Source organism: Stenotrophomonas sp. PA-6-5C, assembly GCF_021605635.1.
In the GTDB taxonomy this organism is placed as follows: domain Bacteria; phylum Pseudomonadota; class Gammaproteobacteria; order Xanthomonadales; family Xanthomonadaceae; genus Stenotrophomonas; species Stenotrophomonas lactitubi.
In genome coordinates, this window is sequence record NZ_WKEE01000033.1 from 1 (window position 1) to 52,852 (window position 52,852).

The window sequence follows — 52,852 nt, forward strand, 5'->3', positions numbered from 1 at the left end:
GTCATGGTGCCCCTCGCCGCCGCCCCGCCGCCCCCCCCGCCCCCGCCCCCGCCGCCGCCGCCGCAGGACACCCCGCCGCCGCCGGTGAAGAATCTGTCGCCGCCGAAGCAGTCGCCCGTCCCGCCGCCGCCGCAGGCGCCGGTCGTCGACGTGCCGGAACCGCGCGCGAACGATATCGTCACCCCGCCGTCGCCGCCCTCGCCGCCGGCACCGCCGACCTCGATCGAGGCCAGCGTGGACATCTCGTCGAAGGCCATGAATCCGCCGCGCTATCCGCCGGCCGCCTTCCGCGCTGGTATCCAGGGCGAAGTGATCCTGATCATTGATGTCGATGCCCAGGGCAACGTCACCAATGTCACGGTGGAAAAGTCCAGCCGTAACCGCGATCTGGACCGTGCTGCGATGGAAGCTGCCCGCAAGTGGCGTTTCAACGCCGCCGAAGCTGGCGGTAAGAAGGCTGCTGGCCGCGTCCGCGTCCCGGTCAACTTTGCGCTGAACTGATGCGCCCGGGTGGCCGCCTGGCCACCCTCGCCTCCAGTTCGATTGTTTAGCTTAGCTACACCCTTTATCACCACACACAACAAAGGTAAGCGTCATGCTGCAGGAAATTTTCATCGCCGCTGCTGCCGGGGGCAATCCGTCCAACGCCCTGTCGCAGATGGGCTTCGAGCATCTGATCCACGAAATGACCACCAAGCCGGGTGATTTCGCGGTTTCCTGGGTCGTGCTGCTGACCCTGGTCGTCATGTCCGCCATGTCCTGGTACTGGACCGTCATCAACATCTTCCGTGCTACCCGCCTGAAGAGCGCCGCTGATCGCGTCGTCAGCCTGTTCTGGGATACCCCGAACGCGCAGGACGCCATCCGTGCAATGGAAGAGCAGCCGGCTTCGGAGCCGTTCTCGAAGATCGCTCTGGACGCTGCCCAGGCTGCTGCGCACCACCAGCGTGCTGAAGGCGGCGCCGTCGGCGGCGTGGGTGAGAACCTGAGCCGTTCGGAGTTCGTCGACCGCGCTCTGCGCCAGGCCGTGACCCGCGAAAGCAACAAGCTGCAGTCGGGCATGACCCTGCTGGCCACCGTCGGTGCAACCGCTCCGTTCGTCGGTCTGCTGGGTACCGTGTGGGGCATCTACGGCGCGCTGATCAAGATCGGTGCCACCGGCTCCGCTTCGATCGACGCCGTTGCCGGCCCGGTGGGTGAAGCACTGATCATGACCGCCATCGGTCTGTTCGTCGCGATCCCGGCCGTGTTCGCCTTCAACTTCTTCAGCAAGATCAACAGCGCGACCATCAGCAAGTTCGATACCTTCGCGCACGACCTGCACGACTTCTTCGCCACCGGTTCGCGCGTCCGCTAATTGCGACGCGCTGTACCCGCGAGAACGTAGTCACCAAGATCTAGACGGAGCCCGTTATGGCTTTCAGTAGTGGTAACAGCGGCGGCCCCATGGCCGACATCAACGTTACGCCCCTCGTGGACGTGATGCTGGTGCTGCTGATCATCTTCATCATCACGGCGCCGCTGATGTCCCACAAGGTCAAGGTGGATCTGCCGGAGGCCAACCTGGTCCAGAAGCCGGACGACACCAACGACCGCAAGGGCCCCATCACCCTGGCAGTCAAGGAAGACGGTTCGATCTACTGGAACGACGAAGAGATCAACAAGCAGACTCTCGAGTCGCGCTTGGCGACCGCCGCCCAGCAGACCCCGCAGCCGCCGTTGAACCTGCGTGGTGACCGCACCACCAAGATGCGTGTCATCAACGAGATGACCAAGATCGCGCAGGAACAGGGCATGCTGGACGTCGGCTTCGTGGCGACCAAAGAGAAGGGGCAATAAGCCATGGCATTCAGTAGTGGTGGTGGCAAAGGCCCCATGGCAGACATCAACGTCACGCCCCTCGTGGACGTGATGCTGGTGCTGCTGATCATCTTCATCGTCACCGCGCCGATCATGACGTACCCGATCGCCGTGGACCTGCCGCAGCGCGTGCTCAACCCACCGCCGCAGCTGGTCGAACCGCCGCCGCCGATCGAGTTGAAGATCGACGCCAGCAACCAGGTCTCGTGGAACAACAGCCCGATCAACGCAAGCGAACTGCAGCAGCGGATGGAGCAGGAGGTCCAGCGTGACCCGACCAACCAGCCGGAACTGCGGATCGATGCCAGCCCGGATTCGGAGTACGACGTGATGGCCAAGGTTCTGGCCGCCGCGAAGAATGCTCAGATGAAGAAGATCGGCTTCGTGCAGCAGTAAATCGCTACACCGCAATACATCAGTCATGACGCGACTGCAGACGCCCCTGGAAACAGGGGCGTCTTTTTTTGTGCGCGGTGGTGGTCTGCCGGCCCTACGTCGCCGCTGTTGGTAGGTGTCGACCTTGGTCGACACGTGGATCCACGCCATCCGTGGATGCGTCTTGCCGGGAACGCGTCCGGGAACAAATGCCGCTGACCGGTGCGCGTCCCCGCTATGATCGGCGAATGCTCGCCCTCTTCGATTCCGTGCGCCATTGGCTTGATGGCATCGCCCACCTGGGAACGATCCTGGCGGTGGCCTACCTGCTGTACCTGCTCGCCCTGACCGGCTGGATCATGCTGCAGAAACGCGAGCCGGTGGCCACGCTGAGCTGGATCCTGTCGCTGGCGCTGCTGCCCTACCTCGGCCTCTTCATCTACTACCTGCTGGGGCCGCAGAAGGTGAAGCGGCAACGACTGCGACGCGGTCGTGCGCGTTCGGGCATGGAGCACTACAGCGATGTCTGCCCGCCCGATGCCGACTGCACCGAGCTGGCCAAGATCGCGCAGGCGACGACGGGTCTGGCGCCAAGCACCGCCACCGAAGTGACCTGGCTGGTTGACGGTGCGGCCACCTACGCTGCATTGCTGGAAGCGGTGGCGCAGGCGAGTGACCACGTGCATCTGGAGTACTACATCTTCAATCCCGACCACGCCGGCACCGCGTTGCGGGATGCCTTGCAGGAACGGGCGAGCGCCGGTGTGCAGGTACGGCTGCTGCTGGACGCGGTGGGCTCCTCCGCCGTGCGCCAGCGCTTCCTGCAGCCGCTGCTGGATGCCGGCGCGGAAGTGGTCTGGTTCCATCCGCGGCAGCTGCTGAAGCCGTTCAAACGCCCCTGGTTGAACCTGCGCACGCACCGCAAGCTGGTGATCGTCGATGGTCGCCTGGCGTTCACCGGCGGCATCAACATCACCGACGACGAAGATGAAAGCCGCAACCCGAATGCCTATCGCGATCTGCACATGCGCCTGCGCGGGCACGTGGTGCGCAGCCTGCAGCTGGTGTTTGCCGAGGACTGGTTGTACGCCAGTGGCCAGGACCACTCGCGGTTCGACATCGCCCGGCTGTGGCCGAGCGACATGGCCCTGCGCGGCGACGGTGCGATCGACGCGCAGGTGCTGGTCTCCGGCCCGGATTCGGGATGGGAGACGATTCACAGACTGCATGTGGCCGCCATCCAGGAGGCACGTGAGCGGGTCTGGCTGGTGACCCCCTACTTCGTACCCGGCGAGGCGGCGCGGATGGCGCTGACGTCGGCGGCGCTCGGTGGCCTGGACGTGCGCCTGCTGGTGCCGAAGATGAGCGACTCCTGGTTCGTCACCCAGGCCGCACGCTCCTACTTCGACGAACTGCTGCATGCGGGAGTGAAGATCTACGAGTACGGTCCGCGCATGCTGCATACCAAGGCGTTCATCGCCGACGACGATGTCTGCATCGTCGGCAGCGCCAACTTCGATCACCGCAGCTTCCGCCTGAATTTCGAGCTGTCGATGATGATCAGCGACCGTGACCGGGTAGCGGAACTGTCTACGTTGCTGCAGTCCGAGTTCGAGCGCGCCACCCGCGTACACGACCAGGCAGGGCGCTCGCTGTGGCTGCATCGGTTGCCCGAGGCCTTCGCGCGATTGGCCTCGCCGCTGCTGTGAGGCAGCGCTACACTGCGGCGGTGGCCCGGGGAGACTGACAATGTACTGGCTGTACCTGCTGCTGGCGCTGGGCTGCTTCGCCTTTGCCCTGAAAACACCGAACATGGGGCTGATGTCACTGGCCCTGCTGGCCGCCCTCGCCTTCCTGCTGGCGTGGGTGCGCGGTCGCTATGTGGCACGCTTTGGCGACCTTCAGCGTGATCCGGCGACACTGGTGGACAGCGATGAACTGCGGCGTCTGCGCGAACAGGCCAAGGTGACTCAGGCCGACGGCAGCGACCCTCCCTCTTACTCCCCGTAGTCCCGTTCCATGACCCAGCTCAGCGTCAACGTCAACAAGATCGCCGTCCTGCGCAACTCGCGTGGCGGTGCCGAACCGGACGTGGTGCGTGCCGCCCAGGCCTGCCTGGATGCGGGCGCGCATGGCATCACCGTGCACCCGCGGCCGGACCGTCGCCACATCACCGCCGAGGACGTGCTGGCACTGTCGGCGCTGACCCGCGCGCGGGGTGTCGAATTCAACATCGAAGGCAACCCGTTCGCGCCGCCGCGCGAGGGCTACCCCGGGCTGCTGCCGCTGTGCGCGCAGACGCGTCCGGCGCAGGCCACGCTGGTTCCCGATGGCGATGGTCAGATCACCTCCGATCATGGTTTCGACTTCGAGCGCGACGCGCAGCGACTGCGCCCGCTGGTGGCCGAGCTGAAGGCGATGGGCTGCCGGGTGAGCCTGTTCGTGGATGCCGGCAACCCGCTGCTGGAACAGGCGGCCGAGGTCGGCGCCGACCGCATCGAGTTGTACACCGGTCCCTATGCCGAGGCCCATGCTGCTGGCGACGCGCGGGCAATGCTTGAACTGTTTGCCACCGCCGCACGCCGTGCACAGGCCGTCGGCCTGGGTGTGAATGCAGGACACGACCTGTCGCAGGACAACCTGCGTGAATTCCTGGCCGATGTGCCCGACGTGTTGGAGGTCTCGATCGGCCACGCCCTGATCGGCGAAGCCCTGTACGACGGCCTGGATGCCACGGTGAAGGGCTATCTGGCACTGCTGTAGCAGTGCATCTGACTTCCCCCTGCAGATTGAAGCCGGAGGACGTGCGGCAGGTCCCCATGTTCCGGCCTTGCATGCGCCCCTGCAGCCGATCTTCCCATCGCAGCTGTTGAGACACCCGTGGCCCATGCTGGCCGGCCGCGGCGATGGCGCGCGCCCGGTCGCAAGCCGCGCAACCCTGTGGACAAGTCTGGGGTCAACGTGCGGTCCCATACGCCTCCGCCCCTACAGCTACGTGAATCCTGGCCGCTTGCGCCGCCTGTGGTTAGCAATAATACTAATATCCCGTAACGGCCGGAGGGCAACATGCAGCACCCCCCTCGCAACGCCCAGGCCGCCATCAAGGGCCGGGGTTCCACGTCCCATCTTGCGGGGCGTTTTGAAAGCACCGTCAGCGAGGCGGTGGACGACGGCTGGGCAGTGGACGAAAGCGAGGAGTTCCTCGCCCCGCGCCTGCGCACCGAAGTACGCGCGGAGACCGCGCGCAGCATCATCAGCCGCAACACCTCGCCGGACGTCGGCTTCAGCCAATCGGTGAATCCGTATCGCGGCTGCGAGCACGGCTGCTCGTACTGCTTCGCGCGGCCCTCGCATGCCTATCTGAACCTGTCACCCGGGCTCGACTTCGAGACCAAGCTGTTCGCCAAGACCAACGCGCCCCAGCTGCTGCGCAAGGAACTGTCGAAACCGGGCTACGTGCCGCAACCGATCGCGCTGGGCATCAACACCGACGCGTATCAGCCGATCGAACGCAAGTTCAAGCTGACCCGTCAGCTGATCGAAGTGATGCTGGAGACGAAACATCCGTTCTCGCTGATCACCAAGAACGCGCTGGTTGAGCGCGACATCGATCTGCTCGCACCGCTGGCGGCGGAGAACCTGGTCAGCGTGCATTTTTCGGTGACATCGCTGGATCCGCACCTGTCGGCGAAACTGGAGCCGCGTGCCTCGGCGCCACATGCGCGCCTGCGTGCCATGAAGCGCCTGCACGAGGCCGGTATCCCGGTGGGTGTGATGGTGGCGCCGGTGATTCCATGGATCAACGACAGCGAACTGGAAGCCGTTCTGGAGGCTGCGCATGATGCCGGCGCCAGTACTGCGGGCTACGTGCTGCTGCGCTTGCCGCTGGAAGTGGCACCGTTGTTCCGCGATTGGCTCGATACCCATCATCCGGATCGTGCCGCGCATGTGATGAGCACCATCCAGCAGCTGCGTGGCGGCAAGGATTACGACAGCCAGTTCGGCACGCGCATGCGTGGCCAGGGCGTCTATGCGGAACTGTTGAACAACCGCTTCAAGCTGGCGCGCAAGCGCCTGGGCTTCAACGCGCAGAACAGCCACTGGCCGAAGCTGGATTGCAGCCGGTTCGAGAAGCCGTTGCCGCCGCGCAAGGATTCGCCGCAGGGAAGTCTGTTCTAGAACGCTGGACCGCTGCCTGACTTACCGGCAACAATCTGCGCTTGGCCGGATGGCCTGCAAACCATGGAAGGGTGCAGATGGATTACCTACGATCGGCGAGGGTGCGGTTCCGTCTGTTGGGCGATGAATCGATTCGTGCATGAAGCGCCTACATGCCTTCAGCCGTGGTGCGTTTCTGTTTGCCTGCGGCGCCGATGCAGAGGCCGCCCGTGCGTTTGTGGTTGAAGACGCTGCCATGCATGACCTCGCCTGCCTGACGGTCGAGCCACGCCAGCGACTCTTTGCCTGTCACCAGATCGTTACCGGCAACAACCGTGTGATCGGGGTTCGACGATTCCGGTCTTCGTGGTGGACCGACCGTTCCACCTTCAGCAAGCTCACGGTCCAGCTCCCTGCTGACGCGAAGGCAGGAGACCGATTCGCCGCCGCAGGTGATCGCGTACGGATGTTCCATAGCAGTGGATCCAGTGCATTCGCCGGAAAGACCGGCTGCTACGGAGTTCCGGTCGCAGGGCAGATCACCGTGATTTCCACCGGAGATTCCGGCATCGAGATCCAGATTGACGCATCGTTCCGCTCCACAAGCCCACTGGAATGGCGCGATGAATGTGATGCACCGACCCAGCTATCAGAGCGCCTGAAAGCCTCGCCCCTGCAGATGCAGGACCTTGATGCATGGACGGGAGCACATGATCCCGACGCATCCCCTTTTGATCAGGCACATCCTGCCAGTTGCTCGCGTGACTGAATTCGAATCAGCGGTGTCTACATGATGAAACGCCTGTGCTGCCTTCCGGCCAGCGCTCTCCTTCTCTCCCTTGTGACCCTGCAGGTGCAGGCTCGCGCCATTCACGAATGCATCGCCGTTCCGCAGGCATCGATTGCCACTGATATGCCAGCCGGTCTGGACGAGTTCGAGCAACATCTGTGGACGGCAAATACAGGTCAGGTGGTGAGCAAGGGCACGGGCACGCTCCTTCTGCTGCGCCTCTTCTCGGAGTCGCCGGGCGTGATCGATTCCCAGCAGTTCACCAAGATCACCGGCAGCCTGAAGGGATACACGCCTTCGTCCGAAGGGATGCCGGAGGTAGTGGATGCGCACTTGACCAGTGGCGGCGCAGGCTTCGCACACAAGGGAGACTACTGGCTGTCCCATTCTGCGGATGTTGAACTACACCAGCCGCACAAGGGCGATGGTCGGATCGAAGTCAAAGTGACGGCTGTCGGATGGAACAGCTATCGAAAAGAAGACCGTTCCTTCTATCTCCAGTTCACCTGCCAACTCAAGGAAATCCCCGTCGAGAAGCTCAGTGCCTGGCAAGGCGGCGGCGGTAATCTTTTGGTCCCACCCGATAGCCGGGTGGAACAGAATGCGTGCAACCACTTCTGCAACGACTGGCAATGCTGAAAATAGAAATTGATTCCCTGAGGGTCTACTCACGACTGGATGAGGATGCGTTCTCCTCCAGTTTGAGTGAAACATCAGGCGTGGTGTCCGTTGAGGGGTTTCTCAGAAAGATCAACGTCTCTGTTGATCCGTCGGCTGTGGATGAGGACAGTATGAGAGAGCCCATTTCCCTGTTCCAACGCTATGGAATTGACATGCGCCAGCTGCGGGAACTGGAGATGACAGAATTCAGGACATGGATGAGGAACAGATCTGCCTATTGGTTCAAGTCGATGTATCCGGATCAATGAGGGCATGAAATGAAGATCATCTACTGGCTTGGTATCGCGTTCTTGTGGATGCTCCCATTGAACGTCCTGCTGCTGACCGTCGGCAAGCTGATATCTGGCGAAGCGCTTGGAGAAGAAGAGCTTGTTGGCCTGGGTATCGCAGTGTTCGGTGCAGCAGCGGGCGGGATTCTCTATCATCGCCGTCCTCGGTAGCGTCGAGCTTGCTCGACTTCGCTGCAGGAAGCTTTTGTAGGTGGCACGGAAAGCCCGAAACTGCGCATGCGCGCGAAACATCCGTATTCTGTGGTAGTGCTGCAGTGGCAAGAGCGCAGAGAGGAACCTCCGGTAGTGCGTGCAAGAAGATCATGATGCCGCAGATGGCGGGATAGAGAGCGTAGGCGGCCAGTCGTCGAGCACTGGTCCATGCATTGCACACGGGGGAATGATGAAGATTGTACTTTGGGCACCTGTAGTCATATTTGCCCTGTTGTCATTGAGAGCAATGGTTTTTGTCGTCTATCAACGGGTAAGTGGGTCCCCCTTCGGGGAAGAGGAAATCATTGTCGCTGGGATCGGATTGGTCTGCGGCTGGATCGCCTGGGTAATGCACAAGACCTTGATCAGACCATGGAGAAAGCAGTGACCCTGGTTCTGAGCCCGTGGTTTGGGGGCGAGCCCTGTCGGCACCGACCGGAACGAGGACGTCAGTTTCGGTCACACCGACCATCTTAGTTGGCCTGACCATGCGACCAACCTCGACAGCCCCGCGGGCTGGAAGGCCCACTGCAAGATGCGCGAGTTCAGCTATGAATTGAATGCCATCCGGAGGCCGCTGGGTCAGCTGGGCGCATCGGAAGGCGTGCCAGCATCTGGGGATTCTCTTATCAGCGAGGGCAGCCCGGGTAGTGGTCTGCCTTAGGAGATAGCACCACTGCTCGCACCACAGCACAGGATCTCGGGGGCCAGCTCCATGATCCGGACAAGGTGCTGGGAACCTCGAGTGACCAGTTTGTATCACCCTCCCCCAAACAACTTCTGCGCACTCTGGAACAGGATCCAGCTGGTGGCGATGAACTTGTCGCCGCCCTGCGGGCGGTTGCCACGATGGGTGTGGGTGAACGCCGTCGGCGCAATCAACAGGCTGCCGGTGCGCGGTGCGATCTTCCGGCCCTGGAACAGGAACTCGGTTTCGCCTTCGTCGAAGTCGTCGTTGAGGTACAGCGTCCACAGCACATGCCGATGCAGGGTCTCGGCCTGCGCGTCCTTCGGGTACAGCTCGCAGTGCCAGTACGGGTAACCGCCCTCGCCCGCTGCGTACCACTGCAGGTTGATTGCGCCCGGGCGCAGGCAGGTGCGCGCCAGATCCGCGAGCTGCTCCGGCGCCATGTCGGGAAAATCCTCGGCCGACAGACGTCGCGGCTGGCCGTCGCTGTCCTGGATCTGCAACATCAGCGGCGCGATCAATGCCTGTGGATAACGGCGTAGATAAGTCTGCAGGCCGGCAAAAACCGCCTGTTGCAGCTGCTGGTCCACATCCTGCCAGCCATCCACGCCGCTGATCCGCAGATCCTTGCTGTGCTTGAGTTCCGGGAACACGCCGCTGCCCACTGCACCGGGTTTCAGGCCCTGACTTGCACGCATGCGGGCGACGATCGCTGCGCACACGTCGCTGGGGACGGCGTTGTGGATGACCTCGATGAAATCGACAGGGCCCGGCTCGTGCATGCGTGCATTCCTTCGACGGCAAGGGCTTGATGGTGCCGCTTGCAGCCGCTGCTGTCACCCTGCGGTCATGTCATCAATCTGCCATGACCGCTGTAGGGATGGCCGCTGTCAGACGCTCTTCGCGTCATGCTCCTGGTGATAACGCACGGCCTCGGCGACCTCTTCGCGCGAACCGAGGAACACCGGCACACGCTGGTGCAGCTGGTCGGGTTGCAGGTCGGTGATGCGCTCGCGACCGGTCCAGGCTGCACCGCCCGCCTGTTCCACCAGCAGCCCCATCGGGTTGGCTTCGTACATCAGGCGCAGCTTGCCGGCCTTGCCCGGTTCCTTCTTGTCCCACGGATAGATGAAGATGCCGCCGCGGGTCAGGATGCGATGCACGTCGGCGACCATGCTGGCGATCCAGCGCATGTTGAAGTTCTTGCCGCGCGGGCCTTCCTTGCCGGCCAGCAGATCTTCCACATAGGCCTGCATCGGCGCTTCCCAGTGGCGCTGGTTGGACATGTTGATGGCGAACTCCTGGGTGGCCGCCGGGATCTGCATGTTCTCGGTGGTCAGCAGGAACTCGCCGGTTTCGCGGTCGAGGGTGAAGGCGTGGGTACCGTGGCCGACGGTCAGCACCAGCTGCGTGCTGGGCCCGTAGATGCAGTAGCCGGCGGCAATCTGCTTGCTGCCCGGCTGCAGGAAGGCGTCATCGCCAGGCAGTTCGACGTTGGTCGGGCAACGCAGCACCGAGAAGATGGTGCCGACGGAGACGTTGACGTCGATGTTGGAGCTGCCATCGAGGGGATCGAACAGCAGCAGGAAATCGCCGCGCGGGTAGATGTCCGGCACGGGCTGGCTGTGGTCCATCTCCTCCGATGCGCAGGCAGCGAGGTGACCGCCCCAGGCGTTGGCTTCCAGCAGGATCTCGTTGCTGATGACATCGAGCTTCTTCTGCGCTTCGCCCTGCACGTTGCCGGTGCCGGCCTCGCCGAGCACGCCACCGAGGGCGCCCTTGCTGACGGCGATGGAGATGCTGGTGCAGGCGCGGGCGACGACCGCGATCAGCTGGCGCAGGTCGGCGTTGATGCGGCCGGCGTGCTGCTGCTGGATCAGGAAGCGGGTCAACGAGGTACGGGACATGGGCGGGCAGGTCTCGGCAACGGGGAAACGCCTATTGTCGCTGGTCTGACTTGCGCGTGGGTGAGCGGGGAAGGCGTAATCGTTTCCAGATGCGTTGCGCTGCAGAAGCGGGGCGCTCTGCTTCTGTAGAGCCGAGCCCGCGCTCGGCTGCTCTTCGTCCGTCACGCCGCGCAAGCCGAGCGCAGGCTCGGCTCTACAGCAACCCTTGGCGAAACCAGGACCCAAAAACAAAGGCGCCTTGCGGCGCCTTTGTTTTCAAACCACTGGAGTGGTGCTTCAGCCCTTGGCGACGGTGGCCACGGCCTTGGCGACGTATTCCAGGTTGTTCTGGTTCAGCGCGGCCACGCAGATGCGGCCGGTGCCGACGGCGTAGATGCCGAAATCGTCGCGCAGGCGCTCGACCTGTTCGCGGCTCAGGCCGGAGTACGAGAACATGCCGGCCTGCTCGTTGATGAAACCGAACTGCGGGGCACCGGCGGCGGCCAGCTTCTCGACCAGGCCCTGGCGCAGGGCGTGGATGCGCTCGCGCATCTCGGTCAGTTCCTGCTCCCACATCGCACGCAGTTCCGGGTTGGTCAGCACGCCGGCAACCAGTGCAGCACCGTGGGTGGACGGGCTGGAGTAGATCGTGCGGATCACGCGCTTGACCTGCGACTGCACGGCCTTGGCGTCAGCGGCGGTCGGCGCCACCATCGACAGCGCACCCACGCGCTCGCCATACAGCGAGAACGACTTGGAGTACGAGTTGGCGACGATGAAGCTGTCGATGCCGGCCTCGGCGATGATGCGGACGGCGGCGCCGTCCTGCTCGATGCCCTTGTCGAAGCCCTGGTAGGCCATGTCGATGAAGGGGAACAGCTGGCGGTCCTTCAGCAGCTGCGCGACCTGCTTCCACTGGCTGACGGTGAGGTCGGCGCCGGTGGGGTTGTGGCAGCAGGCGTGCAGCAGCACCACGGTGCCCGCTTCCAGCTTGCCGAGGTCGGCCAGCAGGCCGTCGAAGTTGACGCCGTGGGTGGTCGGGTCGAAGTAGGTGTAATCGACCACCTCGAAACCCGCGGCGCTGAACACGGCGCGGTGGTTTTCCCAGCTCGGGTTGCTCAGCGCGACGGTGGCGTGCGGCAGCAGCTTTTTCAGCACGTCGGCGCCGACGCGCAGCGCACCGCTGCCACCGACGGTCTGTGCGGTGGTGACGCGGCCGGCGGCCAGCAGCGGCGAATCCTTGCCGAACACCAGTTCACGGGTAGCCTGGGTGTATGCCGGCAGGCCATCGATCGGCAGGTAGCCGCGCGGTTTGGCTTCGTTGGCGAGCTGCTGCTCGATCTGCTTGACGGCGCGCAGCAGCGGAATGCGGCCGCTCTCGTCGTAGTAGATGCCCACACCCAGGTTGACCTTGGTCGGGCGGCTGTCGGCGTTGTACGCCTCGGTCAGGCCCAGGATCGGGTCGCCTGGGACCAGTTCCACGTTTGCAAAGAAGGACACGGCGGTACTCGTTCGGTAGACGGAAAGGGGGAGGAATTGCGCCACGCGGCTTGCGGCTTTTCGGCCGGAAACAGCCCATCGTAACAAAGCCTGCCGGGGCTGGCCGCCGCCATCGTCATCCGCCTGCCCGTACCATGGCGTGCGTTGCCGCCCGATCCATCAACCTGAATCATGAATTCCGCCGTACGACGTCATTGCCTGCCGCTGTCCACCCTGCTGCTGTCGCCTTTGGCGGTGGGGGCCGAGCCATCGCCTACCGCGCTGCCGGCCGTGCAGGTGCAGGCCGCGCGGGTGCCGGGCGTGGATCCCTTCGCCCTGCCCGCCAGCCTGGATACGGTGTGGATCGATGCCGACCGTAGCGGCGCCAACGCGCAGCTGTCCGAGGCGCTGGGCGGGGTGCCGGGCCTGCTGGCCAGGGACCGGCAGAACTTCGCACAGGACACCCAGCTGTCGATCCGTGGCTTCGGCGCCCGTTCGACCTTCGGCGTGCGCGGGGTGCGGGTGCTGATTGATGGGGTGCCGGCGACCATGCCCGATGGCCAGGGCCAGCTGTCGCACGCCAGCCTGCTCGGTGCCGAGCGCATCGAGGTGCTGCGCGGGCCGTTCTCGGCGTTGTACGGTAATTCCTCCGGCGGCGTGCTGCAGGTGTGGAGCGCGCAGGGCCAGGCCGGTGACCCGTGGCGGCTGCGGGTGAATGCCGGTGCCGACAACACGCTCAGCGTCGGCGCGCAGCTGCGCGGGGCGGGCAAGGGCATCGACTACAACGTGGCCGCCAACCATTTCAGTACCGATGGCTGGCGTGACCATAGCCGTGCGCGCCGCGAATCGTTGAACGCGCGGCTGGGCACCGAGCTCGCTGGCGGCCGCCTGGAACTGCTGCTCAATGCGCTGCATGCGCCCAACGCGCAGGACCCGCTGGGCCTGACCCGCGCGCAGGTGGCGGCCGACCCGCGCCAGGCGACGGCAGTGGCCCACCAGTACAACACCCGCAAATCGGTGCGCCAGCAGCAGGCCGGCCTGCGCTGGACGCGGGAAGCCGGTGCGCAGCGCTGGCAGCTGATGGGCTATGCCGGGCAGCGCGCGGTGAGCCAGTACCTGCCGATTCCGCCGGGACCACAGGCCAACCCATTGCACGCCGGTGGCGTGATCGACCTGGATGGCGGCTACGGCGGCCTGGACGCGCGCTGGGGCTGGAACGGCGATCTGTGGGGCCGCCCGCTGGATCTGGTGGTGGGCGTGAATGCCGATCGCCAGCGCCAGCACCGCACTGGCTACGAGAACTTCATCGGCAGCACCGTGGGCGTACGCGGTCGCCTGCGTCGCGACCAGATCGACATCGTGCAGAACGTGGACCAGTTCGCGCAGGCGTGGTGGCAATGGAGCCCGCGCTGGTCGCTGCTGGCCGGAGTCCGCCACAGCACGGTGCGCTTCGAATCGGATGATCGCTACATCGTCGGGCGCAACCCGGACGACAGCGGCCGCCGCCGCTACCAGGCCACCACGCCGGTGGCGGGTGTCAGCTTCGAGGCCAGCCCGCAGTGGCGCCTGCACGCGGCCGTGGGCCGTGGATTTGAAACCCCGACGTTCAATGAACTGGGCTACCGCGCCGATGGCCAGGCCGGGCTGGCGCTGGATCTGGCGGCTGCCCGCAGCCGCAGCCTGGAAGTGGGCAGCAAGTGGCATGCGCAGGATGGAAGGCAGCTCGATGTGAGCGTGTTCCGCGCAGATACCGACGATGAGCTGGCCGTTGCCAGCAACACCAGTGGCCGCAGCACGTACCGCAACATCGGCCGCACCCGCCGCCAGGGCGTGGAGCTGCAGTACCGGCAACCGATGGCCGAGCAGCTGGAGCTGCAGCTGGCCTGGACCTGGCTGCAGGCGCAGGTGCGCTCGCCCTACCTGGCCTGTGCGGCCAGCAACTGCGCCGTGCCAGACACCGTGGTTGCCGCCGGCAGCCGCCTGCCCGGCGTGCCCCGGCAGCAGGCATATGCGCGCCTGCAATGGTCGCCGGGGGACTGGCAGTGGGCGCTGGAAGCTGCCGCCAGCAGCGACGTGGTGGTGAACGACATCGCCACCGAGCGCGCGCCGGGATACGCGCTGCTGAACCTGGAGGCTGGGCGCAGCTGGAGGCTGCAGGCCGGTGAACTGCGTGCATTCGCGCGCATCGACAACGTGCTGGACCAGCGCTACATCGGCTCGGTGATCGTCAACGACGGCAACGGCCGGTTCTTCGAACCGGGGCCGGACCGCCGCGCCAGCGTGGGCCTGCAGTGGTCATGGCGCTGAAGCGGTAGTGCGGGCCGCTGGCCGGCATCGCTCCGTGCTGGACTTGGGGGTTGCCGGCCAGCGGCCGGCACTATCCGTCAATCCGGGGCCTTGGCCGGCACGAACGGCGAGGTCGGATCGCTGGCCGGGAAGGTTTCTTCCAGCGCCTCGTCCTGGTTGTCGCTGGCATGCTGCTTGCGCTCGCGCCGCTTCAGCGGGCTTTCCTGGCCACCGCGGTTGCGATCACCGCAGTCCTTGCGGTCCTGAGCGGCCTGTTCAGGACGACGTACGACAGGCAACGCGCCCTCGTCTGGTGTCGACATGCCCGCACCGCGGTCCTCGGCGTCGGCCAGATCGTGTTTGCCGCGCTGCTCGCCCGGCTCGGGGGTGTGGTTCTCACGCAGGGGGGCACGGGTGGTGGTCATGGGGCATTCCTCCGGTAGGCCTCCACTACAGCGCGGACGAGGTAAAGCCACTGCGAACCTGGCGTCATGAACATCTTTGTCACGACTGGATAACGGCACCGCGCGTATTCCTGCCCACCCGCCCTGCTGCAGGAGCCGGCCATGCCCCGTCTTGAACGCCCCGCCCCGTCCGTGTTCAACGCCCTGCTGGATCCGCTGGGCCAGCGCAGCACGCAGCGCCGGACGCGCCGCATGGAGGATCCCCAAGCGGTGGCGCAGGATTACCTGCAGTACATGCTGAGCGACTACGAGGAACGCCGCGGACAGGGGCATCGCAACTGGCGCGATCTGTGCCCGGTGTATGCCTTCGCACTGACCACCCATGCCGCTGATTGGCCGCGTGGCGGTGAGGCCGATACCAGTGGCGAACTGGCCGAGCACTGGGACCAGATGCGTGGACAGTCGCGCCTGAACTGGGCACAGGCGCAGCCGGTGGTGGAAGATGCCTGGCGCGCGCTGGACCACATCCCTGCCGCCGCGGTGAGGCCACTGCTGCAGTAGTGCCGGCCGCTCGCCGGCAGCGCCTTGAAGCCTGGGGATGCCGGCCAGCGGCACTACCCGCACGGCGTGCACGTTGCCGACACGGTTGTTTCACGGTAGCCGGCCGAAGCTGGCTACCCCTGCTGAAACCCAGGTGCGCATCATGGCCCGCCCGATCTGGACCGGTACGCTTTCCTTCGGCCTGCTCAACGTACCGGTCTCGTTGATGTCCGGTGAGCGCAAGGTCGACCTGCACTTCCGCATGCTGGACTCGCGCGACCGCAAACCGATCCGCTTCGAACGGGTCAACGCCGATACCGGCGAAGAAGTGCCGTGGAAGGACATCGTCAAAGCCTTCGAGTACGACAAGGGCAGCTACGTTGTGCTGGAGGAAGACGATATCCGTTCGGCGGCGCCGGAAAGCCATGAAACGGTGGAGGTGGAAACCTTCGTCGACGCCAGCCAGATCGATCCGCGCTACTACGAGAAGCCCTATCTGCTGGTGCCGGGTAAAAAGGCCGAGAAAGGCTACGTGCTGCTGCGGGAAACGCTGCGCAGCACTGGCAAGGTCGGTATCGCCCGGGTGGTGGTGCGCACGCGCGAGTACCTGTGCGCGGTGATGCCCAACGGTGACGCACTGGTGCTGATGATCCTGCGTTATCCACAGGAACTGGTCGAGCCTGACGACTACACGCTGCCCAGTGGAAAGCTCGCCGATTACCGCATCACCAGCAAGGAAACGGCGATGGCCGAGCAGCTGATCGAGTCGATGGCCGGCGACTGGGATCCGTCGCAGTACCACGATGAATTCCGCGAACGCCTGCAGCAGGTGCTGAACAAGCGCATCAAGTCTAAGGGCGGCACGACCAAGGTAGAAGACGAGCCGGCACCGCGCGAAGATGCCAGCACCAACGTGGTGGACTTCATGTCGCTGCTGCAGAAGAGCCTGGATGCCAACAAGCGAACGCCGGCGAAGAAGGTGGCCGCGGGCAAGGCTCCGGCAAGGAAGGCAGCGGCGAAGAAGACACCGGCAAAAAAGGCCCCGGCGAAGAAGGCTGCAAAGAAAACCGTCGCGCGACGCAAGGCAGGTTGAGCCATGTCGTTGCATCAGTACCGGCGCAAGCGTCGGCTGGGCGGAGGCAGCGGGCAGACCCCCGAGCCGGATGAAACGCCTGCACGGGGCAACCCGAAGCGACGGCCGATCTTCGTGGTTCAACTGCACCACGCCAGCAGCCGCCACTACGATTTCCGCCTGGAAATGGATGGCGTGCTGAAGAGCTGGGCGGTGCCGAAGGGGCCGTCGCTGCGGGTGGGTGAGAAGCGCCTGGCGGTGGAGGTGGAAGACCATCCGCTGTCCTATGCCGGCTTCGAAGGTGACATTCCGGAAGGACACTACGGCGCTGGTCACGTCGACGTATTCGACCACGGCAGCTGGGCCTGCGAAGGCGATCCGCTGCAGGCGCTGGCGGCCGGCAAGATCGACTTCGTGCTGCATGGGCAGCGTCTGGCGGGTGGCTGGAAGCTGGTGCGCACGGCGATGAAGGGGCGCCAGGTGCAGTGGCTGCTGATCAAGCGCGACGACGAGCAGGCACGGGATGCCGAAGCGGACGATCTGCTGCACGCACCAGCACCCAGATCTGCGAAGGCGCCCCGCGCCTCTGCGAAGAAGGCGGCGCCAGCGCCGCGTACCGCACATCCACGCAAGGCCGATGCACGCTGGCATTCGCGTGCGCTGAAGCTGGATGGGGCGCGTGACAAGAGCTACCCGCGCCAGTTCAAACCCCAGCTCACTGATCATCGCGACAGCGCACCGGACGGCGAGCGTTGGCTGCACGAGATCAAGTGGGATGGCTACCGGCTGCTGGCCGATCTGCACGAGGGCGAGGTGAAACTGCGCTCGCGCAATGGGCTGGACTGGACGGCGGATTTTCCCGAGGTGGTGCAGGCCGTACAGGCGCTGCCGGTAAGCGATGCGCGCCTGGATGGGGAACTGGTGGTGCTGGATGACAACGGCCGCAGCGACTTCGCCGCGCTGCAGCGGGTCATCGACGGCAGCTCGAAACAACCGCTGCGCTACATCGTGTTCGATCTGCCGGGCGTGGCCGGGGTCGATATCAGCCGCGCGCCGCTGCTGCAACGCAAGGCACTGCTGAAAGAGCTGATCGGCGATGCAGTTGGCACGCTGGCCTTCAGCGAGCACGTCGTCGACCACGGCCCGGCGGTGTTCGACGCCAGCGGCAAGGCGGGCTTCGAAGGCATCGTCAGCAAGCAGATCGACGCGCCCTATGTGAACACCCGCGCACGCAGCTGGGTGAAGGTGAAGCACGAGGACACCGATGAATTCCTGATCATCGGCCACACCGCGCCAAAAGGCTCGCGGGTGGGATTCGGCTCGCTGCTGCTGGCCACGCCGGACAAGGGCGGCCTGCGCTATGTCGGTCGGGTCGGTACCGGCTTCGACGATGAGAGCCTGCGCGCGCTGTCGGCCACGCTGGCGCCGCTGGCGGTGAAGGCCGCGGTGCTGCAGCTGCCGTCGCATGTCCCCTTCCGTGCGGCCAGCGTGCGCTGGGTGAAGCCGGTGACGGTGGCCGAGGTCGCGTTCCGCGGCTGGGGCAAGGAAGGATTGCTGCGCCAGGCCAGCTTCAAGCGACTGCGCAGCGACAAGAAGAAAGAGGACCTGGCGATGAGTGCAGCACCGGCCGATGACGGCGACGACGTTGCCATCACCCATCCCGAGCGCGTGGTATTTGCGAAGAAGAAGCTCAGCAAGGGTGACGTCGCCGACTACTACCGGCAGATGGCACGCTGGATCCTGCCGGAAATCAGTGGACGACCGCTGTCGCTGCTGCGCTGTCCCGATGGCGTGGGCAAAGCCTGTTTCTTCCAGAAGCACCACGGCCAGGGCCTGGGCGACGCCGTGCATGCAGTGCCGCTGCAGCAGAAGAGCGGGCGCGAGGACTACGTCTACATCGATGACGAACGCGGGCTGCTGCAATTGGTGCAGATGAACACCCTGGAGCTGCATCCCTGGGGGGCGACGGTGGCCGATCCCGAGCATCCCGACAGGCTGGTGTTCGATCTTGATCCAGGTGAGGGCGTGAGCTGGGCCGACGTCAAGCGCGGCGCGCGTGATGTGCGCGATCGGCTGCAGGAAACCGGGCTGCAGAGCTTCGTGCGGTTGTCCGGTGGCAAGGGCGTGCATGTGGTGGTGCCATTGCAGCCGAAGGCAGACTGGGAGGACGCGAAAGCGTTCTGCGAAGCGTTCGCGCAGGCGATGGCCGAACAGGCGCCGGACCGCTACGTGGCGACGATGAGCAAGGCCAAGCGCAGCGGGGTGATCTTCATCGACTGGCTGCGCAATACACGCGGTGCGACCAGCGTGTGTTCGTGGTCGCTGCGTGCGCGCGAGAGCGCGGGCGTGGCGGTGCCACTGCGCTGGGAGGAACTGGCGCGGGTGAACGCTGCCGATGCGTTTCCGATGGACAAGGCGTTGGCACGGGCGAAGCGCTTGAAGGCGGATCCGTGGCAGGGCATCGACACGCTGAAGCAGACGCTGCCGACGCTGCAGCGGTAATGCCGGCCGCTGGCCGGCAGCTGCAGGATCATCGAGGTTGCCGGCCAGCGGCCGGCACTACCCGTATACGGGCATCGACGCGTTGAAGCAGAAGCGGCCAGTATTGACCGTGCGCGCTCAGCGCGGATCGCGCGACGCGCGGCGGCCTAACCACCAGCCCAGCAACAACTGCACCGGCAGTGAAACCAGCAGGCCGATGACGAACCAGCGCGGAAAATCGCCCCCCATCACCCACAGGCCATAGCCCGCGCCGAGCACCAGCAACGACCAGATCGAGGTGCCATGCGCGCGTGGCCAGCACGGCGCGTAGTAGGTGGCAAAGGCAATGGCGGCGATACCGCCGAGCACGGTGAATGCCAGGTCCCAACCGAGCTGTGCCTCGCTTCCCGGCGTCAGGCCCAGCAGCGATGGCAGCCAGCCTGCCGCACTGCTGACCAGGGTCAGCGCGAGCAACGCGCCGATCAGGGCGAGCAGGGAGAGAAAGATGGTCTTGAGCGTGGCGGGCATGCGCGCATTGTACGGCCGCCAGGCTGCCCGGCGCTGTCGGCAGATCGGCATGGCCGCCGTGCCCGTGGGAGAGGGAAACGGACACGGCGGCCATGCACAGGGGGTCAGGCAGCGAAGTCGATCACCACGCGGCCTTCGATGGTGCCCGCGTGCATGCGCGCGAACACATCGTTGACGTTCTCCAGGCGGTCGGTGCTGACCGTGGCGGCGACCTTGCCTTCGGCGGCGAACCGCAGCGATTCCTGCAGGTCCAGGCGGGTGCCGACGATCGAACCGCGCACGGTGACGCCGTTGAGCACCATGCCGAAGATGTCCAGCGGGAAGTTGCCCGGTGGCAGGCCGTTGAGCGAGACCGTGCCGCCGCGACGGACCATCCCCAGCGCCTGTTCGAAGGCCTTCGGCGAAACCGCGGTGACCAGCGCACCATGCGCGCCGCCGATCTCCTTCTTCAGGAACGCAGCCGGATCGGTGGTGCGCGCGTTGACGGTGACCTGCGCGCCCAGGCGCCTGGCCAGCGCCAGTTTGGCGTCGTCCACGTCCACGGCTGCAACGTTCAGGCCCATCGCGCTGGCGTACTGCACGGCCATGTGGCCGAGGCCGCCGATGCCGGAGATCGCCACCCAGTCACCGGGCTTGGTGTCGGTGACCTTCAGGCCCTTGTACACGGTGACGCCCGCGCACAGCACCGGCGCGATCTCCACGAAGCCCACTTCCTTCGGAAGCAGGCCGACATAGTTGGCATCGGCCAGTGCGTACTCGGCGAAGCCGCCGTTGACCGAGTAGCCGGTATTGCGCTGCGTTTCGCACAGCGTTTCCCAGCCCCCCAGGCAGTGTTCGCAATGGCCACACGCCGAGTACAACCAGGGGATGCCGACCCTGTCACCTTCCTTGATGTGCCCTACCCCGCCTCCCACGGCCACGACGTGCCCCACGCCCTCGTGGCCGGGGATGAACGGCGGGTTCGGTCTCACCGGCCAGTCGCCCTCGGCGGCGTGCAGGTCGGTGTGGCAGACGCCACAGGCCTCGATCTTGACCAGCACCTCGCCCGCCCCCGGGCGCGGTACCACGACTTCTTCGATGACCAGCGGCTTGCCGAACTCACGGACGACGGCGGCCTTCATGGTTCTGTTCATGCGTGCTTCTCCGTAGTGCGCTTGCAGACAGGATGGCGCTGGCCCCATGCCCGCGCCTTGATCCCGATCAATCCTCAGAAGAAGCCGAGCTTCTTCGGTGCGTAGCTGACCAGCAGGTTCTTGGTCTGCTGGTAGTGGTCGAGCATCATCCGGTGGTTCTCGCGGCCGATGCCCGACTGCTTGTAGCCGCCGAACGCGGCGTGTGCCGGGTAGGCGTGATAGCAGTTGGTCCATACCCGCCCGGCCTGGATCGCGCGGCCCACCCGGTACAGGCGCGCGGCATCGCGGCTCCAGACACCGGCACCCAGCCCGTACAGCGTGTCGTTGGCAATCTGCAATGCTTCTTCTTCGGTCTTGAACGTGGTCACCGACACCACCGGCCCGAAGATCTCCTCCTGGAACACACGCATGCCGTTGTGACCCTTGAACACGGTCGGCTGCACATAGAAGCCGCCGGTCAGATCACCACCGAGCGCGGCCTTGCCGCCACCGATCAGCACCTCGGCGCCTTCCTCGCGGCCGATGGCGATGTAGGACAGGATCTTCTCCAGCTGTTCGCCCGATGCCTGCGCCCCCACCATGGTGTTCGGGTCCAGCGGATTGCCCTGCCGGATCGCTGCCACGCGTTCCAGCACGCGTTCCATGAAGCGTTCGTAGATCGATTCCTGCACCAGCGCGCGCGACGGGCAGGTGCAGACCTCGCCCTGGTTGAAGGCGAACATGACGAAGCCTTCCACCGCCTTGTCGAGGAAATCATCGTCCTCGGCCATCACGTCGGCGAAGAACAGGTTCGGCGATTTGCCGCCCAGTTCCAGCGTCACCGGAATCAGGTTCTGGCTGGCGTACTGCATGATCAGGCGGCCGGTGGAGGTCTCGCCGGTGAAGGCGATCTTGGCGATACGCGGGCTGCTGGCCAGCGGCTTGCCCGCCTCCAGGCCGAAGCCGTTGACCACGTTGAGCACGCCCGGCGGCAGCAGGTCGCCGATCACTTCCATCAGCACCAGGATCGATGCCGGGGTCTGCTCGGCCGGCTTGAGCACCACGCAGTTGCCGGCGGCCAGTGCCGGCGCCAGTTTCCAGGCCGCCATCAGCAGCGGGAAGTTCCACGGAATGATCTGCCCGACCACGCCCAGCGGTTCGTGGAAATGGTAGGCCACGGTGTCGTCGTCGATCTGCGACAGGCTGCCTTCCTGCGCGCGCAGGCAACCGGCGAAGTAGCGGAAGTGGTCGGCCATCAGCGGCACGTCGGCGTTGAGCGTCTCGCGGATCGGCTTGCCGTTGTCCCAGGTCTCGGCGTGGGCCAGCAGTTCCAGGTTCTGTTCGATGCGATCGGCGATGCGGTTGAGCAGCAGTGCACGGTGTGCGGCCGATGTGCGGCCCCAGGCATCCTTGGCGGCGTGCGCGGCATCGAGTGCGGCGTCGATATCCTCGGCGTTGGAGCGGGCCACTTCAGTGAACACCCGGCCGTTCACCGGCGAGATGTTGTCGAAGTACTGTCCGCTGCGCGGCGCGATCCATTCGCCACCGATGTAGTTGCCATAGCGCGGCTTGAACAGGGAGCGCGGATCGGTGGCATGCGGGCGGGTGGACGGTACGGCGTTCATGGCGGCTCCTGTGGTGGGCGTGGTGCATCCACAGGCGCAAGGACGATGCCAACCCTGGCCTGCTGCGCTGCATCACGCCTTCATCGCCCGGCCATCGGTCATCGTGTCGCGCAGGCTGCCGCAGTGCAGCAGGTGTGGCCGTTGCAGGCCGGCGCGGGGTGTGCTGTTAATCGGGACAGGTCCCGCAACAACTGTCGCAATGTGCGACACAGGAGGCTGTCGGTGTCCCCGCTTGCTCCCGATCCCCGCTTGGGCAGTGCCCGGCGCAGTTTCTTCGAGCGCGGCGCTGCCCCGGTCGGCGCGGTGCCCGAGGCGATCCTGCATTCCTGGCAGCGCTGCCAGCGGCACGGCCTGCTGGTGGATGCGCAGCCGAGCGCCGAACCGCTGACCGACCACCGCCTGCGCGAGCTGCGCCAGCGCCGCGAGCGCCTGTGGCGACAGGCGCGCCCGGAGCTGGAGGGACTGGCGGCGGAAATGACCCACAGCGGCAGCATCGTGCTGCTGACCGATGAAGACGGCTGGATCCTCGACGCCGAAGGCAACACCGGTTTCCTCGACAAGGCCGGTCGTGTCGCGCTGATGCCCGGCATGCGCTGGGACGAAGGCACGGTCGGCACCAACGCGATCGGCACCGCGCTGGTGGACGGACGCGCGCTGCAGGTGCGTGGCGGCGAACACTACTTCGCCCCGCACGGCATCCTCACCTGTTCGGCGGTGCCGATCCTCGATCCCTACGGGCAGTGCCTGGGTGTGCTCGACGTATCCGGTGATGCGCGGTTGCCGCACCTGCATGCACTGGCACTGGTGCGGCAGGCGGTAGCGCAGATCGAGCACCGCGGTTTCGCCGACGGCCTGGCCGACTGCGAGCTGCTGCGCCTGCATCATCAACCCGCGCTGCTCGGCAGTGCGCGCGAGGGCGTGCTCGGCTTCCGCGGCGGACGCTTGATCGCGGCCAATCGTGCCGGGCTGGCGCTGTTCGGGCTCGATCGGCAGGATATCGGCCGCACGCCGTACGAAGCTTTGTTCGAACAGCCGCTGTCGCGGCTGGCCGATGACGGCGTGCTGCTTGATCGCCAGGGTCGTCGTTTGTACGGCGTGCGCGAAGCACGCGCGTCGCGACGCAGTGTGGCCACGCCGGTGGCGGCTGCGCAGGCGTCGGCCCATGCGCAGGGTCCACTGTTCGATACCGCGCAGCAGCAACAGCTGGCCAATGCAGGACGTGTGCTGCAGGCCGGATTGCCGGTGCTGCTGCAGGGCGAGACCGGCACCGGCAAGGAAGTCTTCGCGCGCGAACTGCACGCACGCAGCACGCGTGCCGGAAAGCCCTTCGTCGCGGTGAACTGCGCGGCGCTGCCGGAGGGACTGATCGAAGCAGAACTGTTCGGCTACGAGGACGGTGCGTTCACCGGCGCGCGCCGCCAGGGCAGCCCAGGCCTGCTGCGGCAGGCCGAGGGCGGTACGTTGTTCCTCGATGAGATCGGCGACATGCCGTTGGCGCTGCAACCGCGTCTGCTGCGCGTGCTGCAGGAGCGCGAGCTGTCACCGCTGGGTGGCGGCAAGCCGGTGAAACTGGATTTCGCGCTGGTCTGCGCCAGTCACTGCGAACTGCCGCAGGCGGTGGATGCAGGCCGCTTCCGTGCGGATCTGTATTACCGCATCGCCGACCACGTGGTGACCCTGGCACCGCTGCGGCAGCATCCTGATCGGGCTGCCGTGGTGGATGCGCTGTGGCAGCAGCTGGGACACGGCCATGTGTTGTCTGCGCAGACGCGCGCGGCACTGGTGGCCCATGCCTGGCCCGGCAACCTGCGCCAGCTGAGCGCCTGCCTGCGCACGCTGGCCGCCCTGGCTGAGCCGGGTCAAGCGGTGGAGCCGCAGCTGCTGCCGGCGGACGTACGTGCTGGCACGACGGCCGCGCCAGCACTGCCTGCCAGCGGAGTGCTGGAGGAGATCGCCGAGGCGGCCATGCGCCAGGCGCTGGCCGAGTGCCGGGGCAACGTCAGTGCGGCGGCCAAGCGGCTGGGGATCAACCGCAGCACTCTGTACCGGCGCCTGGGTACGCCACGCGCTTGAGCGGATGCGCTGGCGCCGGGCCTGTGCCCGGCTCCAGCAGGGGCCGAGGGATCAGCCCGCCAGCACCGCGGCTTCGCGCGCCAGGCGCTCGACGCTGTCCCAGTCGCGGGTCTGCATCAGCGCGGCGGTGGTCAGCCAGGAGCCGCCCACGCACAGCACGTTGGGCAGGTGCAGGAACTGGCTCGCGGTCTGCGCGCTGATGCCGCCGGTCGGACAGAAGCGCACATCAGCGAACGGGCCGTGCCATGCCGACAGCATCGCCGCACCCCCGGCCTGCACGGCGGGGAAGAACTTGAAGGTATCCAGGCCATGTTCCAGGCCGACGATCAGCTCCGAACCGGTAGCCACACCCGGCAGGTAGGGCAGATCGGCATCGCGTGCGGCGGCATACAGCCGTGGCGTCGCCCCGGGCGACACCGCGAAGCGGCCGCCGGCTTCCTTCACGGCCTGCATCTGTGCGGCATCGAGCACGGTACCGGCACCGATCACCGCATCCGGTACCGCTTCGACCATTGCCTTGATGGCTTCCAGTGCACGCGGCGTGCGCAGGGTCACCTCGATCACCGGCAGGCCACCACGGAACAGCGCCTGCGCGACCTGCACCGCATCGTCGATGTCATCGGGGGTGAACACCGGAATCACCGGTGCCAGTTTCAGTACCGCACGAACGCGTGGATCAGCGCCGGACATCGAATCGCTCCTCGCCCATCAGGGCCAACACATCAGCTTCGCTGACGGGATTGAAATCGCCGGGAATGGAGTGCTTCAGGCCCCCGGCGGCCAGGCCGAAGCGCACGGTGGCGTCGGCATCGAAGGCGGACAGGATGCCATGCAGGATCCCTGCCGCGAAGGCATCACCACCGCCGATGCGGTCGACAATGCCCTGCAGCTGGCGTACCGGTGCCTGTGCGCGGGTGCCATCGCGGCGCAGCAGCAGCGCGCCCAGCGCATGGTGGTCCACGCTCAGCGTCTGCCGCTGGGTGCAGGCCAGCCACTGCAGCTGCGGGAATGCGTCGAATGCCGCTGCGGCCGCCGCTTCCACGCGCGCGACCACGTCGGCCTGTTCGAAGCGCTGGCCGAGGATGACTTCGATATCGCGGTAATCGGCAAAGACGATGTCGGCCTGCGCGAACAGTTCGTGCAGGATCGCCTGCGCATCGCCGCCCCAACGTTGCCACAGCTTCGGCCGGAAGTTGCCATCGAAGGACACACGCACGCCCAGCGCACGGGCGGCGCGCGCTGCGGCCAGCGTGGCCTGGGCCACGTCCGGACCCAGCGCCGGGCTGACCCCGGACAGGTGCAGCCACTGCGCGCCCTGCAGCAGCGCCGGCCAGTCGTAGTCGGCGGCAGTGCTGTTGGCGAATGCGGAATCGGCACGGTCATAGACCACTTCACTGGCCCGTTGCACCGCGCCGGTGGTCAGGAAATACAGGCCCATGCGGCCCTCGGCATCCTCGCGCACGCCGCGCGTATCGACGCCATGCCGGCGCAGTTCGGCCAGCGCATGCGCGCCGAGCGCGTTGCCGGCGACGGTGCTGACCATGGCCACGTCATGTCCAAAACGGGACAGCGAGACAGCCACGTTCGCCTCGGCGCCGCCGACGTGCACCTGCAGCTGCGGCGATTGCAGCAGCAGTTCGCGACCGGGTGCACCCAGGCGCAGCAGCAATTCCCCGAAACACACGATACGACCCATTTCTGCTCCTTCACGCGTGCCGCCCGCATGTGACACTGGGCGGCGTGGTAGTGGACCACGCGTGGGGCGTGGAATTGGCTAGCGGTGTCATTTCAATCCCGCCCGGCCTTGCCCTAAGCCTACCAAACTGTTGGAAGCATTGTCCTGCAAGCGTCTTGGAGACATTTCAGATCTGTTGCGGTGCAAGATGCCGGATCGGGAACGTGCTGTTAACGTCCGGCCTGACCAGCGGTGTCATCACGCTGAAACAGCCGCGATACCAGACCTTTGGGAGAGGGGAAAGGCATGCATTCTCGGAACCATGAAAAAAAGACACCGGTTACCTTGCTCGCGTTGGCCGTAGCACTGGCCCTGGCAGGCAACGCCGGCGCGCAGCAGCAGAGCGCCAACCCGAACGCCACCGACCTGGATACGGTCACCGTCACCGGCTACCGCGCCAGCGTGGAGAAGGCGCTGGACATCAAGCGCGGCGAAGCCGGCGTGGTCGATGCCATCGTTGCCGAGGACATCGGCAAGTTCCCCGACCTGAACCTGGCCGAGTCGCTGCAGCGCATCCCCGGCGTGGTCATCACCCGTGAGGCCGGCGAAGGCCGCAACATCTCGGTGCGTGGCCTCGGCCCGGAATTCACCCGCGTGCGCATCAACGGCATGGAAGCGCTGACCACGGTCGGCGCCGGTGACCAGAGCGGCGGCACCAACCGCGGCCGTGGCTTCGACTTCAACGTGTTCGCCTCGGACCTGTTCTCGCAGCTGCTGGTGCGCAAGACCGCCTCGGCCGACGTCGAGGAGGGCTCGCTGGGCGCCACCGTCGATCTGCGCACCGCGCGTCCGTTCGACTACGACGGCTTCACTTTCGCCGCCAGTGGCCAGGCCAGCTACAACGCGATGGCCGAGAAGGCCGACCCGCGCATCGCCGCGCTGGTTTCCAACACGTTCGCCGATGGCACCTTCGGCGCACTGCTGTCGGTGGCCTATTCCGAGCGCCAGGCGCTGGAGGAAGGCTCCAACACCGGCCGCTGGGCCAACGGCCCGAGCAACGGCAACTTCGCCGCATCCTCGCCGTTCGCCGCCGCGCGTGGCGCCAACGTGTTCCATCCGCGCTTCCCGCGCTATGTGCAGATGGAACACGAACAGAAGCGGCTGGGCGTAACCGGTTCGCTGCAGTGGAAGCCGAACGACGCCACCGAGATCTCGCTGGATGCGCTGTACTCGAAGATCGATGCGACGCGCGACGAGCACTACATCGAAGCGATCTCCTTCAGTCGCGGCGCCAACGCGAACGCACGCCTGTCCGGCAAGCCGGCCACCATCGTCAAGAATGGCGAGATCCGCGACAACGCACTGCTCTACGGCGAATTCGACAACGTCGACATCCGCACCGAGAACCGCCACGACGAGTGGAGCACCGAGTTCAAGCAGATCGCGCTGAACGGCCAGCACCGCTTCGGCGATGACTTCACCCTGTCCGGCAAGCTCGGCATCTCGCGCTCCAAGCACGAGAATCCGGTGCAGACCACGGTCATCATGGACAAGTACGACGTCAAGGGTTACAGCTACGACTACCGCGGCAACAGCCGTGCACCCGTGCTCAACTACGGCATCGACCCGACCGATCCCAATGGCTGGGAACTGGCCGAGATCCGCCTGCGTCCGCAGTACGTGGACAACGACTTCGATACCGGCCAGATCGACTTCAACTGGAACATCAGCCCGGGCTTCCGACTGAAGGGCGGCGTGCTGGCCAAGGACTACACGTTCAAGACCGTCGAACTGCGCCGCGCCAGCGAACTGGCCGTGCCCAACTTCGCCGGCGGCAGCAAGATCGTGCCCGCGGACCTGACCGAGCAGGCCGGACTGAAGGGCATCAGCGGCAGTCCGTCGAACTGGGTCGTGCCGGACCTGGATGCGATCGCCGAACAGCTGGACATCTACAGCAACAGCGGCACCTTCGCCGTTGCCCCGCGCGCCAACAACGTGCGCAGCGTCGAAGAGAAGGACCGTGGCGCCTACCTGATGGGCGAGTTCTCCACCGAACTGGGCTCGCTGCCGTTGTCGGGCAACTTCGGCGTGCGCTACGTGCGCACCAAGCAGTCGTCCACCGGGCAGTCGACGCTGGCCAACGGCACCGTCGAAACCACGGTCAGCCGCACCTACGACGACACCCTGCCCTCGTTCAACCTGGTGGCTGAGGTCACCCCGGACTTCCTGATCCGGCTGGGTGCGGCCAAGGTGATGAGCCGTCCGGGGCTGGGCAGCCTGACGCCGGGCGCGACGGTGGCGGTGGCCGGTGGCGCACGCACCATCTCCAGTGGCAACCCAGTGCTGGATCCGATCCGTGCGACCAATGTCGACCTCGGCTTCGAGTGGTACTTCGCCGAAGGCGCAATGGCGGGCATCGGCCTGTTCTACAAGGACATCGAGAGCTTCGTGCAGACCACCCGCGAAGTGCGTCCGTACAGCGACAGCGGCCTGCCGGCCTCGCTGCTGGTCGGCACCGGCGCCTCGGCCACCGATGACTTCACCTACAGCAAGCCGGTCAACACCCCGGGCGGCGAACTGCACGGCGTGGAAGCCAACTACACCCAGCCCTTCACCTTCCTGCCGGGCAAGTGGGCCAACCTGGGCGTGCAGTTGAACTACACCTGGGTGGAATCGAAGATCCAGTACATCAACGCGGCCGGGCAACCGGTGATGAAGACCGACCTGACCGGCCTGTCGAAGTCGTCGTGGAACGCCACGCTGTTCTATGAAGGCGAGAAATTCGCGGGGCGCATCTCGGCCACCAACCGCGATGACTACCTGACCCAGGCACCAGGCCAGGAAACCGGCTTCAACCTCGACGGCTACCACGGCATGACCGGTACCACGGTGTTCGATGCGTCCATCCGCTACAAGATCAGCGACCAGCTGGAACTGAGCCTGGAAGGCATCAACCTGACCAACGAAGCCTCCGACGAGTGGGTGTACTCGCCGCTGACCGGTCGCCTGCCGCTGCAGTACACCGAGACCGGCCGCCAGTACCTGCTGGGGCTGCGCTACAAGTTCTGAGCAACGCCGACGGCGTGCCACCCGGCACGCCGTCGTTCGCCACGATCGCTGCTGCGCCGCAAGGTGCCGTCGCGGCGTGGCCTTGCTACGGTCCGGCGGCCCCCGCCGGCCGTCGCCCGTTGAAAGGAAACGCCTGATGCCGCACCGCTCGACCCTGTCCCGCTGCCTGCAACTCGCAGTGGCCCTGGCTGCCGGCCCCGCGATGGCCGCCACCGATGCGCCCACGCTGCTGTTCCATGTCGATGCCGGCAAAGGCCTTGAGGCCGTGGTGGCGCAGGGTGAGGCGGTGCCGAACTTCCGCGACAAGGTCGACATCGTCGACGACGGAGCGCGCGGCAAGGCAATCCAATGGCAGGACGACGGTGTGCTGGCCTGGGATGCGCCCGGTAACATCCTCGCCCAGCGCGGCACCCTCGCCTTCGACTGGCGCGCGCGCTATGCGGTGGGCGAAGCACCGTTCGTGATCTTCCGCGTCGGCTATGCCGACCACAGCAGCTGGGACATGGCCTGGCTGCGCATCGACTGGAACGGGCACGGCTTCGATGCGTTCGTCACCGATGCCAACCTCGCCCGCACGCGCGTGTCGTTCCGCATGGACACGCCGCCGCGCGCGGACCAGTGGCTGCACCTGGCCTTCGCCTGGGATGAAGACCTGGGCGTGCGCCTGTTCGTCGATGGCCGCGAGGTGGCGCGCGCACGGGCAACGGGGGACTACGACGCGGCGCTGGACCAGCTCGGCCTGGCCGGACGGGTGATGGCGCCCTACCAGGTGCAGAGCCGCTACAACTTCCTGCGTGGCAGCGATTTCCAGCACATCCGCGTGTACGACCGCATGCTTGATGCTGCGGCCGTCAGTGCGCTCGCGCGTGGCAAGGCCGTCACCAGTGCTGTTGCCAGCGCCGGCGATGACCGCGCCTGGCGCCATCGCTTCGGCTGGGACGGCGCACCGCCACCGGCATTGACCGCAACCAGCACGCGCATCCGCAAGATCGAATTTGCCGATACCCGCGATATGAAGGCGTGGATGTGGAAGGCTACCGACGGCATCGCCGAGACCACCTGGCCGGGTGTCTACAATCGCTCGCGGCTGCCAGGCCGCAACGACTACTTCCAGTTGCCGGACTGGAACACCTATGTGGAAAGCGGCCAGCACCTGGATTTAACCGTGCCGGCCGGCGAGACCGTCAACCGCGTGGAGATCCGCGGTGCGGCGTTCGGCACGCTGGCCCATGGCCGCGATGCCGCGCACGCCACGCAGGTGCTGGCGACGCGTGCGCGAGGTGTGGTGCGCAGCGTCGACGACATTCCGGCACAGACCGGGGGCGTGCTGCGTTTCAGCAACGTTGAACAGGAAACGCCGATCCAGGAGATCTGGGCGTATGACGTGCGCGAAGGCGCCGAGCCCGATGGCACGGTCAAACAGACCTATGTCATCGACAGCCAGGCGCTGCCCGACTACACCAACCTGGATACCCTGCGCCGCTACATCGACGGGCGCTATCCGCTGGCCGAACGCAGCACAGTGATGGCGCTGCCGAAGGGTGCAGGCTCACGACGCCGCAGTGCCGACACGCTGCCGGCCCAGCCGAAACCGATCGTGCATGTGCTGATTCCCTCCGGCGTGGGCGATGCGCCGGCCAACCAGCCGTTGATCCGCAGCTGGGCCTACAGCTGGGAGAACATGCATGACGGCCTGGACGGCGTGGCCATCGACATCCCCGCGCTGGACCTGCTGGCTACGCACGATGGGCTGATCCCGCTGAACATCCGCATCAAGGATCCGATCTGGCCGGCACGCGACATGATCGATGTTTCGGTCTCGGTGCAGCCCGGGCAGAAGCGAACGTTGTGGCTGGACCTGCGCGACCGCATCCTTACGCCCGACAGCCTGTGGCTGAGCATCGCCTCGGCTGCGCCCGGCTTCGACGCCAAGGCACTCGACGGTGCGCAGGTGCGGCTGGTGTTCAAGCCACGCGCCGAGGCGATCAAGGAGCACGTGGCCGACCGCTTCAACCAGGTGCGCGACAACTGGGGCTTCCTGGTGGAGGAACACACCACCTCCAAGCGCCAGCGCCTGTATGCGCGCGTATACGCGGACCTGAGCGACCTGCTGCGGGTCGACCCGGACCACGAACTGGGCCGGTTGTACTGGAACTACATCAGCTACAACAGCCAGGGGCGACCGCCGTACACCGCGCCGGAGGTGCCCAAGGGCGTACCGGCGTGGGCGTTCCACCAGGTGCAGGACCTGGCCCAGGTGCGGCAGTTCGTCGACTGGTGGATCGATCAGCGGCAGGTGGCCTACGGCGATTTCGGTGGTGGCATCTCCGACGATTCCGACCTGACCCAGCAATGGCCGGGGCTGGCCCTGATGGGCGTGCAGCCGGACCGCCTGAATGCCTCGCTGACCGCATTGTCCGATGCGGTGTACCGCAATGGCATGTTCAGCAATGGCCTCAGCACCATCGAGACCGACGAGCTGCATGCCTACGAGGAGGGCATCAACACCAACAGCGCGATGCTCTACCTCAACTGGGGTGATCCACTGACCCTGGAGCGCCTGATGGAAACGGTGAAGGCGTTCGACGAGCGCATCATCCTGCGCAACCCGCAGGGCCATCTGCTGTTCTCCAGCAACTGGTTCGGTGGCAACAAGGTCTATCGTGAACCGAACTGGCAGTGGCAGAAGCCGTATTCGTTCCCGGTGCTGCATCCGGCCTTCCTGCTGGGCCAGTACAACGCCGACGCGACCGGGCGCCGGCTGGTGATCGGCCTGGCCGATGGCTATCTGGCCCACGCCGGCAGCGACGACAAGGGCCGCTTCACCCTGCCCAACGAGATCAACTGGGCCACGGGTGCGACCCGCGGCGGCGAACTCAACAACGGCTCCGGCAGCGGCGACACCATGCACACGTTCTGGGCGGCATGGCGCTGGACCGGCGATGCGAAGTACCTGCAGGCGCTGGACTACCGCGTGCAGCGCGGCGGGCCCGGTGCTCTGGCCAACCTCGGCGAGAACTACGTGGAGGCGCTCGGCCGGCAACAGGACTGGTACCCGCTGCTGACCGCCGAGGCCGATGCCGGGAAGACCGGCTTTGCCAGCCTGATGGCCTGGCAGGCCAGCGGCGACCGCAAGTACATCGATGCGCTGCATGCCGATGGTCTGCAGGCCAAGGTGCAACGTGCGTACATGAACACCGAAGGCCATTGGTGGTCCGACCGGGTGGAAGCGCCGAGCGAGTTCCTGCAGCGTGCGCGGCTGGGCGGCATCGCCCTGAAGCGCAACCAGAGCTGGCCCGGGCACACCGTCAGCTGGCGCTTCGATCGTGAGGGCGCCGCCGAACAGGTGGCGCTGCTGGTGCATGCGCCATCGCGCGAGCGCTTCACGGTCACCAGCCATAACCTCGGTTCGCGCGTGATCGCCGCTGACATGACCGGTTGGAACGTGGGCAGCGGTACCTGGCGCGTGCGCAGTGGCGTGGATGCCAACGGCGATGGTCGCATCGACGGTACGCCGCGCGAGCGCGTGGTGCAGCTGGAAACGAGTGCTTCGGTACCGATGCAGTTCCAACCCGGTCGCACCGAAGTATTCGAGTTCGAGCGCGTGTCTGCGGGGACGCCGGTGGAAACGCGTCCGGATCTGGGCGTGGGCCGTGGTGATGTGCGGATGGACGGGCGCCAGGTACACGTGACGGTACACGGCCTTGGGCATGTGGCCAGCGGCGTGGGCGTGGCCGTGCTGGAAGACGCGCGGGGCCGCGAGATCGCACGCACCGAAGTGCCGGCGATGGCTGCACCGACTGACCTGTTGCCGAAGACGACGGCGGTGTCGTTGCCGTTGCCGGCTGGTGATCGAAGTGGCCTGCGCGTGCGCGTTGCGCTGGCCGATGGCGGTGAGGAAGTGACGCGGCTCAACAACGTGGTGGACGTGCCGCGATGAATTCCGCGTTCCGCCGGGCATGGCCCGGCGCTACCAGGGCTTGTGGGCAACCGATTCATCGGTAGCGCCGGGCCATGCCCGGCGGAACGCGCTCAGGACGCTTCGGTCTCCATCACCTTCACCCGGCGCTGGTACCAGCCGTCATCCAGCGGATCGAACACCGCGCTGCGCTCCATCACGCCCTGGTAGACGTGGACGGATACGGCTATGTCCTCGTCGCTGGCGTTGCGCAGCGTGTGGTACTCGTGCGGCGGGATCAGGCTGCCGGCGCTGCCGCGGTGCCCGTACAGCGTGTCCTGCGCGGCGAAGCGGTGACGCTCGCCACGCTGTTCCAGCAACGCATACGGGGTCACGATCAGCTCGCCCTGCCAGACGCCCTCCACGCACCACATCGCATCGTGGTCGTGCAGTGGCGTGCCCTGCCCCGGGCCCCAGCACATCGCGATCACGCTGTAGCCCAGCGTAGGGCTGCGATGCAGTTCACGGCGTGCGTAATGGCCATCCACCGGACGACGTACGCAGGGGGGCAGTTCGATCAGCGGATCGATGATGGCCTCGCGCAGCACCCGTTGCAGTGCATCGGTGATCGCCTTCGGATCAACCAGGCAGACGGCGCCGTCGATCCCTGCAATCAAGCGTTCGCGGCCGGTAAACGGCGGTGGCGTGAACATCGCTTCCATGAACCGACTCTAGCCGAGGCGGGTTAACAGAATGTTTGCATCGCGGTGTCATCACTGCGTGCCGCGCTGCACGAACGGCACTTTTGCATAGAGCGCGCGCTCTCCTGCGCGTGGATCGTCAACCATGCGGCTGTGACGATCGAACACCATCGTCTGCCGTTGTGGCAGTGAATAGGGGGCCCATTGCGACATTCCTGCGTGATTCGGATCACCGGAGCGCGCAAACGCAATCAGGGCATCGCTCATCGTCGCCGCCAGTGCCTTGGCGTCTCCACCACCGCCGGTGCGTGCGCCGCGCAGACCGGCGTTGTCGAACACCAGCGGAATATCCAGCGTGTGGAACGCGCGCAGGCGTCCCTCTTCCACCGGTGACGGCCAATCGAGCTGGTAGGCCCAGGTCGGTGCTGCACCCGATGTCTGCCTGGCGCGCGCCTCCAGTTCTTCCACTGCACCACGCCATGAACGACCGGCCGTAGTGGCGGCGAAGAACACCTCTGACGGCGTGTAGTGCGGATACAGGCGTCGATATTCTGCGATCACCACCGAGGGCAGCAGATCGACGAACTGCTGCTTCTGCAGCTGCGCCGGCAGACTCTCCCAGGTCAGGCTGAAGTTGGCCGGGTCGTTGCCAAGAAACGCGCGCGTCTCGTCGCGGGTGTTGCCGATCACCATCGGAATCGACGCGGACTGCGCCGGTGCCTGTGGCCAGAACGGATGCACCGGCAGCACCACGTCATCCAGCACCGGGCCGAAATACAGCGCGCTGCTTTCCACCCGCGAAGGATCGCGTGCGCGGGTGGCGGCCAGCAGGTCGGCCGTCGGCAGGCGCAGCAGTGCCTGCAGGTCGCGCGCGCCCACGGCGTCCATCGCAATCGAAGCGCGTTGCGCTGCGGCACGTGGACCGGCCGCGGTGACCTGCTGCCCGCTCATCGTCCACGCGCGCTGGAACAGGCCCTTCGCTGCGGGCATCGCCATCAGCGTGGCGATCTTGGCGCCGCCACCGGACTGCCCGAACACGGTGATGTTGCCGGCATCGCCACCGAACACCGCGGCGTGCTCCCGCACCCACTGCAACGCCTGCACCAGATCGAGCTGGCCGACGTTGCCGGAGGCCGCATAACGCGGATCGCCCAGCGCGCCCAGGTACAGGTAGCCGAAGGTGTTCAGGCGATGATTGACGGTGACCACCACCACGTCGCCGCGCCGGCACAGCGCGCTGCCGTCGTACAGCGGGTCGCTGCCGGAACCGTTGTTGAAGCCGCCACCATGCAGGTAGACCAGGATCGGCCGCTTGCCGCCGTCGCCGAGCGCTGGCGTCCATACGTTGAGGAACAGGCAATCTTCGCTGCCCGGTCCGTCCGCTCCGGTCTGGGGCGCAGAGGCGGCGTATTCCAGCGCGTCGGCGATGCCACGCCAAGCCGTCTCGCGGCGCGGTGGCTGGAAACGGTAGGCGGAGGTGTCCGCGCCATAACGCAGGCCACGGAACACGTGCACGCCGTGCTCGCGCTGGCCACGCACGCGGCCGCCACGGACGCGCGCAACGATCTCCGTGTCATCGCGTGGTCCAGGCGTCGCGGATACTGGAAGTGCTGCGAGGGTAGCGGTGGCCAGCGCCCAGCGTGCGCTGTCGAGCAGGAAACGACGGCGCTGCAGGTTGGTATCGGCTTGGTTCAATGTGCCGCCTCCGTTGCCTGCAGCCAGCGTTGTGCCAGCAACGGCCACACCGCCAACGTCGAATCGGGTGGCATGCGCATGCCGAAGCCATGGCCGCCGTGGGCGAACAGATGCAGTTCGTGCTCGACGCCCGCCTTGGCCAGCGCCTGCGCCATCACTTCGCTGTTGTGCACGCTGACCACGCGGTCGTCGTTGGCGTGGATCAGCAGCGTCGGCGGCATGTCCGCGCGTACGTGCTGCTGCATCGAATACTGCGCAGCCAGCGCCGCATCGGCCTGCCCGCCCAGCAGACGTCCGCGTGAGCCGCTGTGTGCATGCGGGCCCATGTCGATCACCGGATACATCAGCACCGCGCGGGCGGGACGCGCGCTGAGGCGGTCGATGGCATCGCGCGGGGGGTAGACGGCCGCATCGAAGCTGGTGGCCAGCCGTGCGGCGACGTGGCCACCGGCGGAGAAGCCCATCACCGACACGCTGTCGGCATCCAGCCTGCGCCGTGCGGCCTGGTCGCGCACCACGCGCAGTGCGCGCTGTGCGTCTGCCAGCGCGGCCTGGCGATCGCGGCCGGCCTGCGGCAGGCGGTAGCGCAGCACGAACAGGGTGTAGCCGGCACGGTCCACCCACTCCGGCACCAGCGCGCTGTCCTCCTTGTCGATCACCACGCGCTGGTAGCCGCCACCGGGAATCACCAGCAGCGCGCGGCCGTTGCCGTGGGCCGGTGTGTGCACCAGCAGGTAGGGCGCATCGACCTGGTCGATGAAGCGATCGGGATGGGCCGGATCATCGCTGCGCTCGACCACGCGCGCCGGCCGCGCAGTACCGGTCTCGCCGGGCACCTGTCCGGCCGGCCACAGGGGTATCTGTTCACCAGCCAGCTCTTTGCCCAGCCGCTCGCCCGCGCGCAGCGGCGCATCGACGGCGGACGCAGTGATGGCCAACAGCAGGCCGGTCAGCAACAACGGGACACGTGAAAAACGCATGGTGGACAGGGCTCCAACGGGGAGGCAACAGAGTGGCCGAGGTCACCGGCAAGCGCTCGTGATGCGCTGCGGCTTGCACGATGACACCGGTTTACCATATACACCTCCTGCAGACGCTGTCGATGGGCAGTGCAACAACGCCAGAGGGAGACCGTTCTTGAGCAACGAACACGGCATACATGGGCAGACGCCGCCGCCGGACGATGCGGCCGCGATCGCCCACGCCTTCACCACCGCGCGCCGCGCCGGCCAGGCCCTGCCAGGCTTCCCGGGCCTTGTCCCGCCTGACCTGGTGGCTGCCTACCAGGTGCAGGATCTGGCCATCGCCAGCTGGGATGACCACGTGGTCGGCTGGAAGGTCGGCTACATCGCCGCCGAGCGCCGCGATGCATCCGGCGACGACCGCCTGCTGGGCCCGGTTTTCTCGCGTCAGCTGAAAAATGCTACCGGTGGAACAGTGGACATCCCGGTGTTCGTCGGCGGCTTCGGCGCGGTCGAGGCCGAGTACGTGCTGGAGCTGTTGGAGGACGCTCCAGCCGCGCAGCTGCACTGGTCACCCGAGCAGGCCGAAGCGCTGCCGGCGCGCCTGTACATCGGCGTGGAAGTGGCCAGCAGCCCGCTGGCGACGATCAACCAACTCGGCCCACGCGTGGTGGTGTCCGACTTCGGCAACAACAATGGCCTGGTGCTGGGGCCGGAGATCGCCGACTGGACCGCCCGCGACGAGACCGACCTGCGCGCCGAAACCCTGATCGAGGGCGAGGTGGTCGGCACCGGCGGAGCGACCCGCCTGCCCGGTGGCCTTCGCGCGGCGTACGCGTTCGCGCTGTCCCGTTCGGCACTGCGCGGCCGGCCGTTGCGGCGCGGCGACCTGATCGCCACCGGCAACGCCACCGGCATCCATGACATCACCGTGGGACAGACGGCGCTGGTGCGGTTTGCCGGCATCGGCGAGATTGCCTGCAGGGCCGTGCCGGCCGGGTAACCGCCGCACGATCCGGTGAACACGCGCGGGAGGGCGCAGATGATCACACGACGACACTTCCTGGCCGGTGGCGCTGCTGCGCTGGCCACCCCGATGCTCGCGGCCTGTGGCCGCGGGCCCGCAGATGCCATCGACGGTGGCCAGCTGCTGACGGCCACTGACGTGCATGTGGCCGACTACCCCACCGTGACCGCGGTGAAGTGGATCGGCGAAACGCTGCAGCGCGAAAGCAACGGTCGCCTGCGCCTGCGGCAATACCATTCCGGCCAGCTCGGTCGCGAATCGGAAGCGATCGACATGGCCCGTTTCGGTGCCATCGACATCACCCGCGTGTATGCCGGTGCGTTGAACAACGCATTTCCGCTGACCCAGGCACTGTGTCTGCCGTACGTGTTCGAGTCGGTGGCGCACCAGCGCGCCGCACTCGATGGCGGCATCGCCGAGGCGGTGCTGCGTGGTTTCGAGAGTCGCGACCTGGTCGGCTTGGCGATCTATGATTCCGGCGCGCGCTGCTTCTACAACACCAAGCATCCCATCGTGCAGCCCAGTGATCTGCACGGGCTGAAACTGCGCGTGGCGTCCTCGGACATCTTCATCCAGCTGATGCGCCTGCTCGGCGCCAACCCGACGCCGATGTCGCTGGGCGACACGTTCTCCGGCATGGAGACGCACATGATCGACGGTGCCGAGAACAACATGCGCAGCTTCCATTCCAGCCGGCATTTCGAGGCGGCGCATTACTGGTCGCAGAGCGATCACTCGTATGCGCCGGACGTGCTGCTGATGTCGCGCGCCAGCTTCGAGCGCCTGCAGCCGGCCGATCGCCAGCTGCTGCTGGAGACCGCACGCGCCTCGGTGAAGGTGATGCGCGAACAATGGGATGCCTCCGAAGATGCCGCGCGCCGCGCGGTGCTGGCCTCTGGCGTGAAAGCCAACGAGGTGGACCTTCCCGCGTTCCGCGCCGCCGCCCAGCCGCTGCTGCAGCAGTACCTGCAGCAACCCGAGCTGGCCGCGCTGGTCGCCCGCATCCGCGCTGCCGCCTGAGGACACTGCCATGACCGAGACGACGATTCCCGCCGCCGGCCCCGGCCAGCGCCTGCTGGACCGCATCGCCGACATCGCCATCCATTTCGCCGTGGCCGCGCTGCTGGGCCTGGTAGTGGTGCAGGGCTGGCAGGTGTTCGCCCGCTATGTGATCAACGATTCGCCCAGCTGGACCGAGCCGGTGACCCTGCTGCTGCTGGCCACGGCCATGAGCCTGGGCGCGGCCTGCGGCGTCCACACCAATCGCCACTTCGGCTTCTTCCTGCTGCATGCCTACATGGGCGCCGGCCTGCGCCGGGCGGTGGATGTGTTCACCCAGCTGGTGGTGGCTGTGCTGGGTGGCTTCATCGCGTTCTGGTCGGCCGACCTGCTGCTCGATGGCATGGACATCAAGACCGCCGGCGCCAACCTGCCGCAGAGCATCAACTACCTGCCGCTGGCCGTAGGCGGTGCGCTGATGCTGCTGTTCGCACTGAACCGTGCGTGGAAGGCGCTGCATGCCACGGCAGCTGATGCCGACGCCGACGCCGTCGACGCTGAAGGAGATCGTTGATCCATGGGCATCACCATCCTGTTCGCTGTTTTCGCCGCACTGCTGCTGCTGGGCGTTCCGGTGGCCTACGCGCTGGCCGCCGCCGCGCTGGCTACCCTGCTCTACCTGGACATCCCCAGCATCGTGCTGGTCCAGCAGATCTCCGCCGGCACCGGTTCGGCCTCGCTGATCGCCATTCCACTGTTCATCTTCGCTGGCGAGATCATGATGCGCGGCGGCATCTCCGAACGCCTGATCGCCCTGGCGTCATCGCTGGTGGGGCGCATGCGTGGCGGGCTGGGCCAGGTGTCGATCCTGTCCTCGCTGTTCTTCGGTGGTGTGTCCGGCTCGGCCATCGCCGATGTGTCGGCCGTGGGCGGCACGATGATTCCGCAGATGGTCAAGCGCGGCTACGACCGCGACTTCGCGGTGAACGTCAGCATCACCGCCGCGCTGGTGGCGCTGCTGGTGCCGCCATCGCACAACCTGATCCTGTTCTCGGCCGCTGCCGGTGGTGGCCTGTCGATCGCTGACCTGTTCGCGGCAGGCATCGTGCCGGCGCTGCTGATGACCCTGGCATTGATGATCACCGGCTATGTGGTCGCGCGTCGCCGCGGCTATGGCGTGGAAGTGTTCCCGGGCTGGCGCGCGGTGCTGCTGCGCATCGTCTCCGCCCTGCCCGGCCTGGGCCTGGTGGCGCTGATCTTCGTGGGTATCCGCGCCGGCATCTTCACCGCGGTGGAAAGCGCGGCCATCGCCGTTGTCTACGCCCTGCTGGTCACCACCGTGCTGTACCGGCAACTGCGCTGGCGTGAGTTCTTCGACACCGTGATCCATGCCGCGCGCAGCACCGGCGTGATCCTGTTCGTGATCGCCACCGCGGCGGTGTTCGGCTGGCTGCTGGCCTACCTGCAGGTGCCTGCGGCGGCGGTGGACTTCCTGCAGTCGTTCGCGCACAGCCAGTTCATGGTGCTGCTGATGATCGTGGTGATGCTGCTGCTGCTGGGCACCTTCATGGACCTGGCACCGATGATCCTGATCTGCACGCCGATCTTCCTGCCGGTGGCCAAGGCCTATGGCATCGATCCGATCCACTTCGGCCTGGTGCTGGTGCTGACCGGCGGCCTCGGCCTGGTCACCCCGCCGGTAGGCTCGGTGCTGTTCATCGGCACCGCCATCGGCAAGATCAGTGTCGGCCAGAGCATGCGCACCATCTGGCCGTTCTGGTTCGCCGCGCTGGGCGTGCTGCTGGTCGTCACCTTCTTCCCGTCGCTGTCGCTGTGGCTGCCCGCCGCGCTGCGCGCCTGATGAGCGGAGCCGCTCCCATGACACACACCCTGCACCGCGCTGCTGCAACTGCCCTGCTCGGCCTGCTGCTGGCTGCGCTGCCTGCACTGGCTGCCGATCCCGCGCCTGCGCAATGGAAGCGCGGCATCGAGCAGCAGCGCCAGGCTGACCTCGGCGATGGCACCTTCCTGAATCCGGTGCTGGCTGGTGACAGGCCCGATCCGTCGGTGCTGAAGGACGGCGAGGACTACTACCTCACCCTGTCTTCGTTCGACGCCTACCCCGGCCTGCCGATCTGGCACTCGCGCGACCTGGTCAACTGGCAGCCGCTCGGTCATGCGATCACGCAGAACGTGGGCGCGATCTGGGCGCCGGACATCGTCAAGCACCAGGGCCGCTACTTCATTTACTTCCCGGCGCGCACCGGTGAGCGCCGCAGCAACTTCGTGGTCTGGGCCGATGACATCACCGGTCCCTGGAGCGCACCGATCGACATCGGCCTGGGCGGCTACATCGACCCCGGCCACGCGGTGGGTGAAGACGGCAAGCGCTACCTGTTCCTCAGCGGTGGCGACTACGTGCAGCTGGCCGATGATGGGCTGAGCGTGGCGGGTACGCCGAAGCATGTGTACGACGGCTGGCGCTACCCGGAAAGCTGGGACGTGGAGGCCTATGCGCAGGAAGGGCCGAAGATCCATTTCCGCGACGGCTGGTACTACATGACCACCGCGGTGGGCGGCACCGCCGGCCCGCCGACCGGGCACATGGTGATCACCGCGCGCTCGCGCTCGATCCACGGCCCCTGGATGAATGCGCCGAACAACCCGATCATGCGCACGCAGTCGGCCGCTGAACCGTGGTGGTCGCGCGGGCACGCCACGGTGATCGAAGGCACCGACGGCCGCTGGTGGATGATGTACCACGGCTACGAGAACGGCTTCTGGACGCTGGGCCGGCAGGCCCTGCTGGAGCCGATCGAGTGGACCGCCGATGGCTGGTTCGTGGCCAAGGGCGGGGACCTCGGGCAGCCGCTGCGCAAGCCATCGGGCAGCGCGCTGACGCCGCACGGGATGGCCCTGTCCGATGATTTCACCGGCCGCACGCTCGGCCCGCAGTGGGCGTTCTTCAACCCGGCGGTGGATGAATACCGGCGCCTGCGCTTCAGCGGCGACGGCCTGGTGCTGCAGGGCAAGGGCAGCACGCCGCGCGATGCCTCGCCACTGACCACCATCGCCGGCGACCCGGCGTACCAGTTCGAGGTGGAGATGGAGATCGCCCCCGGCGCGGTCGGCGGTGCCCTGCTGTTCTACAGCGACCGCCTGTACGTGGGCGTGGGCAGCAATGGCGAGCAGTTCGTCATGCACCGCTATGGCGAGGAGCGCCCCACCCGGCTGGCGGCCAGTGCCAAGGGCGGCCGGCTCTGGCTGCGGGTGACCAACAACCGCCACATCGTCACCATCCACTCCAGCGCCGATGGCCAGCGTTGGCAGAAGTATCCGGTTCAGATGGAAGTGTCCGGTTACCATCACAATGTGGCCGGCAAGTTCCTGGCACTGAAACCGGCGCTGTATGCGGCCGGCAACGGTGCGGTAACCTTCCGCAGCTTCCGCTATCGCGCGCTGGACTGAGCGCGCGCTGGAATCCCCAGGCTTATCGGGTTCACTACATGTCAGTGCGCAACAAGAACGATGCCGCTACGCCGGCATTGGCAAAGGGCAAGGCAGCCACGATCAATGACATCGCGCGACTGTCGGGTGTATCCAAGAAAACGGTTTCAAGGATCATCAACAACTCGCCGCTGGTGCGCAAGGACACGCGCGACAAGGTGGAAGCATTGATGCGCGAGGTCGGTTACACCCCCGACCCGCTGGCCCGTGGCCTGGCCTTCCGCCGCTCGTTCCTGATCGGCATGGTCTACGACAACCCCACCGCGCAGTACATCGTGGACATGCAGTACGGCGCGCTGGATGCGCTGCGTGGCTCCAGCTTCGAACTGGTGGTGCACCCCTGCGACAGCCGCAGCCCCGGTTACATCGACGGCGTGCGCCGCTTCGCCCAGCAGCAGAAGCTGCATGGGGTGATCCTGGTGCCGCGTGCGTCCGAAGACCAGGCGCTGGCGGACATGCTGGACGAGATCGGCTGCCGCTTCACCCGCGTCGCGGCGCTGCCGCTGGATGAAACCTCGCAGATGGTGGTCACCCACGACCGCGATGGTGCCGCCGAAGCGGCCGATTATCTGCTTTCGCTTGGCCACCGCGATATCGCCCTGGTGACCGGCCCGAGTGCCTACCGCTCGGCGCACGAGCGCACCGCCGGCTTCATCGAGGCGCTGTCGCAGCGTGGCATCGAGCTGCCGAAGGATCGCATCATCGAGGCTGGCTACACCTTCGAATCCGGTGTGGCCGCCGCCGAGAAACTGCTGCTGGGAAAGCGCCGGCCGACCGCGATCTTCACCGGCAACGATGAAATGGCCGCCGGCATCTACAAGGTGGCGCTGCGTGCGGGCATCAACATCCCGCGTCAGCTGTCCATCGTCGGCTACGACGACAGCCCGCTGGCCTCGCGCCTGTGGCCGTCGCTGACCTCGGTGCGCCGGCATACCCGCGACACCGGCCGCACCGCCGCGGCGATGCTGATCCAGCCCGATGGCCAGCCTGCGCTGCAGATCGCCAGCGTGCGTCCGCACCTGATCGTGCGCGATTCCTGCCAGCCGCCAGAGGACTGATTCCGAAGGAATCAGTCCTGTAGGTCGCCAGCTTGCTTGCGACGCGTCCAAAGGAATCAGTCCGGTAGGTCACGACCGTTGGTCGTGACACTGCACCTGCCCCACCCCGCCGATGCCGTCTGACCTGTATCGTGCGGCGCAAAATGACACCGGTTTCCTGTCTGGCTAGAATCGACCGTGAACCGTGCCGGGGCCGAACCATCGGCCCGCCCCCTGCTCTGGAGAAGCCATGTACTGCAAGACCCATTACGCCACCCATCCCGACGCCATCAAGGGCGCGAGCAACGATCAGCTGCGCGAGCTGTACCTGCTCGATGGCCTGTTCAACGCCGATGCGGTGACCCTGAAGTACACCCACTACGAACGCTTCGTGCTGGGCGGCGCCGCGCCTGTCAGCGGCCCGCTGTCACTGCCCGCGCAGACCGAACCGGCCTCAGCCGCCGGCCATCCGTTCCTGGAGCGCCGCGAGCTGGGCATCATCAACGTCGGCAGCGGCACCGGTACGGTCACCGTCGATGGCACCGTGTACACGCTGGGGCCGAAGGATGGCCTGTACGTGGCGATGGGCAGCAAGGACGTCGTCTTCGCTTCGCAGGATGCCGCCAACCCGGCGCAGTTCTACCTGGCCTCGACCCCGGCCCATGCGCGCTTTGAAACCAAGCAGCTATCGATCAAGGACGCGGTGGCACTGGATCGCGGCGCGCTGGAAACCAGCAACGAGCGCACCATCTACCAGTACATCGTGCCGGCCACCTGCCAGTCCTCGCAGCTGCTGCTGGGCCTGACCGTGCTCAAGCCGGGCAGCGTGTGGAACACCATGCCGCCGCACCTGCACGACCGCCGCAGCGAGGTCTATTTCTACTTCGACCTGGGCGACAACGACCGCGTCTACCACTTCATGGGCGAGCCGGACGCACAGCGCCACATCGTCATCCAGAACAACGAAGCGGTGGTGTCGCCGCCGTGGTCGATCCACATGGGGGCCGGCACCAGCAACTACGCCTTCATCTGGGCGATGGGTGGCGAGAACCTGGACTACACCGACATGCACGTGCTGGACATCTGCCAGCTCAAGTAAGCACTGACAGGCCGCCGCGCACGCTGTGCGGTGGCCGCTTGCCTGCATCACGCACGCCTCTACCAAGGAACGCATACGCAATGGCCAATCCCTTCAGCCTGGAAGGAAAAGTCGCTCTGGTAACCGGTGGTAATACCGGCCTGGGCCAGGGTATCGCGGTGGCATTGGCCGCCGCCGGCGCCGATGTCGCCGTGGCCGGCATCGCGCCGCCCACCGAAACCATCGAGAAGATCACCGCGCTGGGTCGTCGCTGCCTGGCGGTGGAAGCCAACCTGATCAGCATCGAGCCGGTCGAGCGCGTGGTGCGCGAAACCATCGAGGGACTCGGCAGGCTGGACATTCTGGTCAACAACGCCGGCCTGATCCGCCGCGCCGACGCAGTGGACTTCAGCGAGCAGGACTGGGACGACGTGATGAACGTCAACATCAAGTCCGCCTTCTTCATCTCGCAGGCCGCTGGCCGCCATTTCATCGCCCAGGGCAGCGGCAAGATCATCAACATCGCCTCGATGCTGTCGTTCCAGGGCGGCGTCCGCGTTCCGTCGTACACCGCCAGCAAGAGCGGCATCGCCGGCATCACCCGCTTGCTGGCCAACGAATGGGCCGGCAAGGGCGTGAACATCAACGCGATCGCGCCGGGCTACATGGCCACCGACAACACCGCCGCGCTGCGCGCCGATGCAGACCGCAACAAGGCGATCCTCGAGCGCATTCCGGCCGGCCGCTGGGGCAACCCGGAAGATCTGGCGGGAGCGGCGGTGTTCCTGGCTTCGTCGGCGTCGGATTACATCAACGGCGCGGTCCTGCCGGTCGATGGTGGCTGGCTGGCGCGCTGAAGTACACCGGTCTGTAGAGCCGAGCCAATGCTCGGCTGTCGCGCTCTGATCAAAAAACAGCCGAGCGTGGCTCGGCTCTACAGGGGGCTGGCGATGGGAAGGCTGTTGTTGCTGCTGTTGCTGTCGAGCACCGCCGCGCATGCGGCGCCGGTGCGGCTGTTCATTGCCGGCGATTCCACCGCTGCCGAATACGGCCCCGAACGCGCGCCACAGGCCGGCTGGGGGCAGATGCTGCAGAGCTATCTGGACCCGGCGCGTTTCGAAGTGCACAACCACGCCAAGGGCGGGCGCAGCACGCGCAGCTTCATCGACGAAGGGCGGCTGGATGCGATTGCCGCCGAACTAGGCCGTGGCGATGTGCTGCTGATCCAGTTCGGCCACAACGACGCGAAGTTCGAAGATCCCACGCGCTACACCGACCCGGACAGCGACTATCCACAACTGCTGATGCGTTACGTGCAGGTGGCGCGTGACAAGGGCGCCACACCGGTGCTGGTCACGCCGGTGGCGCGGCTGCTGTACGACTTCGGTTCGCTTCTGGATACGCATGCGCGTTACACGCTGGCCATGCAGCAGCTGGCCGCACGCGAACACGTTGCGCTGATCGACCTCAACGACCGCAGCATGCGCTGGATCCGCGCACTGGGCGAGCAGGGCGCGCGCCCGTACTTCCTGTTCGTGCCGGAACAGCACAAGGCCGATGGCACGCACTTCAGCGCGGCCGGTGCCACTGCGGTTGCGTGTCTGGTGCTGCGCGAAGCGGTGCAGGTGTTGCCGACGTTGCAGCCCGCACTGGTGCGTGATATCGACTGCGAGGTGATGGGCGCAGGGCAGGGTGCCGATCCTGCACGGCCCTCGCAGGTGGTGCACGAAGATACGCTGGCGCGCGCGCAACCGGGCCCGCACGGCGGCGCCGGGCCGACCACGGCGTACTCGTTCTTCGCCGATGCCCAGGGCCTGCCGTTCGTGCTGCGCAAGCGCGTGCTGCACAAGGGCGCGGGCATCGGCCTGCACCCGCAGCACAAGGACGAGATCTATTACATCGTGAGCGGGCGGGGCAGTTACGTGCTGGATGGGAAGCAGCATGATGTGCGAGCCGGCCATGCGCTGCTGACCCGCACGGGCAGCAGCCATGCGCTGCAGCAGGCAGGTGATGAGGATCTGGTGGTGCTGCTGGTGTATCCGCGGTAGCTGAAAAGCAGCCGAGCGTGGGCTCGGCTCTACACGGGTCTGCGCCTATCTGTAGAGCCGAGCCCATGCTCGGCTTGGCTCTACAACGGCTCCGCGCCGAAATGCTTCAGGCCCAATCGCGCAAGGTCTTCCGGGCGGGCGTAGTAGTCGTCCTCGAACGCCTCCAGCGCCTGTTGCTCGTCTTCGCTCATCGCGCCGTACAGGTCGGTCAGTTCCTTGATCGCCGGATCGTCTTCCAGACGATCCAGCAGCCCGCGCATGCCCGCCAGGATTGCGTGGGTCTGTGTTGCGCCCATCGCCTGCAATGCGCGCAGCGCAAGCTGGCAGGTGGGATCGCCCCAGTTGCACAGGAACTGCATGAAGCCGCCGTTGTTGATGTCCGCTTCCATCCGCCACAGCGCGACCAGCTGCTGGTCTTCGTCGGACAGCGCATCCAGCGTCCAGGCATGCGATTGCAGGCGGGCGAGGGCAGCCTCATAGCGGTCATCCCACACCTGGTTCGGAACATCGACCACGCCGCGCTCCTGCGCCGGCAGCAGCGCCGGCCAGTTCACGCCCAGTCCGTCGGCGGTGGTGACCCACTGCGCACGTTGTTCGGCATTGGCTTCGAACAGCGCAGGCGCCCAGCGCAATGGCTGTCGGGTGTGGCGGCCATCGGCCAGGGTCAACAGGACGAAGTCGTCGTTGAAGGCAACGTCGGTAACCCGCAGGTCGGTAAACACATTGGTCATGGCCTGCAGGGTACCGGGGCGGGCGATCCATCCCCAGAAGCTTCAAAAGCCCTGGGTGAATTTGAAGTTTACTTGCCTAAACTTCAAAAGCATGGGAGCCTTTTGAAGGATAGAGTGACTTCCGCGGAGATTTCCGATGCGCCGGGCAGACATTGCAGGTCCCTTGCAGACCTACCTCGTTCCCGTGGAAGGGCGGCCCAATCTGCTGGCGATGGTCCCTCCACCGACGCCTCGCCGGTTGCCGGAAGGGCATGCGGGCTCGCGGCAGCGCCTCATCGCTGCAAATGCCTCGCTGGATCGTCTGGATCAGGCGATGAGGCAATGGCCTGCCCCCGACATGGTGACCCGGACGCTCGCGCGGCGAGAAGCCGTTCAGAGCTCCCAGATCGAGGGTACCCAGACCAACCTGGACGAACTGCTGGTGTTTGAAGCCACACTCGGCCTGGATGGTTTGCCTGCCGATGTGGTGGTGACCGAGCGCTACGTACAGGCATTGCAACTGGGCCTTGACGCCGTGCGTGCCCGCGGACGTGAGGCACTCGATCTCACGCTGGTGAACCAGCTCCATGCAGTGCTGATGCAGGACGCTGCGGACGACTTTCCAAAGGGATGCTACCGCCAGGAGCAGGCCATCATCGGCCCGCTGGGTGGACGACCGGAGGATGCCCGTTTCGTTCCTTCGCCGCCCGATCGCATTGACGAGGGGATGCGTGAACTCGAGCGCGCCATGTTGAAGTACGAGCCCGTTGAGGACGAGCCGTTTGAACTCAACATCATTGCGCAACTGGCAATAGCCCACGCCCAGTTTGAAACCATCCATCCTTACAAGGATGGCAACGGACGCACGGGAAGGCTGCTGTTGCCGTTGATCCTGGCCGCCGAACACCACCCACCGCTTTACCTGTCAGGCGCCTTGCTGCGCAACAGGAGCGCCTACTACGACGCTCTCAACCAAGTGCAGCTTCGCGGTGAATGGGGCCCGTGGATGGATATGCTGTGCCAGGCCGTAGTGGAGTCTTCCCATGACGCGATCTCCATCGCCGATGACATGTCCCGGCTGATGGCAGAGTGGGAGATTCAACTTCGAGGATATCGACGCGACTCGGTGGCACGCAGGCTTCCGCCACTGCTGATCGGCCACCCGGTGGTGACCGCAGCCAAAGTGGCTGCGTTATTGGACGTTTCCGATAGATCTGCCCTGACGGGCATCTACGCGCTTGAGTCTGAAGGAGTCCTTGTCCCCGGCAACGATCGTCGCTGGGGACGGACCTATCACGCGCACGCGGTGCTGCAGCGGCTCAATCAACTGCCAGCGACGATTCCTGACCGCCTGCGTTGAACCGGTGGACCCTCACACATCCCCGCCATCAGCCCAGCCCTCACCCGTACCGGCCTGGAACACGCGGTCCTCAGCCTGCACATCTCCCGCCGGCAGATGCGCCTGGTCGGCCAACGCAGCGTAGATCGGGGTGAAGTCCGGTGACGTCGCCTGCATCAGCTGTTCGAAGCTGTCGATGACGAAGTAGGTCTTCTGGAAAGTGTCGATGCGGTAGCGCGTGCGCATGATCCGCTGCAGGTCGAAACCGATGCGGTTCGGTGCGGCCGATTCCAGCGAGTACAGCGATTCGCCCTTCGACGAGACGATGCCGGCACCGTAGATGCGCATGCCTTCGGGCGTATCGATCAGGCCGAATTCCACCGTGTACCAGTACAGGCGGGTCAGGTTCTGCAGCGCCTCCGGGCCGATCGCGTGTGCTTTGACGCCACCACGGCCGTAGGCCTCCATGTAGTTGGCGAACACCGGGTTCATCAGCAGCGGCACGTGGCCGAACAGGTCGTGGAACAGATCCGGTTCGGCGATGTAGTCGATCTGGTCGGGACGGCGGATCCACCAGGTGACCGGGAAACGGCGGTTGGCCAGGTGATCGAAGAAATCCAGTTCCGGCAGCAGGCCTTCCACGCCCACCAGGGTCCAGCCCGTGGCCGCACCGAGCACTTCGTTGAGCTGGTCGAAGCGCGGGATCATGTGCGCGCTCATGCCCATCTCGTCCTGCGCATCCAGGAATTCCTGGCAGGCGCGGCCGACCAGCAGCTCGCGCTGGCGCTGGTACAGCGTGCTCCAGGTGGCGTGGTCGTCGGCGGTATAGGTGTCCCACGGCTGCTCGACGAGCGCGGTGGTGTACACCGGCACGTAGCCCTTGTCGGTCTGCTGGTGTTCGACGCGGCGGGGCTGGGCGAGGTCCATGGAAGACTCCTTGACGGGATACCCACGATGCTAGGGCAGGGGGCGCGCAACAGGGTTGCAAAAGTTGCGCGGATCAGCCGCATTGGCGCAATATCATTGCGTACTCACCATGTTGCGGGGCAACAATGGCCGGAGAAGTCCAGTTCGATCGCACGGATATACGTCTGCTGGCCGAAATCCAGCGTGATGGTCGCGCCACCAACGCCGAGCTGGCGACACGGGTGAACCTGTCGCCGTCGGCCTGCCTGCGTCGCCTGCAGCGGCTGGAAAGCGAAGGGGTGATCGTCGGCTACGGCGCGCGCCTGGAGCCGCGCCGGCTCGGACTGGGGCTGCAGGCCTTCGTGCGCGTGCAGCTGGAAAAGCATGACCAGGCCGCGATCGGGCACTTCGTCGACAGCGTGCAGGCCTGGGATGAAGTGGTGGCCTGCCACGCCCTGACCGGTGACATGGACTACCTGCTGCATGTCTATGTGCGCGATCTGGAACATTTTTCACGCTTCCTGCTGGACAGGCTGCTCAACGCCGGCGGCGTGGCCGACGCCAATTCCAGCTTCGTGCTGCGCACGGTGAAGGGGTTCCAGGCATTGCCGTTGTCGCAGCTTGAATGAGCGGGTGTCGTGATGTTTGACGGCGCGCGCGCACTGGCCGAGCATCGTGCCCCGCGGCGGCCGTCAACATGCAGGCCGCGCAGTGATTCCTTCTGGCTCCGGCATGTCTGATACCCCATCCTCGACGTCTTCCCTGGTGTTCCTTCCACTGCGCGAGCAGAGCCTGCTGCGGCACCTGACCGACGGCACGCCGCCGGACACACCGCTGGAGCAGGCCGGCCTGCTGGTGGCCATCCTGTGTCGTCGGCAGAAGCAACCGGCCGCCCAGCTGCAGCGCGTGCTGCACGATGCCTGTGCGTTGTTCGCCGCGGATGATGGCCCTGCTGCGCAGGCGCAGCTGGCGGCCGCTGCTGGACAGGACGCGCGTGCGCTGGAGGCCTGGCTGGGCGTGCTGGCCGCGCAGGACGTGCTGCTGGCACCGGACGAAGTGATGGAGACAGTGCTGGCAGCGTCGCCGCACGCGTATCCCGGCGCGGACTTCCAGGCGGCCTGCAGGATCACCCTCGAGGAACACACGATCCATTTCCCGGCGACATCACTGGCCGAAGGCGATGACGAAGACGCCGGCGATGACGAACAGACGGCGCACGCGACCCAGCACAACGGCCTGTTCACCTCCGAACAGGCACGCGTGCTGCGCGCGATCGCCGCCAATCCCGATGAACTGATCGACCTGCAGGCCTACGCCGGCACCGGCAAGGGCCATCTGGTGCTGGCGCTGCTGCAGGCGCGCCCGGGCCGCTACACCTACGTGGCGCCTACGCGTGGCCAGGTCGAGGCATTCCGCGCGCGGCTGCCGGCCGACGCCGGCACCCGCCTGCTGACCCAGATCGAGTTCGCCAACACGATCGCCCGCCATGCCGCCGCCAACGGCCTGACCGGCGGCTTCGTACCGACGTACCGGCAGAGCACGCTGACCTTGCGCGAGGCGGCCGCACGGCTCGGCCTGCCGGCCATCGGCGCGCGCCGGCCGGACCAGGTCTTGATGATCGCCCTGGACGCCATCAACCGCTGGTGTGCGTCGTCAGCGCCGAACCTGCAGGCCTGGCACTTCCAGCGCTCGCTGGGCGCAGCGCAGCTGGAAGCCACGCCGTTCATCGCGGCGGCGGAATTCGTCTGGCGCTGCATGTTCGATGCGGTGGTGCAGAAGGGCGGTTGCCTGCGGCTGGATGCCGGGCATATCGGCAAATGGCTGGCGCTGCGTGGCGTGCCGCTGCCCGTGTCGCTCGGCATGGTGCTGGTCGATGAGGCACACGATCTCAGCCCGGCGTGGAAACAGCTGCTGGCCACCCACGCGCCCGGCGTGGTCAGCCTCGGCGATCCGCATCAGCGGTTGAGCGGACGCGTACAGCGCTGGTCATCGGCGAAAACGCTGGAGATGCACCAGTCGGTGCGCCAGGGGCGCCAGGTCGATGCGCTGGTCAACCAGTCGCTGGCGCTGGACGATCTCGGCGAGCCGGCACCGTTCATGGGGGCCAGCGACCGCGCCACTGGCCTGCGCCGCTACGACGACTGGTCGGTGGTGCCCAGCACTGGCGCCCGCCTGTACGGCAGCCTGTGGCGGATGCTGCTGGAAGCCAACGCGCTGGTTGCGCGCGGCGCGCGCGTGCACCTGCATCCGGCATCGCGGCAGGCGCTGTTGAAAGAGGTGGACGGTCCGATCGATGCATGGCGCAGCGCCGCCGCTGGCGGCCCCGGACAACGCTGGGAAAGCTTCGTGCAGGTCTGCGCCAAGCGTGGACAGGCGGACATTCCCGCGCTGTTTGCCGGTGGCTTCGATGCTGCGGCGTTGCAGCGTCTGCTCGGGCAGCTGGTCGATGCGGGCGAGGCCAGCATCGTGCTGTGCCTGGCCCAGCATGCCAAGAACCTGCAGTTCGCCACGGTGTCCATGGCGCCGTGCTGCTTCGACAGCGGCCATGATGCGCGCGCGCTGCACAGCCCGGTGCGCGCAGCCTACGTCGCGATCACCCGTGCCCAGCAGCAGCTGTGGCTGCCGGGGGACGCGATGGAACAGTTGCAGCTGAGTGCACAGCGGCACGACCGGGCGGTCGATGAGCGGCGCCGGCAGCGCCGCCTGGCCAGCGGCTACCCGCCGCCGCGGCGCTGACCGCGGCGGTCGTTCAGGCAGTGCGCTTCAGCACTTTTCCTTGCGGCCCATCAGCTTGCCCAGGCGCGAAGGCTCGTCGCACTTCGGCGCAGCCACCGGTGCCGGCGCCAATGCGGCGGCGCGGGCCTTCTGCAGCTGCTGGATCTTGGCGCGGATCTGCGGCATCGCCGCCATCGCGGCCTTCTCGCCTTCCAGGATGGCGGTGCCGCGCTGGCTGAAGTCGGCAGCGCCGATGTCCAGCACCTTCGGCCGGATAACGATGTCCGCGCGTGCCAGTTCCTGCTCGCCCAGGCGCTGGCCCATGATCGAGATCGACTGGTTGACGATGCCGAGCATGCCGGTCGGCGCCTTGCCGCTGGCCTTGCTGGAGATGTCCACGGCGATCACGAACTCGGCGCCGAGCTGGCGCGCGGCGTCCACCGGCACCGGGCTGACCACGCCGCCGTCGATGTAGTTGCGGCCACCGATCTTCACCGGTTCGAACACGCCTGGGATGCTGCTGGAAGCGCGCACCGCCTGACCGACATTGCCGCGCACGAAGATCGAGCGCTCGCCGGTTTCCAGCTGGGTGGCGACGGCAGCGAACGGCTTCTTCAGGCGCTCGGCCGGGCGGTTGGCCACCTGTTCGTTGACGTAGTCCTGCAGCTTCTGGCCCTGCACCAGGCCACCGGAGAACAGGCGTACGTCGCGGATGCTGGCTTCATCCAGCGCCACCGCCTTGCTCTGCATCTGGAAGGCGTCCATGCCGCTGGCATACAGGGCGCCGACCACGCTGCCGGCACTGGTGCCGGACACCACCACCGGTTCGAAGCCGTTGGCCTCGAGCATCTTGATCACGCCGATATGCGCAAAGCCCTTGGCCGCGCCGCCGCCGAGTGCGATGCCGATCTTCACCGGCTTGGCCTGCGGAACCAGGGTGGGCTGCGCGGGCGGGGTGGGGCGGAC

General features: G+C 66.3%; 46 protein-coding genes. 31 read left to right on the forward strand and 15 right to left on the reverse strand.

Annotation, left to right across the window (positions count from 1 at the left end; all coding sequences use genetic code 11):
* Positions 1 to 3 precede the first annotated feature (3 nt).
* The 12 genes from GIW57_RS14435 to GIW57_RS14490 all read left to right on the forward strand — a co-directional run bounded on the left by GIW57_RS14435 (position 4) and on the right by GIW57_RS14490 (position 8,304).
* Positions 4 to 501, forward strand: a complete 498-nt coding sequence (locus tag GIW57_RS14435) for an energy transducer TonB (protein ID WP_236511735.1) — start codon at positions 4 to 6, stop codon at positions 499 to 501.
* Positions 502 to 595: 94 nt separating this feature from the next.
* Positions 596 to 1,357 (forward strand): TonB-system energizer ExbB, encoded by a 762-nt coding sequence (exbB, locus tag GIW57_RS14440; RefSeq protein ID WP_025875552.1) that lies wholly within the window; start codon positions 596 to 598, stop codon positions 1,355 to 1,357.
* A 56-nt stretch (positions 1,358 to 1,413) separates the two neighbouring features.
* Positions 1,414 to 1,839, forward strand: a complete 426-nt coding sequence (locus tag GIW57_RS14445) for a biopolymer transporter ExbD (protein WP_012509603.1) — start codon at positions 1,414 to 1,416, stop codon at positions 1,837 to 1,839.
* 3 nt (positions 1,840 to 1,842) lie between these two features.
* Positions 1,843 to 2,256, forward strand: coding sequence for a biopolymer transporter ExbD (locus GIW57_RS14450; RefSeq protein ID WP_004132666.1), 414 nt, complete (start codon positions 1,843 to 1,845; stop codon positions 2,254 to 2,256).
* Positions 2,257 to 2,483: 227 nt separating this feature from the next.
* Positions 2,484 to 3,944, forward strand: coding sequence for a cardiolipin synthase (gene cls / locus GIW57_RS14455; RefSeq protein ID WP_100462706.1), 1,461 nt, complete (start codon positions 2,484 to 2,486; stop codon positions 3,942 to 3,944).
* Between the two features lie 40 nt (positions 3,945 to 3,984).
* On the forward strand, positions 3,985 to 4,245 hold the full coding sequence (locus GIW57_RS14460; protein WP_236511684.1) for a hypothetical protein: 261 nt from the start codon (positions 3,985 to 3,987) through the stop codon (positions 4,243 to 4,245).
* A gap of 9 nt (positions 4,246 to 4,254) precedes the next feature.
* Positions 4,255 to 4,998 carry a pyridoxine 5'-phosphate synthase gene (locus tag GIW57_RS14465; protein ID WP_236511686.1) on the forward strand — a complete coding sequence of 248 codons (744 nt, stop codon included), beginning with the start codon at positions 4,255 to 4,257 and terminating at the stop codon, positions 4,996 to 4,998.
* A gap of 303 nt (positions 4,999 to 5,301) precedes the next feature.
* Positions 5,302 to 6,414, forward strand: a complete 1,113-nt coding sequence (locus GIW57_RS14470; protein WP_236511688.1) for a PA0069 family radical SAM protein — start codon at positions 5,302 to 5,304, stop codon at positions 6,412 to 6,414.
* 139 nt (positions 6,415 to 6,553) lie between these two features.
* A complete protein-coding gene (locus GIW57_RS14475) occupies positions 6,554 to 7,162 on the forward strand; it encodes a hypothetical protein (protein ID WP_236511690.1) in 609 nt (202 codons plus the stop codon).
* 21 nt (positions 7,163 to 7,183) lie between these two features.
* Positions 7,184 to 7,822: a hypothetical protein gene (locus GIW57_RS14480; RefSeq protein ID WP_236511692.1), complete on the forward strand. Its 639-nt coding sequence runs from the start codon at positions 7,184 to 7,186 to the stop codon at positions 7,820 to 7,822.
* Positions 7,789 to 8,112, forward strand: coding sequence for a hypothetical protein (locus GIW57_RS14485; protein WP_236511694.1), 324 nt, complete (start codon positions 7,789 to 7,791; stop codon positions 8,110 to 8,112). Before GIW57_RS14480 ends, GIW57_RS14485 begins: the two co-directional genes overlap by 34 nt.
* 9 nt (positions 8,113 to 8,121) lie before the next feature.
* Entirely contained in the window at positions 8,122 to 8,304 is a 183-nt protein-coding gene (locus GIW57_RS14490) for a hypothetical protein (protein WP_236511696.1), read from the forward strand.
* Between the two features lie 801 nt (positions 8,305 to 9,105).
* Here GIW57_RS14490 and GIW57_RS14495 read toward each other — a convergent pair.
* The 3 genes from GIW57_RS14495 to GIW57_RS14505 form a co-directional block, all read right to left on the reverse strand.
* The gene (locus GIW57_RS14495) at positions 9,106 to 9,816 is read right to left on the reverse strand and encodes a 2OG-Fe(II) oxygenase (protein WP_100461712.1); all 711 of its coding nucleotides are present in this window, start codon (positions 9,814 to 9,816) and stop codon (positions 9,106 to 9,108) included.
* Positions 9,817 to 9,924: 108 nt separating this feature from the next.
* A complete protein-coding gene (locus GIW57_RS14500) occupies positions 9,925 to 10,941 on the reverse strand; it encodes a class 1 fructose-bisphosphatase (protein WP_099819429.1) in 1,017 nt (338 codons plus the stop codon).
* A 276-nt stretch (positions 10,942 to 11,217) separates the two neighbouring features.
* On the reverse strand, positions 11,218 to 12,420 hold the full coding sequence (locus GIW57_RS14505; RefSeq protein WP_236511698.1) for an amino acid aminotransferase: 1,203 nt from the start codon (positions 12,418 to 12,420) through the stop codon (positions 11,218 to 11,220).
* Between the two features lie 171 nt (positions 12,421 to 12,591).
* Here GIW57_RS14505 and GIW57_RS14510 point away from each other — a divergent pair, with 171 nt between their 5' ends.
* Complete coding sequence (locus GIW57_RS14510; protein WP_236511700.1) at positions 12,592 to 14,706, forward strand: TonB-dependent receptor; 2,115 nt, start codon at positions 12,592 to 12,594, stop codon at positions 14,704 to 14,706.
* 77 nt (positions 14,707 to 14,783) lie between these two features.
* On the opposite strand, the gene GIW57_RS14515 is transcribed toward GIW57_RS14510, so the two are convergent.
* The gene (locus tag GIW57_RS14515; protein WP_236511702.1) at positions 14,784 to 15,110 is read right to left on the reverse strand and encodes a hypothetical protein; all 327 of its coding nucleotides are present in this window, start codon (positions 15,108 to 15,110) and stop codon (positions 14,784 to 14,786) included.
* A 141-nt stretch (positions 15,111 to 15,251) separates the two neighbouring features.
* Here GIW57_RS14515 and GIW57_RS14520 point away from each other — a divergent pair, with 141 nt between their 5' ends.
* From GIW57_RS14520 to ligD, 3 genes are all read left to right on the forward strand, one after another.
* Positions 15,252 to 15,650, forward strand: coding sequence for a hypothetical protein (locus GIW57_RS14520; protein WP_100461714.1), 399 nt, complete (start codon positions 15,252 to 15,254; stop codon positions 15,648 to 15,650).
* A gap of 142 nt (positions 15,651 to 15,792) precedes the next feature.
* Complete coding sequence (locus GIW57_RS14525) at positions 15,793 to 16,722, forward strand: Ku protein (protein ID WP_236511704.1); 930 nt, start codon at positions 15,793 to 15,795, stop codon at positions 16,720 to 16,722.
* A 3-nt stretch (positions 16,723 to 16,725) separates the two neighbouring features.
* A complete protein-coding gene (gene ligD, locus GIW57_RS14530) occupies positions 16,726 to 19,203 on the forward strand; it encodes a DNA ligase D (RefSeq protein WP_236511706.1) in 2,478 nt (825 codons plus the stop codon).
* Positions 19,204 to 19,320: 117 nt separating this feature from the next.
* Here ligD and GIW57_RS14535 read toward each other — a convergent pair whose 3' ends face one another.
* The 3 genes from GIW57_RS14535 to adh form a co-directional block, all read right to left on the reverse strand.
* Positions 19,321 to 19,710, reverse strand: coding sequence for a hypothetical protein (locus GIW57_RS14535; RefSeq protein WP_100462708.1), 390 nt, complete (start codon positions 19,708 to 19,710; stop codon positions 19,321 to 19,323).
* A gap of 104 nt (positions 19,711 to 19,814) precedes the next feature.
* A complete protein-coding gene (gene adhP, locus GIW57_RS14540) occupies positions 19,815 to 20,843 on the reverse strand; it encodes an alcohol dehydrogenase AdhP (protein WP_236511708.1) in 1,029 nt (342 codons plus the stop codon).
* A gap of 74 nt (positions 20,844 to 20,917) precedes the next feature.
* Positions 20,918 to 22,447, reverse strand: a complete 1,530-nt coding sequence (adh, locus tag GIW57_RS14545; protein ID WP_236511710.1) for an aldehyde dehydrogenase — start codon at positions 22,445 to 22,447, stop codon at positions 20,918 to 20,920.
* Between the two features lie 222 nt (positions 22,448 to 22,669).
* Between adh and GIW57_RS14550 the strand changes: the two genes are divergently transcribed.
* The gene (locus tag GIW57_RS14550; protein ID WP_236511712.1) at positions 22,670 to 24,520 is read left to right on the forward strand and encodes a sigma-54-dependent Fis family transcriptional regulator; all 1,851 of its coding nucleotides are present in this window, start codon (positions 22,670 to 22,672) and stop codon (positions 24,518 to 24,520) included.
* 51 nt (positions 24,521 to 24,571) lie between these two features.
* Here the strand turns inward: GIW57_RS14550 and eda are convergent, their stop codons facing one another.
* Positions 24,572 to 25,210, reverse strand: coding sequence for a bifunctional 4-hydroxy-2-oxoglutarate aldolase/2-dehydro-3-deoxy-phosphogluconate aldolase (eda, locus tag GIW57_RS14555; RefSeq protein WP_100461719.1), 639 nt, complete (start codon positions 25,208 to 25,210; stop codon positions 24,572 to 24,574).
* Complete coding sequence (locus tag GIW57_RS14560) at positions 25,197 to 26,216, reverse strand: sugar kinase (protein ID WP_100461720.1); 1,020 nt, start codon at positions 26,214 to 26,216, stop codon at positions 25,197 to 25,199. Before GIW57_RS14560 ends, eda begins: the two co-directional genes overlap by 14 nt.
* A gap of 285 nt (positions 26,217 to 26,501) precedes the next feature.
* Here GIW57_RS14560 and GIW57_RS14565 point away from each other — a divergent pair, with 285 nt between their 5' ends.
* Complete coding sequence (locus GIW57_RS14565; RefSeq protein ID WP_100461721.1) at positions 26,502 to 29,264, forward strand: TonB-dependent receptor; 2,763 nt, start codon at positions 26,502 to 26,504, stop codon at positions 29,262 to 29,264.
* Positions 29,265 to 29,400: 136 nt separating this feature from the next.
* Positions 29,401 to 33,204 (forward strand): LamG domain-containing protein, encoded by a 3,804-nt coding sequence (locus tag GIW57_RS14570; protein WP_236511714.1) that lies wholly within the window; start codon positions 29,401 to 29,403, stop codon positions 33,202 to 33,204.
* A gap of 92 nt (positions 33,205 to 33,296) precedes the next feature.
* Here the strand turns inward: GIW57_RS14570 and GIW57_RS14575 are convergent, their stop codons facing one another.
* From GIW57_RS14575 to GIW57_RS14585, 3 genes are read right to left on the reverse strand one after another with little or no spacing between them, the layout of a single operon-like run.
* The gene (locus GIW57_RS14575) at positions 33,297 to 33,884 is read right to left on the reverse strand and encodes a cysteine dioxygenase family protein (RefSeq protein ID WP_099819440.1); all 588 of its coding nucleotides are present in this window, start codon (positions 33,882 to 33,884) and stop codon (positions 33,297 to 33,299) included.
* A gap of 51 nt (positions 33,885 to 33,935) precedes the next feature.
* Entirely contained in the window at positions 33,936 to 35,558 is a 1,623-nt protein-coding gene (locus GIW57_RS14580) for a carboxylesterase/lipase family protein (protein ID WP_236511716.1), read from the reverse strand.
* Entirely contained in the window at positions 35,555 to 36,538 is a 984-nt protein-coding gene (locus GIW57_RS14585) for an alpha/beta hydrolase (RefSeq protein WP_100461724.1), read from the reverse strand. Before GIW57_RS14585 ends, GIW57_RS14580 begins: the two co-directional genes overlap by 4 nt.
* A 175-nt stretch (positions 36,539 to 36,713) precedes the next feature.
* Here GIW57_RS14585 and GIW57_RS14590 point away from each other — a divergent pair, with 175 nt between their 5' ends.
* From GIW57_RS14590 to GIW57_RS14630, 9 genes are all read left to right on the forward strand, one after another.
* Positions 36,714 to 37,523, forward strand: a complete 810-nt coding sequence (locus tag GIW57_RS14590) for a 2-keto-4-pentenoate hydratase (RefSeq protein ID WP_202908236.1) — start codon at positions 36,714 to 36,716, stop codon at positions 37,521 to 37,523.
* A gap of 39 nt (positions 37,524 to 37,562) precedes the next feature.
* Positions 37,563 to 38,567, forward strand: coding sequence for a TRAP transporter substrate-binding protein (locus tag GIW57_RS14595; RefSeq protein WP_100461726.1), 1,005 nt, complete (start codon positions 37,563 to 37,565; stop codon positions 38,565 to 38,567).
* Positions 38,568 to 38,577: 10 nt separating this feature from the next.
* Positions 38,578 to 39,120 (forward strand): TRAP transporter small permease, encoded by a 543-nt coding sequence (locus GIW57_RS14600; protein ID WP_236511719.1) that lies wholly within the window; start codon positions 38,578 to 38,580, stop codon positions 39,118 to 39,120.
* A 3-nt stretch (positions 39,121 to 39,123) separates the two neighbouring features.
* On the forward strand, positions 39,124 to 40,407 hold the full coding sequence (locus GIW57_RS14605; RefSeq protein ID WP_229978547.1) for a TRAP transporter large permease: 1,284 nt from the start codon (positions 39,124 to 39,126) through the stop codon (positions 40,405 to 40,407).
* A gap of 17 nt (positions 40,408 to 40,424) precedes the next feature.
* Positions 40,425 to 42,014 (forward strand): family 43 glycosylhydrolase, encoded by a 1,590-nt coding sequence (locus tag GIW57_RS14610; protein ID WP_236511721.1) that lies wholly within the window; start codon positions 40,425 to 40,427, stop codon positions 42,012 to 42,014.
* A gap of 38 nt (positions 42,015 to 42,052) precedes the next feature.
* Positions 42,053 to 43,111 (forward strand): LacI family DNA-binding transcriptional regulator, encoded by a 1,059-nt coding sequence (locus tag GIW57_RS14615; protein WP_100461729.1) that lies wholly within the window; start codon positions 42,053 to 42,055, stop codon positions 43,109 to 43,111.
* A 229-nt stretch (positions 43,112 to 43,340) separates the two neighbouring features.
* Complete coding sequence (gene kduI / locus GIW57_RS14620; protein ID WP_236511723.1) at positions 43,341 to 44,189, forward strand: 5-dehydro-4-deoxy-D-glucuronate isomerase; 849 nt, start codon at positions 43,341 to 43,343, stop codon at positions 44,187 to 44,189.
* A gap of 80 nt (positions 44,190 to 44,269) precedes the next feature.
* Positions 44,270 to 45,025 carry a 2-dehydro-3-deoxy-D-gluconate 5-dehydrogenase KduD gene (gene kduD / locus GIW57_RS14625; protein WP_236511725.1) on the forward strand — a complete coding sequence of 252 codons (756 nt, stop codon included), beginning with the start codon at positions 44,270 to 44,272 and terminating at the stop codon, positions 45,023 to 45,025.
* Between the two features lie 93 nt (positions 45,026 to 45,118).
* Positions 45,119 to 46,216 (forward strand): GDSL-type esterase/lipase family protein, encoded by a 1,098-nt coding sequence (locus GIW57_RS14630; protein ID WP_236511727.1) that lies wholly within the window; start codon positions 45,119 to 45,121, stop codon positions 46,214 to 46,216.
* 80 nt (positions 46,217 to 46,296) lie between these two features.
* Here GIW57_RS14630 and GIW57_RS14635 read toward each other — a convergent pair whose 3' ends face one another.
* Entirely contained in the window at positions 46,297 to 46,947 is a 651-nt protein-coding gene (locus tag GIW57_RS14635; RefSeq protein WP_236511729.1) for a DUF4375 domain-containing protein, read from the reverse strand.
* A 163-nt stretch (positions 46,948 to 47,110) separates the two neighbouring features.
* Between GIW57_RS14635 and GIW57_RS14640 the strand changes: the two genes are divergently transcribed.
* A complete protein-coding gene (locus GIW57_RS14640) occupies positions 47,111 to 48,286 on the forward strand; it encodes a Fic/DOC family N-terminal domain-containing protein (RefSeq protein ID WP_162291992.1) in 1,176 nt (391 codons plus the stop codon).
* A gap of 12 nt (positions 48,287 to 48,298) precedes the next feature.
* On the opposite strand, the gene phhA is transcribed toward GIW57_RS14640, so the two are convergent.
* Positions 48,299 to 49,192 (reverse strand): phenylalanine 4-monooxygenase, encoded by an 894-nt coding sequence (gene phhA, locus GIW57_RS14645; protein WP_059063088.1) that lies wholly within the window; start codon positions 49,190 to 49,192, stop codon positions 48,299 to 48,301.
* 125 nt (positions 49,193 to 49,317) lie between these two features.
* Between phhA and GIW57_RS14650 the strand changes: the two genes are divergently transcribed.
* Together GIW57_RS14650 and GIW57_RS14655 are read left to right on the forward strand one after the other, a co-directional pair.
* A complete protein-coding gene (locus GIW57_RS14650) occupies positions 49,318 to 49,800 on the forward strand; it encodes an Lrp/AsnC family transcriptional regulator (protein ID WP_025875473.1) in 483 nt (160 codons plus the stop codon).
* Between the two features lie 103 nt (positions 49,801 to 49,903).
* On the forward strand, positions 49,904 to 51,907 hold the full coding sequence (locus tag GIW57_RS14655; protein WP_236511731.1) for a hypothetical protein: 2,004 nt from the start codon (positions 49,904 to 49,906) through the stop codon (positions 51,905 to 51,907).
* 27 nt (positions 51,908 to 51,934) lie between these two features.
* Here the strand turns inward: GIW57_RS14655 and GIW57_RS14660 are convergent.
* Positions 51,935 to 52,852 (reverse strand): patatin-like phospholipase family protein (locus GIW57_RS14660; RefSeq protein WP_236511733.1); only part of this gene is annotated, 918 nt, incomplete at its 5' end.

Bases quoted from the DNA above. Each gene is read 5' to 3' on its own strand.
- GIW57_RS14435 (WP_236511735.1), top strand. From the start codon at position 4: ATGGTGCCCCTCGCCGCCGCCCCGCCGCCCCCCCCGCCCCCGCCCCCG.
- exbB (WP_025875552.1), top strand. From the start codon at position 596: ATGCTGCAGGAAATTTTCATCGCCGCTGCTGCCGGGGGCAATCCGTCC.
- GIW57_RS14445 (WP_012509603.1), top strand. From the start codon at position 1,414: ATGGCTTTCAGTAGTGGTAACAGCGGCGGCCCCATGGCCGACATCAAC.
- GIW57_RS14450 (WP_004132666.1), top strand. From the start codon at position 1,843: ATGGCATTCAGTAGTGGTGGTGGCAAAGGCCCCATGGCAGACATCAAC.
- cls (WP_100462706.1), top strand. From the start codon at position 2,484: ATGCTCGCCCTCTTCGATTCCGTGCGCCATTGGCTTGATGGCATCGCC.
- GIW57_RS14460 (WP_236511684.1), top strand. From the start codon at position 3,985: ATGTACTGGCTGTACCTGCTGCTGGCGCTGGGCTGCTTCGCCTTTGCC.
- GIW57_RS14465 (WP_236511686.1), top strand. From the start codon at position 4,255: ATGACCCAGCTCAGCGTCAACGTCAACAAGATCGCCGTCCTGCGCAAC.
- GIW57_RS14470 (WP_236511688.1), top strand. From the start codon at position 5,302: ATGCAGCACCCCCCTCGCAACGCCCAGGCCGCCATCAAGGGCCGGGGT.
- GIW57_RS14475 (WP_236511690.1), top strand. From the start codon at position 6,554: ATGAAGCGCCTACATGCCTTCAGCCGTGGTGCGTTTCTGTTTGCCTGC.
- GIW57_RS14480 (WP_236511692.1), top strand. From the start codon at position 7,184: ATGATGAAACGCCTGTGCTGCCTTCCGGCCAGCGCTCTCCTTCTCTCC.
- GIW57_RS14490 (WP_236511696.1), top strand. From the start codon at position 8,122: ATGAAGATCATCTACTGGCTTGGTATCGCGTTCTTGTGGATGCTCCCA.
- GIW57_RS14495 (WP_100461712.1), bottom strand. From the start codon at position 9,816: ATGCACGAGCCGGGCCCTGTCGATTTCATCGAGGTCATCCACAACGCC.
- GIW57_RS14500 (WP_099819429.1), bottom strand. From the start codon at position 10,941: ATGTCCCGTACCTCGTTGACCCGCTTCCTGATCCAGCAGCAGCACGCC.
- GIW57_RS14510 (WP_236511700.1), top strand. From the start codon at position 12,592: ATGAATTCCGCCGTACGACGTCATTGCCTGCCGCTGTCCACCCTGCTG.
- GIW57_RS14515 (WP_236511702.1), bottom strand. From the start codon at position 15,110: ATGACCACCACCCGTGCCCCCCTGCGTGAGAACCACACCCCCGAGCCG.
- GIW57_RS14520 (WP_100461714.1), top strand. From the start codon at position 15,252: ATGCCCCGTCTTGAACGCCCCGCCCCGTCCGTGTTCAACGCCCTGCTG.
- GIW57_RS14525 (WP_236511704.1), top strand. From the start codon at position 15,793: ATGGCCCGCCCGATCTGGACCGGTACGCTTTCCTTCGGCCTGCTCAAC.
- ligD (WP_236511706.1), top strand. From the start codon at position 16,726: ATGTCGTTGCATCAGTACCGGCGCAAGCGTCGGCTGGGCGGAGGCAGC.
- GIW57_RS14535 (WP_100462708.1), bottom strand. From the start codon at position 19,710: ATGCCCGCCACGCTCAAGACCATCTTTCTCTCCCTGCTCGCCCTGATC.
- adhP (WP_236511708.1), bottom strand. From the start codon at position 20,843: ATGAACAGAACCATGAAGGCCGCCGTCGTCCGTGAGTTCGGCAAGCCG.
- adh (WP_236511710.1), bottom strand. From the start codon at position 22,447: ATGAACGCCGTACCGTCCACCCGCCCGCATGCCACCGATCCGCGCTCC.
- eda (WP_100461719.1), bottom strand. From the start codon at position 25,210: ATGTCCGGCGCTGATCCACGCGTTCGTGCGGTACTGAAACTGGCACCG.
- GIW57_RS14560 (WP_100461720.1), bottom strand. From the start codon at position 26,216: ATGGGTCGTATCGTGTGTTTCGGGGAATTGCTGCTGCGCCTGGGTGCA.
- GIW57_RS14565 (WP_100461721.1), top strand. From the start codon at position 26,502: ATGCATTCTCGGAACCATGAAAAAAAGACACCGGTTACCTTGCTCGCG.
- GIW57_RS14570 (WP_236511714.1), top strand. From the start codon at position 29,401: ATGCCGCACCGCTCGACCCTGTCCCGCTGCCTGCAACTCGCAGTGGCC.
- GIW57_RS14575 (WP_099819440.1), bottom strand. From the start codon at position 33,884: ATGGAAGCGATGTTCACGCCACCGCCGTTTACCGGCCGCGAACGCTTG.
- GIW57_RS14585 (WP_100461724.1), bottom strand. From the start codon at position 36,538: ATGCGTTTTTCACGTGTCCCGTTGTTGCTGACCGGCCTGCTGTTGGCC.
- GIW57_RS14595 (WP_100461726.1), top strand. From the start codon at position 37,563: ATGATCACACGACGACACTTCCTGGCCGGTGGCGCTGCTGCGCTGGCC.
- GIW57_RS14600 (WP_236511719.1), top strand. From the start codon at position 38,578: ATGACCGAGACGACGATTCCCGCCGCCGGCCCCGGCCAGCGCCTGCTG.
- GIW57_RS14605 (WP_229978547.1), top strand. From the start codon at position 39,124: ATGGGCATCACCATCCTGTTCGCTGTTTTCGCCGCACTGCTGCTGCTG.
- GIW57_RS14610 (WP_236511721.1), top strand. From the start codon at position 40,425: ATGACACACACCCTGCACCGCGCTGCTGCAACTGCCCTGCTCGGCCTG.
- GIW57_RS14615 (WP_100461729.1), top strand. From the start codon at position 42,053: ATGTCAGTGCGCAACAAGAACGATGCCGCTACGCCGGCATTGGCAAAG.
- kduI (WP_236511723.1), top strand. From the start codon at position 43,341: ATGTACTGCAAGACCCATTACGCCACCCATCCCGACGCCATCAAGGGC.
- kduD (WP_236511725.1), top strand. From the start codon at position 44,270: ATGGCCAATCCCTTCAGCCTGGAAGGAAAAGTCGCTCTGGTAACCGGT.
- GIW57_RS14630 (WP_236511727.1), top strand. From the start codon at position 45,119: ATGGGAAGGCTGTTGTTGCTGCTGTTGCTGTCGAGCACCGCCGCGCAT.
- GIW57_RS14635 (WP_236511729.1), bottom strand. From the start codon at position 46,947: ATGACCAATGTGTTTACCGACCTGCGGGTTACCGACGTTGCCTTCAAC.
- phhA (WP_059063088.1), bottom strand. From the start codon at position 49,192: ATGGACCTCGCCCAGCCCCGCCGCGTCGAACACCAGCAGACCGACAAG.
- GIW57_RS14650 (WP_025875473.1), top strand. From the start codon at position 49,318: ATGGCCGGAGAAGTCCAGTTCGATCGCACGGATATACGTCTGCTGGCC.
- GIW57_RS14655 (WP_236511731.1), top strand. From the start codon at position 49,904: ATGTCTGATACCCCATCCTCGACGTCTTCCCTGGTGTTCCTTCCACTG.